The sequence below is a fragment of the Hydrogenophaga sp. A37 genome (assembly GCF_002001205.1).
Classification (GTDB): Bacteria; Pseudomonadota; Gammaproteobacteria; order Burkholderiales; family Burkholderiaceae_C; genus Hydrogenophaga.
Genome location: NZ_MUNZ01000115.1, coordinates 1 through 56,127, shown reverse-complemented (window position 1 = coordinate 56,127; position 56,127 = coordinate 1). Strand labels below are relative to the sequence as shown.

58 protein-coding genes and 1 tRNA gene (1 of these 59 only partly in view) are annotated in these 56,127 nt (G+C 60.6%); 19 read left to right on the top strand and 40 right to left on the bottom strand.

Annotation, left to right across the window (positions count from 1 at the left end; all coding sequences use genetic code 11):
• From B0E41_RS14365 to B0E41_RS14270, 20 genes are all read right to left on the bottom strand, one after another.
• Positions 1-512, bottom strand: partial view of a pyridoxine 5'-phosphate synthase gene (locus B0E41_RS14365; RefSeq protein WP_143433841.1) — the 5' portion only. The gene continues 265 nt to the left of window position 1, outside the view; the window shows 512 of its 777 coding nt (coding positions 1-512); its start codon is at positions 510-512; the stop codon falls past the left edge of the window.
• A 2-nt stretch (positions 513-514) separates the two neighbouring features.
• A complete protein-coding gene (gene recO, locus B0E41_RS14360) occupies positions 515-1,315 on the bottom strand; it encodes a DNA repair protein RecO (RefSeq protein ID WP_077331835.1) in 801 nt (266 codons plus the stop codon).
• Between the two features lie 18 nt (positions 1,316-1,333).
• Positions 1,334-2,389, bottom strand: coding sequence for a GTPase Era (gene era, locus B0E41_RS14355; protein ID WP_077331834.1), 1,056 nt, complete (start codon positions 2,387-2,389; stop codon positions 1,334-1,336).
• A 34-nt stretch (positions 2,390-2,423) separates the two neighbouring features.
• The gene (gene rnc / locus B0E41_RS14350; protein WP_077331833.1) at positions 2,424-3,137 is read right to left on the bottom strand and encodes a ribonuclease III; all 714 of its coding nucleotides are present in this window, start codon (positions 3,135-3,137) and stop codon (positions 2,424-2,426) included.
• 43 nt (positions 3,138-3,180) lie between these two features.
• Positions 3,181-3,528: a DUF4845 domain-containing protein gene (locus B0E41_RS14345; protein ID WP_077331832.1), complete on the bottom strand. Its 348-nt coding sequence runs from the start codon at positions 3,526-3,528 to the stop codon at positions 3,181-3,183.
• Positions 3,529-3,555: 27 nt separating this feature from the next.
• Positions 3,556-4,524, bottom strand: coding sequence for a signal peptidase I (lepB, locus tag B0E41_RS14340; protein WP_077331862.1), 969 nt, complete (start codon positions 4,522-4,524; stop codon positions 3,556-3,558).
• Between the two features lie 11 nt (positions 4,525-4,535).
• A complete protein-coding gene (gene lepA / locus B0E41_RS14335; RefSeq protein ID WP_077331861.1) occupies positions 4,536-6,344 on the bottom strand; it encodes a translation elongation factor 4 in 1,809 nt (602 codons plus the stop codon).
• Positions 6,345-6,864: 520 nt separating this feature from the next.
• The gene (locus tag B0E41_RS14330) at positions 6,865-8,337 is read right to left on the bottom strand and encodes a DegQ family serine endoprotease (protein WP_077331831.1); all 1,473 of its coding nucleotides are present in this window, start codon (positions 8,335-8,337) and stop codon (positions 6,865-6,867) included.
• 77 nt (positions 8,338-8,414) lie between these two features.
• Positions 8,415-9,443, bottom strand: a complete 1,029-nt coding sequence (locus B0E41_RS14325) for a MucB/RseB C-terminal domain-containing protein (protein WP_077331860.1) — start codon at positions 9,441-9,443, stop codon at positions 8,415-8,417.
• 7 nt (positions 9,444-9,450) lie between these two features.
• Entirely contained in the window at positions 9,451-10,101 is a 651-nt protein-coding gene (locus tag B0E41_RS14320) for an RseA family anti-sigma factor (protein WP_077331830.1), read from the bottom strand.
• A 48-nt stretch (positions 10,102-10,149) separates the two neighbouring features.
• Positions 10,150-10,794, bottom strand: coding sequence for an RNA polymerase sigma factor RpoE (rpoE, locus tag B0E41_RS14315; RefSeq protein WP_077331829.1), 645 nt, complete (start codon positions 10,792-10,794; stop codon positions 10,150-10,152).
• A gap of 54 nt (positions 10,795-10,848) precedes the next feature.
• Positions 10,849-11,304 (bottom strand): hypothetical protein, encoded by a 456-nt coding sequence (locus tag B0E41_RS14310; RefSeq protein ID WP_143433839.1) that lies wholly within the window; start codon positions 11,302-11,304, stop codon positions 10,849-10,851.
• A gap of 37 nt (positions 11,305-11,341) precedes the next feature.
• Entirely contained in the window at positions 11,342-12,586 is a 1,245-nt protein-coding gene (gene fabF, locus B0E41_RS14305; RefSeq protein WP_077331827.1) for a beta-ketoacyl-ACP synthase II, read from the bottom strand.
• A 7-nt stretch (positions 12,587-12,593) separates the two neighbouring features.
• Entirely contained in the window at positions 12,594-12,833 is a 240-nt protein-coding gene (gene acpP, locus B0E41_RS14300) for an acyl carrier protein (RefSeq protein ID WP_077331826.1), read from the bottom strand.
• A gap of 111 nt (positions 12,834-12,944) precedes the next feature.
• A complete protein-coding gene (gene fabG, locus B0E41_RS14295; protein ID WP_077331825.1) occupies positions 12,945-13,706 on the bottom strand; it encodes a 3-oxoacyl-ACP reductase FabG in 762 nt (253 codons plus the stop codon).
• Between the two features lie 14 nt (positions 13,707-13,720).
• Positions 13,721-14,671, bottom strand: coding sequence for an ACP S-malonyltransferase (fabD, locus tag B0E41_RS14290; RefSeq protein WP_077331859.1), 951 nt, complete (start codon positions 14,669-14,671; stop codon positions 13,721-13,723).
• Positions 14,672-14,725: 54 nt separating this feature from the next.
• Positions 14,726-15,703 carry a beta-ketoacyl-ACP synthase III gene (locus tag B0E41_RS14285; RefSeq protein WP_077331824.1) on the bottom strand — a complete coding sequence of 326 codons (978 nt, stop codon included), beginning with the start codon at positions 15,701-15,703 and terminating at the stop codon, positions 14,726-14,728.
• A gap of 20 nt (positions 15,704-15,723) precedes the next feature.
• On the bottom strand, positions 15,724-16,785 hold the full coding sequence (gene plsX, locus B0E41_RS14280; RefSeq protein WP_077331823.1) for a phosphate acyltransferase PlsX: 1,062 nt from the start codon (positions 16,783-16,785) through the stop codon (positions 15,724-15,726).
• A gap of 133 nt (positions 16,786-16,918) precedes the next feature.
• Entirely contained in the window at positions 16,919-17,101 is a 183-nt protein-coding gene (gene rpmF, locus B0E41_RS14275; protein ID WP_019575026.1) for a 50S ribosomal protein L32, read from the bottom strand.
• 145 nt (positions 17,102-17,246) lie between these two features.
• A complete protein-coding gene (locus B0E41_RS14270) occupies positions 17,247-17,801 on the bottom strand; it encodes a YceD family protein (RefSeq protein ID WP_077331822.1) in 555 nt (184 codons plus the stop codon).
• A gap of 47 nt (positions 17,802-17,848) precedes the next feature.
• Here B0E41_RS14270 and B0E41_RS14265 point away from each other — a divergent pair, with 47 nt between their 5' ends.
• Positions 17,849-18,463, top strand: a complete 615-nt coding sequence (locus tag B0E41_RS14265) for a Maf family nucleotide pyrophosphatase (RefSeq protein WP_077331821.1) — start codon at positions 17,849-17,851, stop codon at positions 18,461-18,463.
• Complete coding sequence (locus tag B0E41_RS14260; protein WP_077331820.1) at positions 18,460-19,263, top strand: SAM-dependent methyltransferase; 804 nt, start codon at positions 18,460-18,462, stop codon at positions 19,261-19,263. The genes B0E41_RS14265 and B0E41_RS14260 overlap by 4 nt, the downstream gene beginning before the upstream one ends.
• Before the next feature lie 17 nt (positions 19,264-19,280).
• Here B0E41_RS14260 and galU read toward each other — a convergent pair whose 3' ends face one another.
• The 6 genes from galU to B0E41_RS14230 all read right to left on the bottom strand — a co-directional run bounded on the left by galU (position 19,281) and on the right by B0E41_RS14230 (position 23,702).
• Entirely contained in the window at positions 19,281-20,156 is an 876-nt protein-coding gene (gene galU / locus B0E41_RS14255; RefSeq protein ID WP_077331819.1) for a UTP--glucose-1-phosphate uridylyltransferase GalU, read from the bottom strand.
• Between the two features lie 35 nt (positions 20,157-20,191).
• On the bottom strand, positions 20,192-21,175 hold the full coding sequence (locus tag B0E41_RS14250; RefSeq protein ID WP_077331818.1) for a S49 family peptidase: 984 nt from the start codon (positions 21,173-21,175) through the stop codon (positions 20,192-20,194).
• Between the two features lie 10 nt (positions 21,176-21,185).
• Entirely contained in the window at positions 21,186-21,566 is a 381-nt protein-coding gene (locus B0E41_RS14245; RefSeq protein WP_077331817.1) for a Rieske 2Fe-2S domain-containing protein, read from the bottom strand.
• A gap of 9 nt (positions 21,567-21,575) precedes the next feature.
• Positions 21,576-22,235 (bottom strand): HAD-IA family hydrolase, encoded by a 660-nt coding sequence (locus tag B0E41_RS14240; RefSeq protein WP_077331816.1) that lies wholly within the window; start codon positions 22,233-22,235, stop codon positions 21,576-21,578.
• A gap of 93 nt (positions 22,236-22,328) precedes the next feature.
• A complete protein-coding gene (locus B0E41_RS14235) occupies positions 22,329-22,634 on the bottom strand; it encodes an H-NS histone family protein (RefSeq protein ID WP_077331815.1) in 306 nt (101 codons plus the stop codon).
• A 66-nt stretch (positions 22,635-22,700) separates the two neighbouring features.
• On the bottom strand, positions 22,701-23,702 hold the full coding sequence (locus B0E41_RS14230; protein ID WP_253194855.1) for an RluA family pseudouridine synthase: 1,002 nt from the start codon (positions 23,700-23,702) through the stop codon (positions 22,701-22,703).
• A gap of 640 nt (positions 23,703-24,342) precedes the next feature.
• Here B0E41_RS14230 and B0E41_RS14225 point away from each other — a divergent pair.
• Positions 24,343-27,312, top strand: a complete 2,970-nt coding sequence (locus tag B0E41_RS14225) for an Rne/Rng family ribonuclease (protein WP_077331813.1) — start codon at positions 24,343-24,345, stop codon at positions 27,310-27,312.
• 109 nt (positions 27,313-27,421) lie between these two features.
• Here the strand turns inward: B0E41_RS14225 and B0E41_RS14220 are convergent, their stop codons facing one another.
• From B0E41_RS14220 to hemC, 4 genes are read right to left on the bottom strand one after another with little or no spacing between them, the layout of a single operon-like run.
• Positions 27,422-28,705: a heme biosynthesis HemY N-terminal domain-containing protein gene (locus tag B0E41_RS14220; RefSeq protein WP_077331812.1), complete on the bottom strand. Its 1,284-nt coding sequence runs from the start codon at positions 28,703-28,705 to the stop codon at positions 27,422-27,424.
• A gap of 29 nt (positions 28,706-28,734) precedes the next feature.
• Positions 28,735-29,913, bottom strand: coding sequence for a uroporphyrinogen-III C-methyltransferase (locus B0E41_RS14215; RefSeq protein WP_077331811.1), 1,179 nt, complete (start codon positions 29,911-29,913; stop codon positions 28,735-28,737).
• On the bottom strand, positions 29,910-30,776 hold the full coding sequence (locus B0E41_RS14210) for a uroporphyrinogen-III synthase (protein WP_171984768.1): 867 nt from the start codon (positions 30,774-30,776) through the stop codon (positions 29,910-29,912). The genes B0E41_RS14215 and B0E41_RS14210 overlap by 4 nt, the downstream gene beginning before the upstream one ends.
• A gap of 4 nt (positions 30,777-30,780) precedes the next feature.
• On the bottom strand, positions 30,781-31,743 hold the full coding sequence (gene hemC / locus B0E41_RS14205) for a hydroxymethylbilane synthase (protein WP_077331810.1): 963 nt from the start codon (positions 31,741-31,743) through the stop codon (positions 30,781-30,783).
• Positions 31,744-31,869: 126 nt separating this feature from the next.
• Between hemC and ppc the strand changes: the two genes are divergently transcribed.
• The 7 genes from ppc to B0E41_RS14170 all read left to right on the top strand — a co-directional run bounded on the left by ppc (position 31,870) and on the right by B0E41_RS14170 (position 40,103).
• Entirely contained in the window at positions 31,870-34,713 is a 2,844-nt protein-coding gene (ppc, locus tag B0E41_RS14200) for a phosphoenolpyruvate carboxylase (protein WP_077331857.1), read from the top strand.
• Between the two features lie 125 nt (positions 34,714-34,838).
• On the top strand, positions 34,839-35,693 hold the full coding sequence (locus B0E41_RS14195) for a 3',5'-nucleoside bisphosphate phosphatase (protein ID WP_077331809.1): 855 nt from the start codon (positions 34,839-34,841) through the stop codon (positions 35,691-35,693).
• A gap of 5 nt (positions 35,694-35,698) precedes the next feature.
• Positions 35,699-36,601: a DMT family transporter gene (locus B0E41_RS14190; RefSeq protein WP_077331808.1), complete on the top strand. Its 903-nt coding sequence runs from the start codon at positions 35,699-35,701 to the stop codon at positions 36,599-36,601.
• Positions 36,602-36,632: 31 nt separating this feature from the next.
• Complete coding sequence (locus B0E41_RS14185; RefSeq protein WP_077331807.1) at positions 36,633-37,268, top strand: L-threonylcarbamoyladenylate synthase; 636 nt, start codon at positions 36,633-36,635, stop codon at positions 37,266-37,268.
• A 54-nt stretch (positions 37,269-37,322) separates the two neighbouring features.
• Positions 37,323-37,991 (top strand): site-2 protease family protein, encoded by a 669-nt coding sequence (locus B0E41_RS14180; protein WP_077331806.1) that lies wholly within the window; start codon positions 37,323-37,325, stop codon positions 37,989-37,991.
• A gap of 8 nt (positions 37,992-37,999) precedes the next feature.
• Positions 38,000-39,292 (top strand): tryptophan--tRNA ligase, encoded by a 1,293-nt coding sequence (locus tag B0E41_RS14175; protein WP_077331805.1) that lies wholly within the window; start codon positions 38,000-38,002, stop codon positions 39,290-39,292.
• 217 nt (positions 39,293-39,509) lie between these two features.
• The gene (locus B0E41_RS14170; protein ID WP_077331804.1) at positions 39,510-40,103 is read left to right on the top strand and encodes a response regulator transcription factor; all 594 of its coding nucleotides are present in this window, start codon (positions 39,510-39,512) and stop codon (positions 40,101-40,103) included.
• A gap of 52 nt (positions 40,104-40,155) precedes the next feature.
• Here the strand turns inward: B0E41_RS14170 and B0E41_RS14165 are convergent, their stop codons facing one another.
• A complete protein-coding gene (locus B0E41_RS14165; protein WP_077331803.1) occupies positions 40,156-41,568 on the bottom strand; it encodes a HAMP domain-containing sensor histidine kinase in 1,413 nt (470 codons plus the stop codon).
• 87 nt (positions 41,569-41,655) lie between these two features.
• Here B0E41_RS14165 and B0E41_RS14160 point away from each other — a divergent pair.
• Positions 41,656-41,747 (top strand) — tRNA-Ser (locus B0E41_RS14160).
• Positions 41,748-41,907: 160 nt separating this feature from the next.
• On the opposite strand, the gene B0E41_RS14155 is transcribed toward B0E41_RS14160, so the two are convergent.
• Complete coding sequence (locus B0E41_RS14155; protein ID WP_077331802.1) at positions 41,908-42,576, bottom strand: SOS response-associated peptidase; 669 nt, start codon at positions 42,574-42,576, stop codon at positions 41,908-41,910.
• 45 nt (positions 42,577-42,621) lie between these two features.
• On the opposite strand from B0E41_RS14155, the gene umuD reads away from it, so the two are divergent.
• From umuD to B0E41_RS14115, 7 genes are all read left to right on the top strand, one after another.
• Positions 42,622-43,062: a translesion error-prone DNA polymerase V autoproteolytic subunit gene (umuD, locus tag B0E41_RS14150; RefSeq protein ID WP_077331801.1), complete on the top strand. Its 441-nt coding sequence runs from the start codon at positions 42,622-42,624 to the stop codon at positions 43,060-43,062.
• Between the two features lie 28 nt (positions 43,063-43,090).
• Positions 43,091-44,407 (top strand): Y-family DNA polymerase, encoded by a 1,317-nt coding sequence (locus tag B0E41_RS14145; RefSeq protein ID WP_077331800.1) that lies wholly within the window; start codon positions 43,091-43,093, stop codon positions 44,405-44,407.
• 356 nt (positions 44,408-44,763) lie between these two features.
• The gene (locus B0E41_RS14135) at positions 44,764-45,837 is read left to right on the top strand and encodes a DUF262 domain-containing protein (RefSeq protein ID WP_077331798.1); all 1,074 of its coding nucleotides are present in this window, start codon (positions 44,764-44,766) and stop codon (positions 45,835-45,837) included.
• A 1-nt stretch (position 45,838) separates the two neighbouring features.
• Positions 45,839-46,573: an MAE_28990/MAE_18760 family HEPN-like nuclease gene (locus B0E41_RS14130; RefSeq protein ID WP_077331797.1), complete on the top strand. Its 735-nt coding sequence runs from the start codon at positions 45,839-45,841 to the stop codon at positions 46,571-46,573.
• Positions 46,570-47,640, top strand: a complete 1,071-nt coding sequence (locus B0E41_RS14125; protein WP_077331796.1) for a DNA cytosine methyltransferase — start codon at positions 46,570-46,572, stop codon at positions 47,638-47,640. The genes B0E41_RS14130 and B0E41_RS14125 overlap by 4 nt, the downstream gene beginning before the upstream one ends.
• A gap of 30 nt (positions 47,641-47,670) precedes the next feature.
• Positions 47,671-48,555, top strand: coding sequence for a ParA family protein (locus tag B0E41_RS14120; RefSeq protein ID WP_077331795.1), 885 nt, complete (start codon positions 47,671-47,673; stop codon positions 48,553-48,555).
• Positions 48,552-48,986, top strand: coding sequence for a hypothetical protein (locus B0E41_RS14115; RefSeq protein WP_216350762.1), 435 nt, complete (start codon positions 48,552-48,554; stop codon positions 48,984-48,986). Before B0E41_RS14120 ends, B0E41_RS14115 begins: the two co-directional genes overlap by 4 nt.
• A 156-nt stretch (positions 48,987-49,142) precedes the next feature.
• Here the strand turns inward: B0E41_RS14115 and B0E41_RS27580 are convergent, their stop codons facing one another.
• From B0E41_RS27580 to B0E41_RS14100, 5 genes are all read right to left on the bottom strand, one after another.
• A complete protein-coding gene (locus B0E41_RS27580; protein WP_253194853.1) occupies positions 49,143-49,442 on the bottom strand; it encodes a DUF5710 domain-containing protein in 300 nt (99 codons plus the stop codon).
• 494 nt (positions 49,443-49,936) lie between these two features.
• On the bottom strand, positions 49,937-50,440 hold the full coding sequence (locus B0E41_RS14110) for a hypothetical protein (protein WP_077331794.1): 504 nt from the start codon (positions 50,438-50,440) through the stop codon (positions 49,937-49,939).
• 287 nt (positions 50,441-50,727) lie between these two features.
• Positions 50,728-50,880, bottom strand: a complete 153-nt coding sequence (locus B0E41_RS27135; protein ID WP_171984767.1) for a hypothetical protein — start codon at positions 50,878-50,880, stop codon at positions 50,728-50,730.
• Positions 50,873-52,171 (bottom strand): site-specific integrase, encoded by a 1,299-nt coding sequence (locus tag B0E41_RS14105; protein ID WP_253194851.1) that lies wholly within the window; start codon positions 52,169-52,171, stop codon positions 50,873-50,875. Before B0E41_RS14105 ends, B0E41_RS27135 begins: the two co-directional genes overlap by 8 nt.
• 649 nt (positions 52,172-52,820) lie before the next feature.
• Positions 52,821-53,054, bottom strand: a complete 234-nt coding sequence (locus B0E41_RS14100; RefSeq protein WP_077331793.1) for a helix-turn-helix transcriptional regulator — start codon at positions 53,052-53,054, stop codon at positions 52,821-52,823.
• 96 nt (positions 53,055-53,150) lie between these two features.
• Between B0E41_RS14100 and B0E41_RS14095 the strand changes: the two genes are divergently transcribed.
• Positions 53,151-53,651: a DUF1643 domain-containing protein gene (locus tag B0E41_RS14095; protein WP_077331792.1), complete on the top strand. Its 501-nt coding sequence runs from the start codon at positions 53,151-53,153 to the stop codon at positions 53,649-53,651.
• On the opposite strand, the gene B0E41_RS14090 is transcribed toward B0E41_RS14095, so the two are convergent.
• From B0E41_RS14090 to B0E41_RS26630, 3 genes are all read right to left on the bottom strand, one after another.
• Positions 53,625-54,023 carry a hypothetical protein gene (locus B0E41_RS14090; protein WP_077331791.1) on the bottom strand — a complete coding sequence of 133 codons (399 nt, stop codon included), beginning with the start codon at positions 54,021-54,023 and terminating at the stop codon, positions 53,625-53,627. The two genes, B0E41_RS14095 and B0E41_RS14090, sit on opposite strands and share 27 nt — an antisense overlap.
• A gap of 95 nt (positions 54,024-54,118) precedes the next feature.
• Positions 54,119-55,462 carry an AAA family ATPase gene (locus B0E41_RS14085; RefSeq protein WP_077331790.1) on the bottom strand — a complete coding sequence of 448 codons (1,344 nt, stop codon included), beginning with the start codon at positions 55,460-55,462 and terminating at the stop codon, positions 54,119-54,121.
• Positions 55,459-55,752, bottom strand: coding sequence for a helix-turn-helix domain-containing protein (locus B0E41_RS26630; RefSeq protein WP_143433838.1), 294 nt, complete (start codon positions 55,750-55,752; stop codon positions 55,459-55,461). Before B0E41_RS26630 ends, B0E41_RS14085 begins: the two co-directional genes overlap by 4 nt.
• Positions 55,753-56,127 lie beyond the last annotated feature (375 nt).

The window sequence follows — 56,127 nt, the reverse complement described above, 5'->3', positions numbered from 1 at the left end:
TCCGTGTAGAGCTCGACGCGGTCGGCGCCCACAGCCTTGGCCCCAGCCATCTGCATCGCTTCGGCATCCATGAACAGGCTCACCCGCGCCCCCAACGCCTGGGCTTCTGCAATCACCGGACGCAGGCGCTCGGCATCTTGCGGAAACGCCCAGCCGTGGTCGCTGGTGAACTGGCCTTCGCTGTCAGGCACCAAGGTCAGTTGGTGCAGCGGCAGGCCACGGGCCTTGACCTCGCGCGCCACGTCCATCAGGTTGTGAAACGGGTTGCCCTCGATGTTGTATTCGCGATCGGGCCAGGCCCGCAGCAATTCGGCGAGATCGAACACATCGTGACGGCGGATGTGGCGCTCGTCGGGTCGAGGGTGCACGGTGATGCCGCGCGCACCGGCTTGCAGGCACAGCGTGGCCGCCCGCGTGACGGACGGAACGCCCAAGTGACGCGTGTTACGCACCAAAGCCACCTTATTCAGGTTGACCGACAACGCGGTGCGGTGGGATCGGGAAGAGGCCATGGTCATGGCAAAGCCTGGGGGTTGGTTGGGCCGGATTCGGGGGTCACGCGCGGGCGGCTCATGGCCTGCATGTCCAGCATCAGCTGGCGGGTCTTGAACACCCGAACACCGCTATGGTAGTGCAGCAGGAAGCGCAGCTGCGGCTGCAGGGCCTGCTGGCAGCCCGCGCAGGCGCGCAACGTGGCGATGAAGGGATCGGCCTCGTCCATGGCCGTCTGCAGCGCCACCCACTGCTCGCCCGAGAGCACATGTGCGTCGTCACCATGGGCCGCACGCAGGCCGCTTTCGGGGTTCAGCACATAGGGCACCTCATCCTCCAGGACGGCCAGCGTATTGCCTTCGGTCGCCAGATCTGGCAGCAAGCCGATGTCGCGCAAAAGCAGCAATTCGAACGCCCGCAAGATCAGCTGCTGGGCATCGGCCCGCTCGGCCAGCAGTTGCACCGCCAACGCGTAGTGGTCGTACAGGCTGGCATGCGGGTCGTCCCGGGCCAGAAGGCGCATGAGCAACTCGTTGAGGTAGCTGCCTGAGAGCAGCGCTTCGCCGGTGGGCATGACATGGCCACCTTGCCATTGCGCAGCCTTGAGCGTTCGCACCTCGGCATCGCCGCCCCAGCTCAGGTGCAGCGGCTGCAATGGCAGCAACACCGGGCGAAACTGGGAGGTAGGCTTTTTCACCCCTTTGGCCACCAGCGCGATGCGGCCGTGGTGGCGGGCAAACACCTCCAGGATCAGGCTGGACTCGCTCCAGTCGTAGCGGTGCAGGACGAAAGCGGGTTCTTCCGAAAACCGGCGCGTGGCCATGGTTCGCTCAGGGGAGCGTCATTCGTAGCCAAACGAGCGCACGCGAGCGTCGTCATCGGCCCAACCCGAGCGCACTTTCACCCACAGCTCCAGGAACACCTTGCAATCCCAGAGCTTTTCCAGCTCCTGACGGGCTTCAGTGCCGATGCGTTTGAGCTTCTCGCCCTTGTCGCCGATCACCATGCCCTTGTGGCCATCGCGCTCGACCACGATGGTGGCGGCGATGCGCTTGAGCTGGCCTTCCTGCTCGAACTTGTCGATGATCACGGTCGAGGTGTAAGGCAACTCGTCGCCGGTCAGCCGGAAGAGTTTTTCGCGAACCATCTCGCTCGCCATGAAGCGCTCGCTGCGATCGGTGAGTTCTTCCGGGTCGTGCATCCAGGGCTGCAGCGGCAGGTATTTTTCGCAGATGCCAAACAGGCGTTGAACATCGCGTGTGTTCTTGGCCGACATCGGCACGAACTCGGCGAACGCGTGCCGTGCCTGCATGGACGCCAACCAGGGCGCCAGGTCACCACGGCGGTGCACGAGATCAAATTTGTTGGCCAGCAGAACGGCCGGCACGTTCGCCGGCAACAGCTCCAGCACCTTCGCATCGGCCTGGTTGAACTGCCCTGCCTCGACCACAAACAGGATCAGATCCACATCGCTCACCGCACCCAGAACGGTCTTGTTGAGCGAGCGGTTGAGGGCGTTGCCATGGCGGGTCTGGAAACCGGGCGTGTCCACAAACACGAACTGATTGGCCCCTTCGGTGCGGTAGCCGGTGATGCGGTGTCGTGTGGTTTGCGCCTTGCGCGAAGTGATGCTGATCTTCTGGCCCACCAAGGCGTTGAGCAAGGTGGATTTGCCCACGTTGGGCTTGCCGACGATGGCGACAAAACCGCAGCGCTGCTGGGTCGGGTCGACGGGCCCAGGCGCGACATCTTCGACAACGTCGTCCGCGTCAGAATTGGCTTCCGGGGCCGCATCGCCTTTGCCCAGCGCGCGCGCCAGCATCGCGTCCAGCTCGGCATTGGCGGTGGGTGCTGCAGGCAGGGTTTCGGTGGGCACGGTTTTTTTGGAGCGGGACATGGAGTCGGGAAATCGGGAGCGAAGAAGACAGCCATCAGGCTGCGGAAGGAGAAGCGCGGACATCAGAGGCGCCACCCACTGTGAGGTGCTGCAGCATGGCTGCAGCGGCAGCTTGCTCACCGGCCCGGCGCGAGGCACCGATGCCGCGTTCACTGCGGCCCGTCTCCTGCACTGTGCACTCCACATCAAAGGTCTGTTTGTGTGCTTCACCGAGTGTGGCTACCACGCGGTAGATCGGCAGTTTCATTTTGCGCGCTTGCAGCCACTCCTGCAATTCGGTCTTGGGGTCTTTGCCCATGGCGCTCATCTGGGCGTTGAGCTCGAGGCCACTGTACAAGCGCCGCACCAGCGCGTTGGCGGTATCGAAACCAGCGTCCAGGTACACAGCGCCGATCACGGCCTCCAGTGCATCGGCCAGAATCGACGGTCGCTTGTGACCGCCCGAGCGCTTCTCTCCATCGCCAAGGCGCAGACACCCCGCCAGGCCCAGGCCGGAGGCGATCTGGAACAGGGTGTCCTGCTTCACCAGATTGGCGCGCACCCGCGAAAGATCACCTTCGGGGAGTTGGCTGAGTTTTTCGAACAGGAGACCCGAGACGGCCAGACTCAGCACCGAATCACCCAGAAACTCCAGGCGCTCATAGTGGTCGGAAGAAAAACTGCGGTGTGTCAGCGCGCGTTCCAGCAGACGCGGATTGGCAAACTCATGCTCCACGCGCTTTTGCAGCGCGAGCAACTCCGGGTTCAAAGGCTGCTGCACTGCACGCGCAGTGCCATCAACGACACCTGCTTCACTCAGAAGTACCCACGTACTTCATCACCAGATAAGCAGGCCCCATCAGCGGCATCTCACGGGTGTAGTTGAAGGAAACCACCACCCGGTTGCCATCCTTGCCCACCTCCAGGTCTTTGCCTGAAATGCTCGTGATGTCGTCGATCTGCGCGGCCTTGTCGAACAAACCTCGCACTTCGGCCACTGTGGTTCCGCTGGACGCCTTCTGCACAGCCTTCTGCACCGCCATGTATTCGATGTAGGTGGGGACGATCCGTGCCAGCGTCACGCCCGCGAAAGCGAGCAAGATGCCCACGATCAGCAGACCAAAGAACGTCAGGCCTTGTTGTTCTTGCTTCAGTTTCATGACTTCATCCTCTAGAAATTGCCACGCTCAATCAAATGACCCAATGCGCCCCAGATCGCCAAAGTTCATCCAGACAAAAAACGCTTTGCCGACAATATTGGCCTCAGGCACAAAGCCCCAGAAACGCGAATCGAGGGAGTTGTCTCGATTGTCGCCCATCATGAAATAGTGCCCCTGTGGAACTTTGCACACCACACCCTCTGCCGGATAGCGGCAGTTGTCCCTGAATGGGAAGTCGGCGATGGGAGACACAAACGACGACCGCATGTCGTCATTCAAGGTGTTGTAGCGCTTGCTTTCCAGCTGCTCCCCAAACTGCTTGGTGTAACGCATCTGCTCACCATCGAAGAAATCGGGCTGGTTGCTGCGCTGCACCGGCTGCCCGTTGATGGTCAAGCGCTTGTTGAGGTAGGCCACCTCGTCGCCCGGCACACCGATCACACGCTTGATGTAGTCCAGACTGGGCTGAGGTGGATAGCGAAACACCATCACATCGCCGCGCTGCGGCTCGTTGTTGGCCAGTACCTTGTTGTTGAACACGGGCAAACGCACCCCATAGTGAAACTTGTTCACCAGAATCAGATCGCCCACCCTCAAGGTGGGAATCATGGACCCAGAAGGAATCTTGAACGGCTCAAACAAGAAGCTTCGCAACACGAACACGGCCAGAATCACCGGGAACAAGCCCGCGGTCCAGTCCAGCCACCAGGGCTGCATCAGCAGCTTCTGGCGTGCAGATGCAATGTCCTGAGCACCGGCTGGTGCGAAGCCTTGTTGGGCAAGGGCCGCCGAGCGTTCGGTCTGAGAGGCCAGCAGTTGCTGGGCATCGCGACGGCGCTGCGGCAGGAAGAACAACCGCTCGGACAGCCAATACAACCCGGTGATAGTGGTGGCCACCATCAACAGCAACGCAAAGTTGCCCTCGACCACACCAAAAAAGAAAGCTGCGGCATATGCGGCGAATGCCGCCAGGACCACCGCGGTGATTGCGCTCATCGTGGATTGCATCAGTCTTCCACCTGCAAAATGGCAAGAAACGCCTCCTGGGGCACCTCAACCGAACCGATCTGTTTCATGCGCTTTTTGCCTGCTTTCTGCTTTTCGAGAAGTTTTCGTTTGCGGGTGATGTCACCACCGTAGCATTTTGCCAGCACGTTTTTGCGCAGCGCCTTGATGGTCTCGCGCGCGATCACGTTGCCACCGATGGCCGCCTGAATGGCCACGTCAAACTGTTGGCGGCTGATGATCTCGCGCATCTTGGCGACCACGGCGCGGCCCCGGTATTGCGACTGCGAGCGGTGCACGATGATGGACAAGGCATCCACCTTCTCTCCGTTGAGCAGGATGTCCACCTTCACCACGTCGGCCGCGCGGTACTCCTTGAACTCGTAGTCCATGGAGGCGTAACCACGGCTCACCGATTTGAGTTTGTCGAAGAAGTCAAGCACGATCTCGCCCAGCGGCATGTCGTAGGTCAGCATGACCTGCTTGCCGTGGTAGGCCATGTTGAGCTGCATGCCGCGCTTCTGGTTGGCCAGCGTCATGACCGCACCCACGTATTCCTGCGGCATGTAGAGGTGCACGGTGACGATGGGTTCGCGGATCTCCTCCAACCGCCCCTGGTCGGGCATCTTGGAAGGGTTCTCCACCATGATGACCTCGCCGTCGGGTTTGACCACCTGGTAGACCACGCTGGGTGCGGTGGTGATCAGGTCTTGGTCAAACTCGCGCTCCAGCCGTTCCTGCACGATCTCCATGTGCAGCAAGCCCAGGAAGCCGCAACGGAAACCAAAGCCCAGCGCCTGGGACACCTCAGGTTCGTAGTGCAGCGCGGCGTCGTTGAGCTTGAGTTTCTCCAGCGCATCGCGCAGGGCGTCGTACTCGCTTGCTTCTGTCGGGTACAGGCCAGCAAACACCTGCGGCTGCACTTCCTTGAAGCCGGGCAATGCCTCGGTAGCTGGGCCAAGGTTGTTGGGCAGTTTCTTTTCCAGCGTGATGGTGTCGCCGACCTTCGCCGCCTGCAGTTCCTTGATGCCCGCGATGATGAAACCCACCTCGCCTGCCTCCAAGGATTCGCGCGATTCGTTGGCCGGCGTGAAGACCCCCAGGTTGTCGGCGTTGTAGACCGTGTTGGTCGCCATCATCTTGAAGCGTTCGCCCTTGCGCAGGTGGCCATCCACCACCCTCACCAGCATCACGACACCCACATAGGTGTCAAACCAACTGTCGACAATCATGGCGCGCAAAGGTGCGTCCGGATTGCCCTTGGGCGCCGGAATGCGCGCGACCACCGCTTCCAGGATGTCTTCGACGCCCATGCCGGTCTTGGCCGAACATGGAATGGCGTCGGTCGCGTCGATACCGATCACGTCCTCGATCTCGACCTTGGCGTTGTCCGGATCGGCATTGGGCAGATCCATCTTGTTGAGGACCGGCACCACCTCCACACCCAGGTCAAGCGCGGTGTAGCAGTTGGCCACCGTCTGAGCCTCCACGCCTTGGCTTGCATCCACCACGAGCAACGCGCCTTCGCAGGCAGAAAGCGAGCGACTCACCTCATATGAAAAGTCGACGTGCCCGGGCGTGTCGATCAAGTTGAGGTTGTAGACCTGCCCGTCACGCGCCTTGTACTTGAGGGCAGCGGTCTGTGCCTTGATGGTAATGCCGCGTTCCTTCTCGATGTCCATCGAGTCGAGCACTTGTTCACTCATCTCGCGATCAGACAAACCTCCACAGAGGGAAATGATGCGGTCGGCCAGCGTGGACTTGCCATGATCAATGTGGGCAATGATCGAAAAATTGCGGATGTGGTTCATCAAGAAAACGCCAAGGAACACAAGGATGGCGCCACCTGTGGCGACCATAAAAAAGGGCGCGTCAGGTGTTGACGCGCCCGTAACCAACAATCAATGGCAACTGCGATAGTTGGGGTTTCATTGTAGGCAAAAAGCCCGGGACGCACACCCTGGAACCACTCGCGGCCGCCTGTTGCAACGCAACAACGCACAACTTATCCACAATTAATCCACAGGAAAACAGGGCAACTTGTGAAGCAGCTGTGGACGGATACCTGGCGGTCGGAACAGCTCCCACATGGTGAACCGCAAAGAGCGTTCGCCACCGCAATAGCATCACAAAACGTTAGATTTTATCCAATTTGGTCAACAGCCCCAAAAGCGCTGTGAGTGTTCACCAACTTTATACCGTCGTTGACTGTGGCGGCGGCGCCACCGCCGGTCAGCGACAAATCGGTCACCACAAAAAAACAACCCCCAATCCCAATCAAGACAAGGGGTTATTTGCGCTTTCTGGGGTGGTTTCGAGTTTTCCATCTCCTCAGCGTTGGGGGCGTATCACGGCGTACTGAGCCCAGTCTCCCCTGCGGAACAGCACGTTGATGGGTTTCGACTTGTCGAGGCGGCCAAGCACACCTTCGAGCTCTTTAACGCTTCCAACCTCAGCGTTGGCCACTGCCACGATCACATCACCTTCTCGAAGGCCCGCGCGCGCAGACGCGCCTTCAGCGGATTCCACTCGAACACCGCCTTTGACATTGAGCTCTTTCTTTTGCGCGGCGCTGAGATCGGCCAGCGTCAGACCCAGCGACGGCACTGCGCCAGACGCCGCCGGAGGTTTCTCAGGTGCGGTCGGCTTGCGCTCGGCGCGCTCGGGTTCCAACTCCGCCACCGTGATCGATAACTCACGCTGACTACCGCGCCGGAACACCGTCACCAAACTCTTGGTGCCGGGACGCATGTTCCCGACCAAGCGGGGCAGGTCCACCGACCTTTCAATGTCGCGCCCGTCGAATTTGAGAATGATGTCTCCAGGCTCCAGACCCGCCTTTGCTGCTGGGGAGTTGGGCTCTACACCCCGGATGAACGCGCCTTTGGGCTGCCCCAAACCGAGCGATTCGGCGACCTCTTTGCTGACCTGGTCGATCTGCACACCAATGCGCCCACGCGTGACGCGTCCGCTTGAGCGCAACTGGTCCGATACGCGCACGGCCTCGTCGATCGGGATCGCGAAAGAAATGCCCTGAAACCCACCTGAGCGGGAATAAATCTGGCTGTTGATACCCACAACCTCACCACGCATGTTGATCAATGGTCCCCCTGAGTTACCGGGGTTGATGGCCACGTCGGTCTGTATGAAAGGCAGGAAGTCACCGGTATCGCGCTTCTTTGCACTGACGATGCCGGCCGTGACCGTGTTCTCCAGCCCAAATGGCGAGCCGATGGCCATGACCCACTCACCCACCTTCAGGCGACTCACGTCACCGATCTTCACCGCACTCAACCCGTTGGCCTCGATCTTCACCACAGCCACGTCGGTGCGTTTGTCCGCGCCAACCAGGCGCGCCTTGAATTCGCGCTTGTCGGGCAAGGTGACCACCAGCTCATCGGCCCCATCCACCACATGGGCGTTCGTCATGATCAGGCCATCGGTGCTGAGAATGAATCCCGAACCCACGCCCCGCGGCTGGGCCTCCTCATTGGGGTTGCGTTCCTGACGCGGCCCACGGGGCGTCACCCCCGGCGGCACGGGGATGCCAAAGCGCTTGAAGAACTCCAGCATCTGCTCATCGGCGTTGCCCGCAGCGGCTTCCCCACTGGACCGCTCCAATGACCGGATATTCACCACCGACGGCCCCACCAGGTCCACGAGTTCGGTGAAGTCGGGCAACCCTCTCACCGACTGAGCCAAGGCAGACGCGGGGTACATCGTCAAGGTGCACGCTGAAGCCCCCACGATCACCGCGGTCAGCAAAACTCGCACGAGGCGGCGATGCCGCAAAAGTCGGTTCATGTTCGTCCTTTCCAAAGACCAGTATTCAAGCAGTGTTCCGACAACCTCTCCGCAAAGACGAGGCGTGCACGGGGGCCTCAACGGGTGCGCTCAAGCGACGTGGCAAAACGCCTCAGGGTCGCAGGCGGCACCTCACCCAACGCTGTCAGCCAGTGGGCACCGACGCGGCGGGTGATGGAGTGCGTGGCCCCCGTCACGGCGGTTTTCTCAGCGCCGTGTCGTTGGGCGTCAAACGGCTCGACAAACAGCGACACCGAGGCCAGACCGTCCGAAAACACCCATTGCATGGGCGCATTCCCAGGCACCTGCGATCCACCGATCTCGCGGGTGTGACAACTCATGGACTGAAACCCAGGCACCGTGTCCTTGAGTCGCCAGCCCTCGGCCTCCGGTGTGGTCTTCTTCAAGACCAGTTTGTGCACGTCATACCCTTTGGTGTCGCCCATGAGCCGTTTGAGCTTGTCCATCCGAACGGGGGCATCCAGCAACAATTCGGTGAACGCCACCTGTTCAAGCACAGTGTTTTGCTCCCCCACGGTCTGCAGTTTGATCACCAGGCCAGTCTTTTTCTCCGCCCAGATGCGGTATCCAAACCGCATGTCGTCTCGCGGGAGGATGTCCACCACATCAGCCAGATGACCGGCCACACGTTCGGGGCTGTTTTCGCGCACGCTGTAAAAATCGGGTATGGCGTTGCTGGGCGTGCGCAGCAGCTCGGGGAACACGCCAAGGGATTCACGTTTGTCGATCCAAGCGGTCTTGTTCTCAGGCACGAAGGTGATGACATCGCTGTTATGCCGAATGGTCGAGCGTGGTGTTCCCGTCAGCGTGTCGACTCGCTCCATTTGCTGCGTTCCATCACAGATGTGCCACACGCGAGAGGCCGACATCGTCGAGCCGGTCGACACCACAAGCGTACCGGTATAGGCACGCTGCCTTGAAGCCTCGTGCATGCGGGTGAGCCATTCAGTCACACTGCGTGTGGGCACCGCGGCGCTGGTCTGCGCCTGCACCGGCTGCCACATGCCGAACGCCAACGCACCTACAGCGGTCCAACGCCGCCAATCAACCCGTCCGAGTGAACCCAAAGACAGCGCGATGGTCATGACAACTTCAGCGCTGCGGCGCGGCATCGTAGGTGGCATTGCGCAGGAACCCTGCGGGCATCTGTAGCGCGGACATGCCGCCGTACTGACGGTGCTCGGCCAGCAACTCCTCCAACCGAGTGTCGCGCAGCACCTGCCCCTGAGCCGTCTGCACGACCACCGCGTTGGCCTGAGGTTCACCCAACGGGTCAGATGCCAGGGCCAGCTGCGCCCCGGCACTGATCGCAGGCGCCCCAGCACCACCAATCAACGCCCAACTCACCGCCATCACAGCAGCCAGCGAAGCGAGTCCTGCGACCAGCTTCCAACGGAAAACGCCGTCGTTGGCCGCCTGACCCCGGACGTCAGGTGTCGGCGGCGAAAAGGTCATTTGGACCGCCTGCTCTGCTCGAAGGCCCTGACAGACAGCAGCCACAAAGTCGGGTGCCGACCGCGCAGACACGATGGGAGAGGACGAGCCTCGCAACACCTCGCCGATCAGGTGGTACGCCTGCCAGTCGGCACGCGCATCCGCGTCATCCGCGTAGTCCCTAAGCAAAGCATCCAGCTCAGAGGACGACAGTTCGCTGTCTATGAAGGCAGACATCACCGTGCCCCGCGCTTCGGCCGGCGTCGGGGCCGACTCATCGGCCAGGTTTTGACTGTTTGCTGCGTTCATGGGAGCGTTCCTGTGCGATATGAGAAGCAATCTTCGCCAAGGTGCTGGCTACCAACGCTTGCCCGACTGATGATCCAGCATGGGCTTGATCCGGCTTGAAATGGCCTCTCGTGCCCGGAAAATCCGGGAGCGCACTGTGCCGATTGGACACTCCAGCGTCTGTGCAATCTCTTCATAGCTCAAACCCTCAATTTCTCGCAAAGTGATCGCCATGCGCAACTCCTCAGGCAATCCGTCCATGACGGCGTTCACGGCTTCGGCGATTTCTTTGCTGGCCAACACCGCCTCAGGTGTTTCGGTATCGGCAACCTGGCTGTTTAGTTCGCGTTCGTACCCAGAAGTTTCATCGTCATCGGCCGATTTCATCTGCGACTGAAACACCAACGGATCGCGCTTGAGCTCCATCAGCTGTTTTTTGGCCGTGTTCACCGCGATGCGGTAAAGCCATGTGTAGAACTGCGCGTCACCGCGAAACTGGGCCAACGCACGGTAGGCGCGAATGAAGGTCTCCTGAGCAATGTCCTGCACCAGATCGCTGTCACGCACCATGCGCCCAATCAGACGCTCCACCCGCCGCTGATACTTGACGACCAGCATCTCGAAGGCCTTTTGCTCACCCGCCAGCGTGCGCTGCACCAGCATGACATCGCTGTCCGGAGGTGGAGGGGCTGAGTGGTCGTCGGGTGTGGTCATGCGGCTGGTGGTTGGGCCGCGGGAATATACCCCAAGCGCCGAAGGAAACAGCTGTCACCCACGGGCCACCACCGCACGTCGAAGGTCGTCCCAACGTTGTGGATCACTGGCCCGTGCAACCCAAACCCAAGTCCGGGCGCCATCCGGGTTGTGCAATCGCAACAGCATCCAACGCTGCAAATCTTGCACCCGCTCCACCCGAAGCAGCGCCACGCCGTCCTGATAGGCCGTGCTGTGCCAAAACCAGGCGCCATCACGCTTCAACAGGTCATCAACAGGTGTCGCCACCGCGGCCCACTGCAAACGCCCGACCGGCGAATCACGCCAGTTCACAGCGGCCACGGCACCCCACATCAGCCAGAGCAACAAACCAAACACAGCGCTCCACCACGGCACGACACGCAGGCTCCAAGCCAGCACACCCAGGCACAGACAACCCGATGCGATCAGAAGCCAGGCATAAAAAGCACATCGCCCCACCGGATACGTGACCGATGGGGCGCTGCGCATGTTCTACGTAAACAGGTTGGAAAGCGAGCGCGTCAGATCAGATGCGCTTGAAAACCAGGGTGCCGTTGGTGCCACCAAAACCAAAGTTGTTCTTGATGGCCACTTCGATCTTCATGTCGCGCGCCGTGTTGGCGCAATAGTCCAGGTCGCATTCGGGATCCTGGTTGAAGATGTTGATGGTGGGTGGGCTCTTCTGTTCGTGCAGGGCCATCACAGTGAAAACGCTCTCAATGCCGCCCGCGCCACCGAGCAGGTGCCCTGTCATGGACTTGGTCGAGTTCACCACCGTGTTCTTGGCGTGGTGACCCAGCGCGGCCTTGATGGCGTTGGTCTCATTCAAATCGCCCAGCGGCGTGGATGTGCCATGAGCATTGAGGTAATCAATCTGATCAGCGTTGATGCCGGCATTTTTCAATGCCTGCACCATCGAACGCCGAGGGCCGTCTTCATTGGGCGCGGTCATGTGGTACGCATCCGCACTCATGCCAAAACCCACCAGTTCAGCGTAGATTCTGGCTCCGCGCGCTTTGGCGTGTTCGTACTCTTCGAGCACCACGACGCCCGCGCCTTCGCCCAGAACAAAACCGTCCCTGTCCTTGTCCCAGGGTCGGGACGCGGTCTTGGGATCGTCATTGCGAGTGGACAGCGCTCGCGCAGCGGCGAAACCACCCAACCCAAGCGGCGACACGGTGGACTCTGCCCCACCAGCCACCATCACATCGGCATCACCGTACTCGATCATGCGGGCCGACAAGCCAATGGCATGCAAGCCAGTGGTGCAAGCCGTGACCACGGCAATGTTGGGCCCCTTGAAGCCGAATTTGATCGATACATGACCTGAAATCATGTTGATGATCGACGCTGGCACAAAGAATGGAGAGATGCGCCGCGGACCGCGGCTGACCAACTCCGCATGCGTGGCCTCGATCAAAGGCAAACCACCGATACCGGAGCCGATGTTGCAACCGATGCGGGTCGCTTGTTCATCCCCCAGGGCATCACCAGTAGGAAGCCCGGAGTCTGCAACCGCCTGAACTGCCGCAGCAATACCAAAATGAATGAAGGTGTCCATCGCACGGGCCTCTTTCGAGGTCATGTACGACTCCACATTGAACCCTTTGACCTCGCCCCCGAAATGGCAGTTGAAGCCCGAGGCATCAAACTTGGTGATGAGATCGATGCCGGACTTGCCGGCAAGAAGGTTGGCCCAAGCTTCAGCCACCGTGTTGCCCACGGGGCTGATACAACCCAGGCCGGTCACGACAACGCGACGACGGCTCATGGACGGATCAGGCCTTCTGGTGCGTCATCGCGTAATCGATGGCGTTTTTGACCGTGGTGATCTTCTCGGCGTCTTCGTCCGGGATCTCGATGCCGAACTCGTCTTCCAGTGCCATCACCAGTTCCACCGTGTCAAGGGAGTCAGCGCCCAAGTCGGCCACAAAGGCCTTCTCAGCGGTGACCTGACCTTCTTCCACGCCGAGTTGTTCGGCAATGATTTTTTTCACACGTGCTTCGATATCGCTCATAAGTCCCTCTGAGGGTGGTTGGATGACAAGACCATCATTTTAGCCGGGCTAGAGAGGTGCCTCTAGGCGGCCCGCCGGACGGCTCTGCGGCGGAAGAAAGGCAAGGAATTGTCAGGACATGAACATGCCACCATTGACATGCAGTTCCTGACCGGTGACGTAGGCCGCCTGCGGACTGGCCAGATAGGACACCGCATGTGCAATGTCAGCCGGTTTACCCAAATGCCCGAGTGGAATCTGACCCAGCAAGGCTTTCTGTTGCTCTTCCGGCAAAGCAGCGGTCATGTCGGTTTCGATGAAGCCGGGCGCCACGCAGTTCACCGTGATGTTCCTGCTGCCCAGCTCGCGAGCCAAAGCGCGCGTCATGCCCGCCACACCAGCCTTCGCAGCAGCGTAATTGGCCTGCCCCGCATTGCCGGAGGCTCCCACCACGCTGGTGATGCTGATGATGCGCCCGTAGCGCTGCTTCATCATGGGGCGGATGACCGCGCGGCTCAGGCGAAACACCGCCTTGAGGTTGGTGTCGAGCACCGCATCCCAATCGTCGTCTTTCAGGCGCATGGCCAGCATGTCGCGGGTGATGCCAGCATTGTTCACCAACACCTGCAGTCCGCCATGCGTCTTGGTGATTTCATCGATCAGGGCATCCACCGCACCAGCGTCATTAACGTTAAGCGTGGCGCCTTGAGAGCCCGCTGCAACGCCCGGCACAGCCGCCAACGCCGAACTGATCTTGGAAGAACCCTCGTTGGTCGTGGCCGTGCCGACCACGATCAGACCGCGCGCGGCCAACTCAAGGGCGATGGCCGCGCCAATTCCGCGCGAAGCACCGGTCACCAGGGCCACTTGCCCCGCAAATTTGATTTCAGACATCATCGTCTCCTTGATCAGGCCAGCAAGGTTTTCACATCGGCCAGCGTGGCCGGATCGAACAAAGCGACACCGCTCATGTCGGCGTCAATGCGCCTAACCATGCCGGCCAGCACCTTGCCAGGACCACATTCAACCAGAGTGGACACGCCCCGAGCCTTCATAGCGCTCACACACTCCACCCACCGAACGGGGCCAAACGCCTGTCGATACAGCGCATCCCGTATGCGCAACGCATCGGTTTCCATCGCCACGTCGATGTTGTTGAGCACCGGGATCTGCGGTGCGGCAAACACCGTGTCGGCCAACAGCAGCTTGAGCTTCTCAGCGGCGGGTTTCATGAGGCTCGAATGAAACGGCGCTGACACCGGCAGCGGCAATGCACGCTTGGCACCATTGGCCTTGAGCACTTCGCAAGCCTTCTCAACTGCCGCCTTACTGCCGGCGATCACCGTCTGCATCGGGTCATTGAAGTTCACGGCCTCAACCACTTCCGTGCTGTCGGGCCCCATGGCGGCCTGCACCTCGGCACAGCCGGCGATTACTTGGGCGGACGGCATGCCGAGAATCGCAGCCATGGCCCCGGTGCCCACCGGCACCGCCTCTTGCATGGCAGCGGCACGAAACCGCACCAATGGCGCAGCCTGTGCCAGCGTCAAGACGCCCGAAGCGACCAAGGCCGAGTACTCACCTAAAGAATGACCGGCGACGATGGCTGGCAGCGCACCGCCCTCCGCGCGCCACACCCGCCAAGCGGCCACTCCCGCAACCAGCATCACGGGCTGGGTGTTCGTGGTCAGGGCCAATGCTTCTTTGGGGCCATCCTTGATCAGGCAGCCGACGTCTTCATCCAGGGCATCGGACGCCTCCTTCAGCGTCTCCGCCACCACAGGGTGGTCAGCCCACGCATCGAGCATGCCAACGGCCTGGGATCCTTGCCCGGGAAAAACAAATGCAAATGAAGTCATGGTCGGTACAAACATCGAATCGATCGGAAAAGAGCCCTGCAGCAGGCGACTTGCTTAGAAGTCCAGCAAGACCGAGCCCCAGGTGAATCCACCGCCCACACCTTCGAGCATCAGGGTGTCACCCTTTTTCACCTGACCCTGGCGCACCGCGCAATCAAGGGCCAGAGGAATGGACGCGGCAGACGTGTTGCCGTGCTGATCGACCGTGACCACCACCTTGTCCATCGGCAACTTGAGCTTTCGGGCGGTACTGGCCATGATGCGGATGTTCGCCTGATGGGGAATCAACCAGTCAATGTCGGCCTCTGTCCTGCCCGCCTTGGCAAGCACAGCCCGGGCGGTGTCTTCAAGCACGCCCACCGCCAGCTTGAACACCGCCTGGCCGTCCATTTTGAGCAAAGGGTCACCCAATATGTGACCACCCGAGACATGACCCGGCACACACAGGATGCCGGCGTGCTTTCCATCTGCATGGATATCCGTGGCCAGAATGCCGGGCGTGTCGCTGGCCTCCACCACCACCGCACCGGCGCCGTCACCAAACAACACGCACGTCGTTCGATCATTGAAGTCGAGCAACCGGGAGAACACTTCAGAACCGACCACCAGCACCTTGCTGGCACTGCCGGTCCGAATCAGCGCGTCGGCCACGGTCAAGGCGTAAATGAACCCGCTGCACACCGCTTGAACATCAAACACTGGGCAACCTGCAATGCCGAGCTTGTGCTGGAGGATGGCGGCGGTCGAAGGAAACACCATATCGGGCGTCGACGTGGCCACGATGATCAGGTCAATTTCTTTCGCAGAAACGCCGGCTGCGTCCAACGCATTGCGGCATGCGTCGGCAGCCAAGTCACTGGCAAACACACCGTCCGACGCGAAGTGCCGCGCCCGGATGCCCGTGCGCTCAACGATCCACTCATCACTGGTTTCAACGCCCGCTGTGGCCAAACGCGCCACCATGTCGGCATTGGTCAGTCGCAAGGGGGGCAGGCAACTGCCGGTGCCAGAAATGCGGGCGAAGCGTGTCATACGGGATTGGATAACGGGCGTTACAGCGTCGGAATGCTCTTGAGGTCGCTGGGGATGCCCTCGGGAGCGATGAGCGGTGCCGCGTGGGCAATGCGCTCCTTCACCTTGTCGAGCAACTGGTTCTGGGCCGCATCATAAGCCCGGCCCAGTGCCTGCTCAAAAGCAAACGCGTCTGCCGAGCCGTGGCTTTTGAACACGAGCCCACGCAAACCCAACAAGGCAGCTCCGTTGTAGCGCCGGTAATCCATGCGTTTTTTGAACGCAGATATCACCGGATAAGCGAACAATGCGCCTATTTTCGTAAAAATGCTGCGAGAAAACTCGGCCTTGATGAAGCTGCCAATCATGGTCGCCAATCCCTCACTGGTCTTCAGCGCAACGTTGCCCACGAATCCATCGCAAACCACGATGTCCGTCGTACCCTTAAAAATATCGTTACCTTCAACATTGCCAAAGAAATTGAGATCGCCCGTACTGGCAGCATTTCGAAGCAAAACACCAGCTTTTTTGATCACTTCACTGCCTTTGATCAACTCTTCACCCACATTGAGCAGGCCAACGGTTGGCTCTTCACGACCTGTGATGGCCACGACCAGCGCAGAACCCATCACAGCAAACTGAAGCAGGTGTTCGGCGGTGCAGTCCACGTTGGCACCGAGATCAAGCACCGTTGTGGCACCGCCCAGCGCGTTGGGCATTTGACTGGCAATGGCAGGACGGTCGATGCCGTCGATCGTCTTGAGCAGGTAGCGGGAAATCGCCATCAGGGCACCAGTGTTGCCAGCAGAAACCACCGCCTGGGCTGTCCCATCTTTCACCTGCTGAATCGCCACGCGCATGGACGAGTCTTTTTTCTTGCGCATGGCGACCTCCACGGGGTCATCCATGGCGACAACCTCGCTGGCCGCAACCACGCGGCAACGAACGTTGTTGAGCACCTGCGGCCAAGGTCGAAAAGCCTCCGGCTGCCCAACCAGCAACAGCTGGGCTTGTGGATGGCTGCTCAAAAAGGCCGCACACGCCGGCAAGGTGGTCGCCGGACCGACGTCTCCCCCCATGCAATCCACTGCGACGGTGATCATGTCAACATTCCGTTACTGGCACGCAGAGCGCCCCAACCATAAAAAAAGCCCGCATGGATCATGCGGGCCTGCACCTGAACTGCAGCCGGGAAGCCTGACGCGCGAGCGCGGCAGAACCCTGACCAGCAGACATTCAGGCTTCTGATTTGTTTTTCAGCACCTGGCGACCACGGTAAAAGCCATTGGGGCTGATGTGGTGGCGCAGATGGATTTCGCCGGTGGTGGGCTCCACGGCGATGCCCGGCACGTTCAACGCATTGTGCGAACGGTGCATGCCGCGCTTGGAGGGGGACTTTTTGTTTTGCTGGACGGCCATGGTGGGCTCCTGAATTCGGTGGTGGTGACGGGTGCGCCTGCTGCCTGAATGGACACTTGCCATCAGGCCCAGCCAACTGGTTGCCAGCGCAAAGCCTAGGATTATAACCCGAAGAGGCTGATATCGCCAAATTCAAACCATCCACTCATTTACGGAGTCGGGCCAGCGCCGCAAATGGGTGGGGCGGGGTAGATGGCGCCTCTGGTGAAACACCCAAATTATTTGCAACCGCAGGCAAGGGCGCGGGACATGCATCGTGCATGGGCACCAAGGGCACAGCCATCAAAAGTTCATCTTCCAACAAGTCCAGCAAGTCAGGCCGCGGCTCCAGGGCCAGCACGTCCTCCTCGCTGTCGTCGTCCTCGGCCTCAGCCGTGGCCTCGTCTGCCACGAATCGAAACCAACGATCCACATCCAGCGGAATGCTCACCGAGCCCAGGCAACGCTGACAGCTCATAGGCACAGCAGCACTTGCTTGCAAGTGCATCCACACGGCGGGCGTACCACCAGCGGCCGGGCGCAACTCTCCATGTGCTTGCCAAAAAATCACCGAGGTACCACCATCATCCGGGCCACGCTCGGCCGACAGTCGCATCAAAGCGGTCAGAGGCAAATCCGCCTGAAGCGTGGCGCCCGCTTCGGCAAATGCGCGAACATCAAGCCTGCGCGGATTCCACGTCTTGTCAGAGTTCGTTTTCATGCGAGCAGTGTAAAAGAACCGTCCTTCGAACCGGGGACAATACCGACATGGCAGACAACACAGCACCCAGACACGACACGACTACGCGACCATTGATCCTGGGGTCCACCTCGCGCTATCGCCGGGAATTGCTGAACCGACTGCGCCTCCCTTTCGCCACGGTCAGCCCGGACGTTGACGAAACCCCGCTACCCAGCGAAGCCCCACAGGCGCTGGCCCTGCGTCTGGCATTGGCCAAAGCTCACGAGGTGGCACAGCGCTTCCCAGAAGCGGTCGTGATCGGCAGCGACCAGGTGGCCGATCTGGACGGCATGGCGCTGGGTAAACCTGGGAGTCATGAACGTGCGGTCGCCCAGCTGCAGAGCATGCGTGGTCACGCCGTGGTTTTCCAGACGGCTGTTGCCGTCGTTTGTCTCGCGAGCGGTTTTGAACGGGTCGATCTCGCTCCGGTCCGGGTGGTGTTTCGGGCGTTGACGGACGCCGAGATCGAACGCTACCTGCTTGCCGAACAACCCTATGACTGCGCGGGCAGCGCCAAGAGCGAGGGCTTGGGTATCGCGCTGCTGGAACGCATCGACAACGACGATCCCAGCGCCTTGGTGGGCCTGCCGCTCATCCGCACCTGCCAGATGCTGCGCGCGGCAGGAGTGCACATCCTGTGACCCACCTCTCCGTCGTGCCCGGCGTGCTCTATCTGGTGCCCACACCGCTGGACTTCGGCTGTCTGACCGATGGTGAAGTGCCCGCGCCCATCACTCAGTGCCTGCCGGGAGACACACTGGCGATTGCAGCCCAACTCACACACTGGATCAGCGAAAACGCGAAAAGCACCCGGGCCTTCCTCAAGCGGGTAGAGGCACTGAACGGCCTGGCCGCACCACTTCAAGCGCAACACATCGCCGAGCTGCCTCGACAAGCACACAAAAAAGGGGACCACGCTCCGGCCACCTCCAGCGACAACGAGGCACGAACCTTGTTGGCACCGGCACTGCTGGGGCACGACATGGGTCTGGTGTGTGAAGCTGGCATGCCAGCGATTGCCGACCCGGGGAGTTCCATCGTGCGCGCCGCCCACTCCATGAACCTGGAGGTACGGCCGCTCGCAGGTCCCATGTCGCTGATGCTGGCCTTGGCCGCCAGCGGGCTCAATGGCCAGGATTTCGCCTTCGTCGGTTACGTGCCCCAGGACCCGGCACAGCGCAGCAAGCGCCTGCGTGAACTGGAGGCCGTGGCGCTCAAAACAGGGCAGACGCAGATCCTGATTGAAACGCCTTACCGCAATGCCGCCCTGCTCCAGGCCCTGCTGCAGACCCTGCACCCGCACACCCGTCTGGCGGTGAGTTGCGGGCTAAGTCTGCCTCGACAAAGCTCGCGCAGCGCGCTGCTCAGCGAATGGAAAAGCCGTGGGCTCGGTGCGCAGCTCCCGCTGAATCTGCCAGCGGTTTTTCTGATCGGGCGCTGAACGTCTCTCGACGCGGATCAGCCCAGTGCCGCCCGCATGTGCGCACGAACCGCATCGCTCAGTTCGGGATTGGCCAATGCCAGGTCAATGGTGGCCTGCAGGAAGCCTTCCTTGCTGCCGCAATCGTAGCGTGTGCCCTCATAGCGGTAGGCATACACCTTTTCGGTGCCGATCAATGCGGCAATACCATCGGTCAGCTGGATCTCGCCACCCGCGCCGCGAGGTTGGCGACGAATGCTCTCAAACACCCCCGGTGTGAGGATATAGCGACCCGCCACTGCCAGCGTCGACGGTGCCGCCTCGGGCATAGGCTTTTCCACCATGCCAAAAACCTCTGCCACGGTGTCGATGACACCATGGACATCCACCACTCCATAGCGCCGAGTGTCCTCGCGTGGCACGTCCTGCACGGCCAGCACGGTGCCCGGGCTCTGCTCATAGGCAGCGACCATTTGCTGAAGGACAGAAGGGCCTCCTGATTTACCCACCATCAGGTCATCGGCCAACAAAACCGCAAACGGGTCGTTGCCCACCACACACTCCGCACACAGCACGGCATGACCCAGGCCCAGCGGGCGCGGCTGGCGAATGAACACGCAGTCCATGTCGTCCGGCTTGATGTCGTGGACAATCTGAAGCAACTCGGTTTTGTTGCCCCGCTCAAGCTCATATTCGAGCTCGAAAGCAGCGTCAAAATGGTCCCCGATGGCGCGCTTGTGGCGGCCAGTGATAAATATCATTTCCCTGATCCCCGCGGCATAGGCCTCGTCGACCGCGTACTGGATCAGCGGCTTGTCGACCACCGGCAGCATCTCTTTGGGAATGGCCTTGGTCGCAGGTAGGAAACGGGTGCCCAAACCACCCACGGGAAAAACGGCTTTTTGAATCTTCATTGGTCAACCCTGTCGTTACTGAAATCAGCGGATGGTCATTGGAGTCGCAGACCCGCAGCTCTGGCTGCATTGAAAACACCCACACCCATGCTCACACCCAATTCTCGAGCAAGGCGCATGCCCACATTTTCACGCTGGGTGTAGTCCACAATGTCTTCAGCCTTGATGATCTCTCGAGCCACATGATCAAGGCTTCCCAGCCCATCGGCCAAGCCCTGGGTAACCGCCTGCTGGCCACTCCAGACGAGCCCACTGAACGTGTCGGGGGTTTCTTTGAGTCTCTCGCCACGCCCTTTCTTGACCACATCGATGAACTGGGTATGGATCTCACTCAGCATTGATTGCATGTGAGCGTTTTGGGTAGCGTCCTGGGGGCTGAACGGATCGAGCATGCCCTTGTTGGTGCCTGCGGTCATCAGGCGGCGCTCCACACCCAGTTTTTCCATCAGTCCAGTGAAACCAAAACCATCCATGAGCACGCCGATGCTGCCCACCAAACTGGCCTTGTCAACGTAGATCTCATCGGTCGAGGCCGCAATGTAGTAGGCGGCCGACGCGCAAGTTTCTTCCACCACAGCGTAGATTTTTTTCTTGTGCAACGCTTTGAGGCGGGTGATTTCATCGTTAATGATGCCGGCCTGCACGGGACTGCCGCCCGGTGAATCGATCAGCAGCACGATCGCCTGGGCGCCACCGTCTTCAAAGGCCGAGCGCAAAGAGCCCACGACGTTTTCGGCACTGGCTTCAGCACCCGAAGCGATCTCACCCTTGATGTCAATCACCGCCGTGTGAGGCGTGCTCACTGCGCTGCCCATGTTCGCCTGTATGAACCACAGCCAGACCACAAGGGCGATCAACGAAAGCCACAGCAACCGTGAAAATAGCTTCCAGCGGCGGGCCGCCTGCTGCTCCTTGAGCGAGGCGAACACCAGTTTTTCAATGGTCTCGCGCTCCCACCCCGTCTCACGGCGTGACTCTCCGGGGGAACGAAGAGAGAGATCCAAGGGGTCGTCGTTCATATGTTGCTGTTCAAAAAACCAGGGGCTGGAACGGGTATTGTGCCTGCCAGAACACCACACCGTCTCGCTCGACCAGCGGAACCTTGATCAGCCCTCCACGACAGGGGCCGCCTCTGCAAGCGCCACTGGCCGGCTCGTACACGGCGCCATGGGTTGAGCACAGCAACCATTGCCCGCTGTCGTCAAAAAACCGGTTGGGTTGCCAATCCATCTCCATGGCCACGTGCGCGCATCGGTTCAGGTAGGCATGGACATGTCCTTGAAAGCGGATCGCAAAAGCTCGGCAACTTTGCCCTGCATACATCAAGTCAAATGGCACAGCAACACCACCATTGACGAGCTCATGGCCATTGCACAGCGCCTGCAAGGCATCACCGTCGAGTCGGCTCATGGTGCTGCTTCAAGCGTGTTGGTCCAGCCAGTCGTGCAGTTCGCGAACCGAATGGGCAACAAAACGCGGCGCGAATGGGGCGAACACCCCTGGCTCGTGTGCGCCGTAGCTGACCCCCACGCTCGCGCAGCCCGCATTCAGCGCCATTTGAAGATCATGGGTGGTGTCTCCAATCATCAAGGTGCGCTCCGGATCCACGCCAAACTCACGCATCAACTCCTGAAGCATCAATGGGCTGGGTTTGCCGGCGGTTTCGTCAGCAGTGCGAGAACCGTCGAACAAACCCTCCAACTCCACCGCATGAAGCGCTTCGTCCAAACCGCGCCGGCTCTTGCCTGTCGCCACCGTCAGCCAATGTTGGCGCAGTTTCAGATCCGACAACATCGGCAACACGCCATCAAACAGGCTGATGTCGTGCTGACGGGCCAAATAATGGTGCCGATATCGCTCACCCAGCATCGGATATCGGTCGGCTGGCACATCAGGTGCTGCATGTGCGAGCGCTTGCATCAAGCCAAGCCCAATCACATAGTTTGCGGCCTCGTCGGTAGGCACCGACCCGCCCACATCACGCACCGCCGCCTGGATGCAGCGAACGATGATGGCGGTTGAATCAAAAAGGGTGCCGTCCCAGTCGAAAGCAATGAGATCGAATTGGCGCGGTCGCATGAGTTGTACTTTGAAAAGATGTTCCGATTATCGGCGTCAAGCCCAACAAAAAAGGCACCCGTGGGTGCCTTTTCTCGCGCGCTGGGCAACGACTCAGATGCGGAAGCTCTCGATGTTCTTGCCGGCAGCCAATGCCGCACGAACCCACTCCGGTTTGCGACCCGGGCCACCGGCCCACAGCTCACCGTTCGGGCCCTTGTACTTGGCGGCCGCTTTGGATTTGGTCTTGGCAGGCTTCTTGGCGCCTGCAGTACCACCCAGATCTGCCACGGTGATGCCATATTGCTTCATCTTCGCCTTGATGTCGGCGACGGCAGTCGACAATTCATTCTTACGGGCTTCTTCAGCCTGCGTCATCAGCGCTTGCGCCTGCGCCATCAGTTCGGTATACGTTGCCATTGTTTGTCCTTTTTAGGTCCAGTTGATTTCCAACGATTGAGCGCCTTATCGAGGCTCGGACGGATTCTAATACCGATTTCTACCGGTTGTCCAAGTTTGCAACTCTTGAGGCAACTCAGAATGTAACTCCAGCGGCTCACCGGAAATCGGATGCGACAGCCGCAATCGCCAAGCGTGCAGAAACATGCGCTTAAATCCATTTTTGGTCAATTGGCGATTGAGTTCAAAGTCACCATATTTGTCATCGCCGGCAATTGGGCACCCTTCGCTCGCCAAGTGCACGCGAATCTGGTGCGTGCGCCCCGTTTTGATCGTGACCTCTAGTAGCGTGAACCCTGTCGCGCAAACATCCAACAGCGCTGCTGGTGCAGTGAGTTGCTGCACCACCTTCACCAAAGTCACGGATTTCATGCCATCTGGGTCGTCTTTCCCCGTAACCCGAACGCGCCGTTCGCCATCTGGCAACAGATATTTGTGCAGTGGCTGGTCCAGCACCTTGCGTTTGCCCGGCCAAACGCCCTTGACCAGCGCCAGATACGTTTTGCCGGTTTCACGTTCGCGGAACTGGTCCTGCAACACCTTGAGTGCACTTTTCTTTTTGGCGATCAGAAGAATGCCGCTGGTTTCTCGATCCAGTCGATGCACCAATTCAAGAAAACGCGCCTGCGGGCGGGCCTGTCGCATCTGTTCAATGACCCCGAAACTCACACCGCTGCCCCCATGCACCGCCACCCCAGCCGGCTTGTCGATGGCCAGGAAGGCGTCATCTTCGAACAGCACCGGGAATTCGCGCGCCGGTGCCGGGTGGGTGATTTTTTCTTCCGCCCGCTCCGACAAACGGATCGGCGGAATACGCAACACGTCGCCCGCGATCACCCGGTCATCCGCTCCGACCCGCCCTTTGTTTCGCCGCACCTCGCCCGAGCGAATGATGCGGTAGATGTGGGTTTTGGGCACGCCCTTGAGCACGCGGATGAGGAAGTTGTCCAGCCGCTGACCAGCCGATTCTTCATCGACCGTGAGGTACTGAACCGCCGCAGCGGATGAAATGGAGGGCTTGGAATTCAAGGAAAACCCGCTGGAAATACCGTTCACACGGACCGGGGGAGCGCACTATAATGCTCTGCACCAGTCGTGTGCTGTAAGTGATTGATTTCCTTGAGTTTAAGGCAGTCACTGTCGGCAAGTTCCCCCCGCATCGGATGCCAGGGACCGACTGGAACAAGTTGCCACCCGTTGCACACGGGTCTGTCTGCCGCTCCCGACCCTCCTTGAAGAGGCTGGGGCCGCACCCCGACCAGGTAGAAGCAACGGGCGAAACCATCAGAAAACTGCGAACCCGAATACGGAATACCCCAATCGGCCAGCCGCCCTCCCGAGAAGCCAACGACGCTCAGGGAAACGGCTGGTTGAGGATGAAGTGAAGCCAGAGACCTCACCGGCGCGATCCATGTCTCCGACAGCCATCAAGCCCTCCCTGCTCACCCAAGTCCACGCGCCTACGCCCTGACCCGGCGGTTCGACGCGGCACACACAGCGTGCCCCGCCTCGAACAACCCCACACACCCGGCCAACGCCGGGTGGGCACCGGGTCGGTGGCTCTCCGGCAATTCCTCCCACTCGTTCGCGCTTTTCCGCTGGTTCACGGCAGGTCGGTGCATGGGCTCGTCCCGGCGCCATGTCAGTGTCAGACCGAAGGAAACGCATCATGAAACGCATGCTGATCAACGCCACGCAGGCCGAAGAGCGCCGCCTGGCGATCGTGGACGGGCAAAAACTGCTCGACTACGAAATCGAAATCGAAGGGCGCGAACAGCGCAAGGGCAACATCTACAAGGCCGTCGTCACCCGCGTCGAGCCCTCGCTCGAAGCCTGTTTTGTCGACTACGGCGAGGACCGCCATGGCTTCCTGCCGTTCAAGGAAATCTCGCGCCAGTATTTCCAAGGCAATGCGTCGCCGTCGCAGGCACGCATCAACGACGTGATCAAGGAAGGCCAAGAGCTGCTGGTCCAGGTCGAAAAGGAAGAACGCGGCAACAAGGGCGCGGCCCTGACCACCTTCGTGAGCTTGGCCGGCCGCTACGTGGTGCTGATGCCCAACAACCCGCGTGGCGGTGGTGTGAGCCGCCGCATCGAAGGTGAAGACCGACAGGAACTCAAGCAGGCCCTCGACCAGCTCGAATACCCCAATGGCATGAGCATCATCGCCCGCACCGCAGGCATCGGCCGCGACGCGCCCGAACTGCAGTGGGACCTGAACTACCTGCTCAAGCTGTGGACTGCCATCGACGGCGCTGCCAAAGGCGGCAAGGGCGCCTACCTGATTTACCAGGAATCGAGCCTGGTGATCCGTGCGATCCGCGATTACTTCAACAGCGACATCGGCGAGATCCTGATCGACACCGACGACATCTACGAGCAGGCTCACCAGTTCATGAGCCACGTGATGCCCGAGCACGGGCACCGTGTGAAGCGTTACCGCGACGATGCGCCACTGTTCAGCCGCTTCCAGATCGAACACCAGATCGAAACCGCCTACAGCCGCACGGTGAACCTGCCTTCGGGTGGCGCGATCGTGATCGACCAGACGGAAGCGCTGGTGGCGGTGGACGTGAACTCGGCGCGCGCCATCAAGGGCGGCGACATCGAAGAAACCGCCACCCGCACCAACCTGGAAGCTGCCGACGAAGTGGCGCGCCAGGCCCGCCTGCGCGATCTGGGCGGTCTGATCGTGATCGACTTCATTGACATGGAGGAGTCGAAGAACCGCCGCGAGGTGGAAAACCGACTGCGCGACGCGCTGCGCCAGGACCGCGCCCGCGTGCAATTCGGCTCTATCAGCAAGTTCGGTTTGCTCGAAATGAGTCGCCAGCGCCTGAAGCCCATGCTGAGCGAAGGCTCGTCCATCCCCTGCCCGCGCTGCGGTGGTTCCGGCCACATTCGCGACACGGAAAGCTCGGCGCTGCAGATCCTGCGCATCATCCAGGAAGAGTCGCTCAAGGACAGCACGGCCGCCGTGCTGGTACAGGTGCCGGTCGAAGTGGCCAGCTTCCTGCTCAACGAGAAGCGCACCGAGATCACCAAGATCGAACTCAAGCAGCGCATCAACGTGCTGCTGGTGCCCAACAAGTCGCTGGACACGCCGAACTACAAGCTGGAACGCCTGAAGCACGACGACCCGCGTCTGGACAACCTCGACGCCAGCTACAAGCTCGCCGACGAACCCGACGAAGCCACCGGCTTCACCCGCCGCAGCCAGGAACGCACCAACAAGCAGGAACCTGTCATCAAGGGCGTCCTGCCGGACGGCCCGGCGCCCGTGGCCATGCCCAAGCCTGAAGCGCCGGTTGCCGCTCCCGCACCCATCGCGGTCGCGCCTGCGTCCGCACCTGCAACCGTCGCGAAGGCCGCTCCGGCTGAACGGGGTTTCTTCGGTTGGCTCAAGACCGTGTTCGGTGGCGGCGACGCCGCTGCCCCAGCTGCAGCGCCGGCGGCAGTGCCAGCACCCGCTCCTGCTACGGACGCCAACGCCCGTGACGGGCGCGGAGACCAGCGTCGCGATGGTCGTGGTGCTCGCGGAGGCCGGTCCGATGGCCGTGGCCCGCGTGAAGGTCGCGAGGGACGTGAAGGCCGTGAAGGCGGCCGTGGCCCACGAGGCGAAGGTCGCAATGGTGAAGTGCGTGGCGAAGGCCGCAATAACGAGCGTCGCAACGAAAAACCCTTGGGTGAAGCACGTGTCGATGGCCGCGGCGAGGGTCAAGGTCGCCCAGAAGGGCAGACCCGCGGTGAAGGCCGCAACGGCAACCGTCGCGACAACCCCCGCCGCGAATCACCCGCCGCGGATGTGGCCGCACTGGGCGTGTCCGCTCCGGTGACGGAGACCAGCGAAGCCGCCGAGGGCCAGCGCCGCGAGCGACGGGGCCGTGGAGGGGACAACCGTCGTCGCTCATCCGAAGGCGAAGGCAACGAGGTGGCCACGACTCAAGATCTGGCCAACACCCCAATGCCTGAAACGCAAGACAGCCCGTCCGAGGCGGTGGCTGCCGAAGGGGATGCCGACAACGCCCAACGCGCTCCGCGTGAACGTCGCAGCCGCGATCGCTACGGCCGGGACCGCCGCGAACGTGCGCCGCGTGAAGGCGAAACCGCTGAAAGCACCGCCGCTGAAGCGCCGGTCGATGCGCCCGCCTTTGCGGTCCCCGTTGCCGAGGTGGATGTTGACCGGCCCACGCGCAGCTACTTCAGCCAGCCTGTGGCCGTTGTTGAACCGGCCGCACCCGCACCTGTGATGGCCCAAGCCGCGCCCGAAGCACCAACACCCGTTCAGGTTGTAGCTCCTCGCCCCGCCCCGGTGGCCGCTGAACCGAAGCCCGTCGTCGTTCGCGCGCCCGTTGAGGCAACCGCAGCGCTTGCTCCAGCGACGGGTCTGCCCAAGGTGACGCCTTACACGCTGTCGATGGACGATCTGAACCAGGTCGCTCAAACCAGCGGCCTGGAGTGGGTCAACTCCGACGCCAGCAAGGTGGCCGAGGTGCAAGCCGCGATTGCCGCCGAACCCAAGCCCATCCATGTGCCGCGCGAACCCAAACCGGTGATCGTGGCTGACGAAGGAGCCTTGGTGCTGGTGGAGACCCGCAAAGACCTGAGCAACATGACGCTGCCCTTCGAAGGCCGGTGATGCCTGAAGCCTGCGGTTGAAACGGCCGCAGACCAAAAAAAACCGACCCCAGGGTCGGTTTTTTTGTGCCTTTGAGCAATTCAACCATCCCCCCCAGCCAAGGGTTGGCTCAGTCCACCAGCAGCGCCGCCTTTTTCCAGGCAACCTGCGCCGATGCTTCATCGCCCCGTTCTTCGGCCAATGTGGCCAGGGCGCACCACGTGCGCCGCAGCAGCACGGGCTCATGCAGGCTGTGACTGGCCTGACCGAGAAGCTGGGCAGCCTTGCCCCAAAGCCGGCGCTGCAGGCAAGCCTGACCCGTCAGGTATTGGAGGTAGCCATTGTTTGGCCATTGGCGCTGGCTCTGTTCCAGGCGCGCGAGCCACGCGGCGTCAAGCTGTGGCAGCCCAGGCTCCAAGGCCTGCACCAATTGGCGCTGTTGGGTGCTATCCAATGCGGAGAAGCCTTGCCACACCGGTGCCAACCAGGCACCAGACATCTGCACCGCTTGTTGAGCAATCTCTTCGCTGTCGTCGGTCGCCGCAATGCGGTTGGCGCGCTCAGCGGCCGCAAGCGCCAACTCTGGCATGGCGCGCTCGGTGGGATCCAAGCGCTCCCACACAGCCTTCAGCTGGGACAGGTCGTGCGCCTCGCGCAGCGCGTCCAGGGCCAGCCCACGCACGATGCTCTTTGACGCGTCCGGCGAGAAAGCCCGGTGTTTGGCCAGCAGGCGCGCCGTTTCCAACGCCTCAATGGTCACCCCCCCGAGTCGGGCCACACGCAACTTGAGGCGCAGCGCCTGGATGCGGCGCCCAGCACCTTGTGGCAATTCGGCCAAGTGGTGGCGCGCGGCTTGGACATCGCGATCTTCCACGGCCCAGCGCGTCGCGCGCAACAAGGCACCTTCCCGCACTTCTGGCGAGCTCTTCGCCAGCTTGGGATGCAGTGCCGCTTGAAGGTGCTCGTCCCGTGCACTGCGGTTTTGCAACGACTGTTCGGACTCGGCCACCAACAAGTGGGCCAACAACTGCAACTGCTGTCGGCGCGGCCATTGGGTCGAGGGTTGGGCGTTGAGCTGTTCCAACGCAGCCAGTCCGGCGGCCCGCGCTCGCACAAATCGCCCGGCCAGCAGTTGAGCCAGCGCGTCCATCACGGCACCCACGGCGGCGCGCTCCACCTGCTGGTTGCGCCAGCGCTGTGCCTGCAAAGGCAGCTCCTTGAGCAATGCGATGGCGCGCATGGCCAAGTAGAGCAACACAAAACCACCGATCAGGCAAAACACCACGAAGTTGAACGACACGTCGAACCGGTAGGGTGGCCAGAACAGCGTCACCACGGCCTGGTTGTGTCCAACGAGCAGCGCCAGCGCGACCGCCAGCGCGGCCAGACCGAGCAGCCAGAAGACACTGCGCATGGCGCCAGCCTGACGGTGTTGCTGGTTCATCAGCGCCCCCCGGCCGCCACCGCGAGCGCCGCGAGGCTCTCTTCGGGCTGAGGCAGCGCCACCACCAGCAGTTCGGCGCGCAGCTGCGTCACCGCCGACTGCGCAGCGACGACCTCTGGCGCGGTGGCATCGAAATAGCGCACCAGCGCTGCGTCGATGCCTTTCAAGTCATCCCGAACCGAGTCCATCTGCCGGGCCAGCAGGCCGAGTCGCGCGTTGAGCAAACGCAGCTTGATGTTTTCTCTCAGGAAAAACGCCTGTTCGGGTGCCAGCAACGCGGCTTCGGGCCGGTCGATCCGACTCACCCGCACCAGCTCACGACCGCTTTGGGTGACCGCTTCCCACACCTTTCGCCAGAACAACGTCCACCGCTGAGCCAAGTGGTCCCAGCCAGTCAGCACGGGTTCCACCGGTTCAATGGGCGCCGGCCCACTGACCGCTGATTTGGACGGGGCGCTGCCGCGTGCGGCAGACGCAGGCGCAACCTGGCGCGGTGCCGCGACCTTGCGCGCCACGGCCCGTGGACCCACGTCGTTGGGCACCGGCCACTGATCCACCCGACGGGCCAGCTCGTCAAGACGCTGCACCAGCGAGGGCACATCGGCCACCGCCGTGCCGCGGATGCGCTGCACATCGCGCGCGATCGCCCGCTGCACGGGGTTCAACCGCGGCTGGGCCGCGCGTGCAATGCGAGCGTCAGCCGCCTGCAAAGCGGCCAGCAGGGGCTGGACGCTGCCCGTGAGCTGCGTCTGCTGCTGCCCCAGACGAAGCGCGGACTCAATGTCCTGCACCAGGTTGTCGTCGCGAGAGCGCGAAAGCGCCAGCATCAGCTCTTCCAGCTGGCTGCGCTGAAGCGTCACCTCGGACAATTTCACCTCGGCCACCGCCAGTCGCGCCTGCAGTTCCTGCACCTGGGCCTCGGCCTGCGTCGCCAATGCCCGAGTCTCGGTGGACTGAGTCTCAGTGTCTTGGCTGCGGCGAGCGAGTTCCTTCTGCGTGTCGCCCAGTTTTTGCCACAACAGGCCGGCCATCATCAGCGCCAGCACCGACAAAACCAGCGCCAATGCCGTCAGCCACAGGCCGGGCCGGCGCGCAGGCGCCAACGCGACCGGCGTCGGAATCTGCGCGGGTGTTGTCACAGGCGCCGTGGAGGGGGTGTCGGGGGTGTCGGTGCTCATGAATGACTCCTGACCGATTCTAGGGTGCTCAGCACGTCCGACAGCGCGGGGCGACTCCCGATGATGTGGGCAAAACCAGCAGCGCGAGCCGAAGCCTCGATGCGTTCGTGGGTGCAGAGCGCGGTAGCGCGCGACCAGTCCACCTGTGGCAAGGCCTCGCTGAGGTGGGCCAGCGCCTCTGAACTGCTGAAAAGCCACAAGCTGCCCGCTGCGGTGCCCGATTCGGCCTCGGCGCGCTGGGCGGGTGTCCAGCGGGGGGCATGGCGCTCATAGGCGACACAGGCATTCACCGATGCACCCTGCGCTTGGCAGCGTTCGATCAACCAGTCTCGACCCTTGCCGACCAGCCCGTTGCGCTCATCAGCGAGTGTTGCCCTCGAAGCCCCACGCACCACCAGCAGGCGGTTGCCAGCATGCATCTGGGAGGCCACCACCGGCCAGAGATGTTCGGAATCAAACTGCGCGGCATCGGTCGGAGGGGCATCAATGCACGCCGAACTCACGCCATGCTGCTCCAGCACCTCGGCCAGCACCCGAGCGGTGCCCGGCCCGGGCGCCCAGAAGCGGGTGCCCGGTTCGGGCATGGATGACACCGGCACGGCCTGGGCAAAAAAGTGGTGAACCGCCGCCGGGCTGACGAACATCAGCGCGTTCCACTCGAGCCAATGGGCACGTGCCTTTTGCAGATCGTTGAGGGTCTGGCTGTCTTGAGGTTCAGCGATGTCGATCAGTGGCAAGGCACGCGCAGGCCAACCCCGACTGCGCAGGGCGTCCACCCAGGCCCCGGCTTCTGCAGCGGGCCGGGTGACAAACACCCGGGACCAGCGCTCGGTTGCCGGTCGCGGGTCGGCCGTACCGGTCAAGGTCTCAAGCCTCCGGAGGCCTGGCACCCGCCACGCTCAACGCTTGCGCCACGCGCTGGCCCAGGACCTCGGCCTGTGCCAGCGTGCTGACAGTCGCCTGCAGCCCCACGCGCACGATCGGGCTGCGCCCCTCGGGATCTCCCCAGGCAGCGTCCAGACGCAGACTCTGCGGATCGTGGGCGTCCCACTGCGCATAGGCCGCCAGGGGCATGGAGCAGCTGCCCCCCATGGCGCGCGACACCGTGCGCTCGGCGGCCACCCGCAGCCAGGTCGGCATGTGGACGAGCGGCGCCAGCGCGCTCACCAGATCGGCGCGACCCGCACGCACCTCGATGCCCAGGGCGCCCTGCCCGGCCGCGGGCAGCGATTGGGCGGGCTCAAAAATGGTGCGGATGCGTTGGGACAACCCCAGGCGCTTGAGCCCGGCCGCCGCCAGCACAATGGCCTGGTATTGACCGTCGTCGAGCTTGCGCAAGCGGGTGTCAAGGTTGCCGCGCAAGGGTTCGATGCGCACATCCTGACGGCCGAGCGCGTCCAGGGCTTCGCGCAACAAGACCAGGCGGCGCAGGCTGGAGGTGCCGACCACCGCACCTGACGGCAACTCGGCCAGCGACGCACACACCGGCGACACCCACGCGTCGCGCGGGTCTTCGCGCTCCATCACACAAGCCAGCTCAAAGCCCGCAGGCAGGTCCATGGGCACGTCTTTGAGCGAGTGCACGGCGATGTCGGCACGCCCTTCTTCCAGTGCCACCTCCAGTTCTTTCACGAACAGGCCCTTGCCACCCACTTTGGACAGGCTGCGGTCCAGGATCTGGTCACCCTGTGTCGTCATCCCCAGCAATTCGACACGATGGCCCAAAGCTTGCAAGAGGGCTTTCACATGTTCCGCCTGCCACAGCGCGAGACGGCTTTCGCGGGTCGCGATGGTGATGGACAGGCCGCTGGGAGAGGTTGAAGTGGGCACGGTAGGGGATCAAAAGAAGATCGATGCGGCGCGGTACGTTTTCGTACCCGCTTGGTAACGGAACAGGCAACTTTGAATGCTAGCATGACCACTGCCCAAAATTTCAGCAACTCCGCAGCGCCCACCATGAGCCGAACCACCGCCAGCAGCCTCGCAACCGCCGCTTCCAGCCAACGCACGGCCAACGCCAAAACGGGCACCAACAAAGACCAGCCGCTGGTCAACGACATCCGACTCCTGGGTCGCATCCTCGGCGACGTGATCCGTGAGCAGGAAGGCCAGGCCGCCTTTGAATTGATCGAACAGATCCGCCAGCTCTCAGTGGCCTTTCGCCGTCACGACGACGCCTCGGCCGACAAGGCGCTCAAGAAACTTCTCAAGGGCCTGAGCGGTGAGCAGACGGTGAGCGTGATCCGCGCCTTCACCTATTTCAGCCACCTCGCCAACCTGGCCGAAGACCGTCACCACATTCGCCGACGTGCCGTGCACGACCGGGCCGGTGACGTGCAGGAAGGCAGCCTGGCAATGACGCTGCAGCGCCTGAAGAAAGCCGGCGTGTCACCCGCCAAGGTGCTCGACACCCTCGCCCACAGTCACATCTCGCCGGTGCTCACCGCGCACCCGACCGAAGTGCAGCGCAAGAGCATTCTGGATGGCGAACGCGCCATCGCCCACCTGCTCGCCGAGCGCGAAGGCCTGTTGCCCCGCGATCTGGAGGACAACGAGGGACAGCTGCGCGCGCGCGTGACGCAACTCTGGCAAACCCGCTTGCTGCGCTTCACCAAACTCACGGTGGCCGACGAGATCGAGAACGCGCTCAGCTACTACCAGGCCACCTTCCTGTCGCAGATTCCCCGCATCTACCGCGACCTCGAAGACGGCCTGGGTGACCGGAGCGTGGCCACTTTCCTTCGGATGGGCCAGTGGATCGGTGGCGATCGTGATGGCAACCCCAACGTGACCGCGCAGACGCTGGAGCTGGCGTTGCACAGTCAGGCCGACATGGTGCTCCGCCACCATCTCACCCAGCTGCACCACCTCGGCGCCGAGCTGTCGGTCTCGGCCATGCTCGCGTCGGTCAGCCCCGCCATGCAGGCACTGGCAGAGCGTTCGCCCGACACCAACGCCCACCGCCAGGACGAGCCCTACCGCCGCGCCCTGACCGGCATGTACGCCCGCCTCGCCGCCACGCTGAAAGCACTCACCGGTGGCGATGCCGCACGTCACGCGGTGGCCCCACAAGACCCCTACACCAGTGCCGACGAACTGCTGGTCGATCTGCGCACCATCGAAACCTCGCTCATGGGCCACCACGGCGCGGCGCTGGCGCGCGCCCGGCTGCAACCGCTGATCCGCACCGTCGAGGTGTTTGGCTTTCACCTTGCGACCGTGGACCTGCGCCAAAGCTCGGACAAACACGAGGAGGTCGTGGCCGAGCTGCTGGCCACCGCGCGCATCGAAAGCCACTATTCCGCACTCAGCGAAGAAGACAAACGCGCGCTGCTGCTGCGCCAGCTCAACGACGCGCGACCGCTGCGCGTGCCGGGCGCGGTCTACTCCGACCACGCCCGGGGCGAGCTCACCATCTTCGAGGCGGCTCGCGCAGGCCGCGGGCGCCTGGGTGCACATGCCATCCGCCACGCGATCATCAGCCACACCGAGACCGTGAGCGACTTGCTGGAGGTGTTGCTGCTGCAGAAAGAAACCGGCCTGATGCGCGGTTTGCTGAGCGAGGTGGCGGAATGCGACCTGATCGTGGTGCCGCTGTTTGAAACCATCGAAGACCTGCGCAACGCCGCGCCCATCATGCGCGACTACTACGCACTGCCCGGCGTTCGGGCCATGGTGCTCCGGGGCGCGGCCGATGGCTACAGCGAGCAGGACATCATGCTCGGCTACTCCGACAGCAACAAAGACGGCGGCATCTTCACCAGCAACTGGGAGCTGTACCGCGCAGAGATTGCACTGGTCGAGCTGTTTGACAGCCTGAATGCCACCGCCGAGAAACTGATACAGCTGCGCATGTTCCATGGCCGTGGCGGAACGGTGGGCCGCGGCGGCGGCCCCAGCTACCAGGCCATCCTGGCCCAGCCCCCGGGCACGGTGCGTGGCCAGATCCGGCTGACCGAACAGGGTGAGGTGATCGGTTCGAAATACGCCAACCCCGAGATCGGCCGGCGCAACCTGGAAACGCTGGTCGCGGCCACGCTGGAAGCCACCTTGTTGCAACCCACGCGCGAGGCGCCCAAAGCCTTTCTGGACGCCGCTGCCGAGCTGTCGTCGGCCAGCATGTCGGCCTACCGCGCACTCGTCTACGAGACCCCGCGTTTCGCCGAGTATTTCTTTGCCTCCACACCGATCCGCGAGATCGCCGAACTCAACATCGGTTCGCGCCCTGCCTCCCGCAAGGCCACGCAGAAGATTGAAGACCTGCGCGCCATTCCCTGGGGCTTCAGCTGGGGCCAGTGCCGCCTGACACTGCCGGGCTGGTACGGCTTTGGCTCCGCGGTGCATGCCTTCCTGCACAAGGAGGGCCCCAAAGGTGTGGCCAAACAGAAAGCCCTGCTGCAGAAGATGGTCAACCAATGGCCCTTCTTCAGCACCCTGCTCTCCAACATGGACATGGTGATGGCCAAGAGCGACCTCGCCCTGGCCACGCGATACGCCGAACTGGTGGAAGACAAAAAGCTGCGCAGCAAGGTGTTCACCGCGATCGAAGCCGAATGGCACCGAACGGCCGACGCGCTGTCGCTCATCACGGGTGAAAAGAAGCGCCTGGTGAACAACGCGTCGCTGCAACGCTCCATGCGCCACCGCTTCCCCTACATCGACCCGCTGCACCACCTGCAGGTCGAACTGGTGCGGCGTTACCGAGCGGGTCAGAACCAGGCCGACCGCGACGAAAAGGTGCGTCGAGGCATCCACATCTCGATCAACGGGATTGCTGCAGGCCTGCGGAACACAGGATGACCTCCGCGCCGCCTGCGGTGTCACCCTAAGCGGCAACAACTGCGGCCGGGGCGGCGGCCACTGTTCCGATGAGGGTGTTGGAGCAAGGGTGAGCGCGGGCTCCCCGTCAAACCTAGAATACTTCTGTGACCCACATCCTCAACGCCGACCTCCACTGCCATTCCGTCGTCTCCGACGGCACCCTCACGCCCGAGGCCCTCGCTCAGCGCGCCAAGGCCAATGGCGTCGAACTGTGGGCGCTCACCGACCACGACGAAATCGGCGGACAGGATCGCGCCATTGCCGCGGCGCGTCAGGCTGGCATGCCCTACCTGACCGGCGTGGAGGTCTCGGTCACCTTCGTCAACGTCACGGTGCACATCATCGGCCTGGGTTTTGACCACACGCACCCGGCGCTGGTCGCGGGCCTGAAGCAGACGCGCGGCGGGCGCGAAGAACGGGCACGCGACATGGGCGCCGACCTGGCCAGGGTGGGCATCCCAGGAGCCTACGAAGGTGCCATGAAATACGTCGGCAATCCGGAGCTGATCTCACGCTCGCATTTCGCGCGTTACATCGTCGAAGCAGGCTTTTGCACCGACACCAACGCGGTGTTTCGCAAATACCTGGCCGAAGGCAAGCCCGGTTTTGTGCCTCACCGCTGGGCCAGCCTGGGCGATGCCGTGGGCTGGATCACCGGCGCGGGTGGCGTGGCCGTCGTGGCCCACCCAGGGCGCTACAAATTCACCGCCAACGAAGAGTTCGCGCTGTTCACCGAGTTCAAGACCCACGGCGGCCAGGGCGTCGAGGTGGTCACCGGCGCGCACGGCCAGGCCGACTACGTGAAGTATGCGGAGTTCTGCCGCGAGTTCGACCTGATGGCCTCGCGTGGCAGCGACTTCCACAGCCCGGATGAGAGCCACACCGATCTGGGCAAGCTGCCCGATCTGCCCGGTGGTGTGACCCCGGTGTGGGAGCTGCTCGAAGCCCGCGTCCATTGACGAACATGCGGCCCGCCGGCCAAGGTGCCCGCGTCACGATGGGCATCGCGTTTCTCATCGCCGCGATGGCTTGCTTCGCGGTGCTGGACACTTCCGTCAAGTACGTGGGGGCCTTCGTCTCCATCTTGGTGGCGGTGTGGTTCCGCTACGTGTTTCAGGCGGTCGCAGTGACCACCGTCATGCTGCCATTGCGCGGTCGCGACCTGTTCCGGACCAGCCACCCCCGTTTCCAGCTGCTGCGCGGCCTGCTCTTGCTGACGGTGAGTGTGCTGTCGTTCGTGAGCTTGCAGTTCATGCCCGTGGGCGAATTCACCGCGTTCGTCATGACCACGCCACTGGTCGTCACCCTGTTTGCCGCCCTGTTCCTGAAAGAAAAGGTGTCGCCGCTGCGCTGGACCCTCGTGAGCGGCGGCTTTTTGGGCGCTCTGCTGGTGGTGCAACCGGGCGGCGCCACGATCGACTGGGCCAGCTTGCTGCCGTTGCTGATGGTGCTGATCTACGCCTGGTTTCAGATCCTGACCAGCCAGATGGCCCGCACCGAAGACCCGATGACCCTGCACTTCTACACCGGCTGGGTGGGCGCCCTGGTGAGCACCGCCGCGCTGCCATTGTTCTGGCAGACCATGCCCGACGTGAAGACGCTGGCGCTGCTCAGTCTGGTTGGCCTGATGGGCACGGTGGGTCACTTCCTGCTGATCCTGGCCTATGCGCGCGCGCCCGCGTCCACCCTCACCCCTTACCTCTATGCCCAGATCGGGTTCGCCATGTTCTGCGGCTGGCTGGTCTTCGACCACGTCCCGGGTGGGTTGGAGCTGACCGGTGTCGCCCTGATCGTGGTCTGCGGCTTGTCGGCAAGTCGACTCACCGCCCGGGAAAACCAGCGTCTGCTGACACCCCCCGAGGGCTGAGGCGGGTGCGAGCGGCGCGCACAATACGGCCATGTCGCAGTATTTCGAAGTCCATCCCGACAACCCGCAACCGCGCCTGCTCAAGCAGGCGGTGCAGTTGCTGGAGCGCGGCGGCGTGCTCGCCGTACCCACCGACTCCAGTTATGCGCTCGTGTGCCACCTCGACGACAAAGCCGCCGCCGACCGCCTGCGCCGCATCCGCCAAGTCGACGACAAGCATCACCTCACCCTGCTCTGCCGCGACCTGAGCGAACTCGCCAGCTACGCCAAGGTGGACAACCGCCAGTACCGCCTGCTCAAGCTGGCCACGCCCGGGCCCTACACCTTTATCCTCGAAGCCAGCAAGGAAGTGCCGCGCCGCGTGAGCCACCCTTCGCGCAAGACCATCGGCCTGCGCGTGCCGCAACACACCACCCTGCTCGCGCTGCTGGAACTGCACAACGCGCCACTGCTGGCCACCACCCTGATCGCGCCGGGCGAACGCGAGCCGCTCAACGAAGCCACGGAGATCCGTGACCGGTTCGAACACGATCTGGCCGGCGTGATCGACGCGGGCGCGTGCGCCCTCGAAGCCACGACCGTGATCGACCTCACTCCCATGGGCACCGGCGGTGAGCCAGCCGTCGTGCGCCAAGGGCGCGGAGCATTGGAACCGCTGGGCCTTTGACGCACACCCGCCCGGCCACAGCCCCGGTCGCGGGCAGTCTGGGACAATACAGCGATGGACTTCGCCGACATCGTACAAACCGTTGCGCTTTACGCGCTGCCCGTGCTCTTTGCCATCACCTTGCACGAAGCGGCCCATGGCTACGCTGCACTGCATTTCGGTGACAACACCGCCCAGCAGCTGGGCCGCATCTCGCTCAACCCGATCAAACACATCGACCCACTCGGCACCATCGCGATGCCGCTGCTGCTGTATTTCGCCACTTCGGGCGCTTTTCTGTTTGGCTACGCCAAACCGGTGCCGGTGAATTTCGGTCGCCTGCGCAACCCCAAACGCGACATGATCTGGGTCGCACTGGCCGGCCCTGGTGCCAACCTGTTCCAGGCGATCCTGTGGACCTTGCTCCTTTACATCTGGGCCGCCATCGGCCTGGAAGAACCGTTCTTTGTCGGCATGGCCCGCGCTGGCGTGATGGTGAACCTGGTGATGTTTGCCTTCAACCTGTTCCCACTGCCACCGCTTGACGGTGGTCGCATCCTCGTCGGCCTGCTGCCCTGGAAACAGGCCATGCTGGTGTCACGGATGGAGCCCTATGGTTTCTTCATCGTCATGGCACTGGTCGTCACCGGCGTGGTGGGCAGCCTCTGGATGTACCCTCTGATGGGCGTCACCCAAAGCGCGATCGAGGTGCTGCTGACCCCGCTGCGCGCCCTGCTGTTCTGATCCCCTTCATGAAAAACCAACGCGTCCTCACCGGCATTACCACCTCCGGCACCCCCCACCTCGGCAACTATGTGGGCTCGGTGCGCCCCTCTGTGCGCATGAGTCTGCAACCGGGTGTGCAAAGTTTCTATTTCCTGGCCGATTACCACGCCCTCATCAAAGGAGGCGAACCGGCACGCGTGCAGCGCTCGACGCTGGAGATCGCAGCCACCTGGCTGGCCTGTGGCCTGGACCCGGAGAAGGTCACCTTCTACCGCCAGTCCGACATCCCCGAAATCCCCGAGCTGACCTGGTTTCTCACCTGCGTCACGGGCAAAGGCATGCTTAATCGCGCCCACGCCTACAAGGCGTCGGTCGATAAAAACAATGCAGCCGGCGAAGAGCCCGATGCGGGCGTGACAGCTGGCCTCTTCATGTATCCGGTGCTGATGGCGGCCGACATCCTGATGTTCAACGCCCACAAAGTGCCGGTCGGCCGCGACCAGATCCAGCACATCGAGATGGCACGCGACATCGCTGCCAGCTTCAACCACCTCTATGGCGAACAATTCACCTTGCCTGAGGCGGTGATCGAGGATCACGTCGCCACCTTGCCCGGACTGGACGGCCGCAAGATGAGCAAGAGCTACGACAACACCATCCCGCTGTTTGTCCCGCGGGAGCAGTTGAAGAAGCTGATCATGGGCATCCTGACCGACTCGCGCGCACCAGGCGAACCCAAAGACACCGAGGGATCGGCGCTGTTCCAGCTGTACCAGGCTTTCGCCAGCGCCGAGGAAACCCGTGCACTGGCCCAGGCCTACGCTGACGGCATTGCATGGGGCGACGCGAAACAGGTGCTGTTCGAGCGCCTGGACCGCGAAATTGCACCGTTGCGCGAGGTCTACGACCGGCTGATTCAAAACCCGGCAGAAATTGAAAAGACATTGAAAGCCGGTGCAGAAAAGGCCCGCGCCGTTGCCACGCCGTTTACCAGCCGGCTGCGCCACGCCGTGGGTCTGCGTCCCCTGGACAGTGCAGCGGCTGGTCCTGTCGTCAAAGTGGCCAAGGTCGCCGCTCCCGGGTTCAAGCAGTACCGGGAAAAAGACGGGCAGTTCTATTTCAAGCTGATCAATGCCCAAGGCACTTTGTTACTGCAAAGCACTGGGTTTGCCTCGCCACGCGATGCAGCGCAAACCATTGCACAGCTCCAGCAACAGGGTCCAGCCGCCTTGGCCAGTTTGCAGGACCAACTCAGCCATCACGGCGACCGCGCTGAAGTGGACGCTGCCTTGCGCCATTTTTTAGAGAACCCAGCCTGATTGCCGCCATAAGCATATTCAGACGACAATTAACAGGGTACCCTGCGCCCCTTCAGATGCGACAATGGCTTTCTTGAGGTCTCGAGTTCCCACGTTGGGAGCCCAGACGCGACAAAACTAAAAACAAGGTCTGCATTCCGGTGCAAATCGCTATCGCCAAACCCGCCTCTTGCCGATATGCTGTTAACCCAGAACACCTACTTTCACAGCACCCGCCATGAGTATTTTTGTCATTGACGACCATCCGCTGATGCGCGAGGCAGTCGTCATGCTGCTGCGCCGCCTTCGCACCTCTACCCAGGTGATCGAACTGGAGCGCCTGGCGACCGTCAGCCGTGCCATCGCCGAACACGGTGAGCCCGAATTGGTGTGCTTGGACCTGAAGCTACCCGACACCCATGGCGTGTCTGGCGTGCGCGAAGTGCGCCAAATGCTGCCCGACACTTCGTTGATCGTGCTGTCGGCCTCACCCGCTTCCGACTATGAAGATCTGGCCCGCGAAGCTGGCGCCGACGCCTATGTCGAAAAATCCGCCGGAGCTGCACAAATCGGCAAGGTGTTGCGCGAGTTTCTGGCCGAGGAGCCGGAAGACGAAAACGCACCCACCATTCCGGAGAAGCTTTCCAAACGGCAGAAGCAGTTGCTGGTGATGCTCGACCGCGGCTTGTCCAATCGTGACATCGCCGAGGAATTGCAGATCAGCGAACACACGGTCAAGGTGCACCTTTGGCGCCTGTTCCGTCGGCTCAACGTCAAGAGCCGCTCCCAAGCCAGCCACCTCGCCCGCACCGCTGGCTTGCTCGATCTCTGATCAACTGAAAGAGACCAGGCGGCCGCCACTGCGGCGATGCGCTGCGGAGCTCTCAGGTCGCGACGTCCGGCACAAGGTGTTTCTGCGTGTAGGACGGTAGCATCACCCGAAACACACTGCCCCGGTTGGCCACGGACGACAGCGCTAACTGGTAGCCCATCATGGTGGTCAACTTGGACACGATGGTCAGCCCCAGGCCCAAGCTGTCTTCGGTGCCCTGGTGCTGTGACACCCGGAAGAACTCCTGGAAGATCGCCTGCTGGTGCTCGCGCGCAATGCCCACGCCGGTGTCCCAGACCTCAAACACCATCATGTCGTCGCGGTGACGCAGCCCGAGCAACACCCCCCCTTGGGACGTGTGTCGTAGCGCGTTGGACAGCAGGTTGCCCAAGATCCGGCGCATCACCACCGGGTCGGCCCAGATGTTCGTCGGTCGGGTGTGGGTCTTGAGCTTGAGCGATTTGCCCGATGCCACCGGCTCAAATTGCAGTGCGAGGTCGGCAAACAGCTGCCCCACATCCACATGCTGCAGGCGCACCTTGTAGTTGCCGGCGTCGATGCGCGTTAAATCGAACAGAGAGTCAAACAGCTCATTGATCGCACGGGTGGATTGCAGGATGCGCGGTGAAATGTCGCGCGCCATCTCTGGCTCGGTGGCCAGCCAGTCGGCATACAGGCTCAACGCGTGCACCGGTTGACGGAGATCGTGCGCAGCCGAAGCCAGAAAGCGGTTTTTTGTGGCGACCGCGCGCAACGAAGCGCGAGTCTGCTGGGTCAGCGAATCGATCAGTTCTTCGTTGGAGAATTGCAACTCGAAACTGGCGCGGTACACCTGATGCAGGCGTTTGCCAGCCATTGTCAGCATCCACCAGAACACCATCAACAGCACCAACGCTCCCCCCGCCATGCGAAGGGAGTCGGTGGTGTAACCATTGACAAAGGTGTTGAATATCACGCCAACCATCACCGACAGCACAAGGCTGTGGGCGTAACGCCGAAAAATCGGCTGGTAGGCACTGACCGCCACCAGGGCCAGCAAACCCTGCCCCAGCACCACCACGCCGCAGACAAACTGGGTCCCCATGTCTGATCGGCCATAACTCAGGAGCACCAAGGAACCCCAGATCAAAGCGACCGCCACCCAGGTCCATTGGTAGCGTTTCACGAAGGCCATGCGGTGAGGACCTTCGCTGCTGTCGTAGCGCAGGCGGTAGATGCCCAGCATCCGGTATCGCAACACCAGAATGAGGGCCATCAGACCCGCCCAGCCCGCCAGGGCCATGACGGGTACGTGTCCGAAATACATCAACAAGACCAACACGGGAACCGCCAACGCCGCCGCAGCCAACGAAGACAGCACGTTGTCCATCAGCACGCCGATGAGTTGTGAGTTCACCCATTGGTCGCGCACCTCGGCGGTGGCGGGCACGTGCTGGTAGGTGGCGGGCTGGGTATCGACGAGCATGGGTGCCTGGATTGTTGCACCGCGTCCAGCGTTGTGAACGCAGAAAAAGAGCCCTGAAGCTGCTGCTAGAATGGAGGGCTTCGACGCGGAGAGATGGCAGAGTGGTCGAATGCACCGGATTCGAAATCCGGCGTACTGTTTATACAGTACCGAGGGTTCGAATCCCTCTTTCTCCGCCAACAGACTATGAACAACGGGCCCTCGCGGCCCGTTTTCATTTCCTACCCATCACACTACCCATCGTTAGCGGTGGCACGTTGTGACACCTTGTGGACACATGCCCTACTCGCACGTCCACCACAACCCGAAATCATCGCGAAACTAGCCTGCAGCTAGGCGTCAACGGGTCTTCTTCCCTCTATCCGGTTCAGCGGTCGCCATCAGCAGTTCAGCCGGAAATTGCCGCATGAAATCCATCGAACGGCTGGCTGGGGCATCCAGCCACTCGTCATACTGATCCTCCCTCAGGATCACCACCATGCGCTTCTCGTCGCCGGGTTTGTGGAAGTGCTTGAACAGTGCGTGGTCATCGGCGTTGACCGTGAGCATCGTGAAGCTGAACACCTCATCGCCAGTCGCCTTGGTGTTGCTGGTCCACAGACCTGCGATACCTATGGGTTTGCCGTCCTTGCGCTGGATGCGCGTGGGCATCGCTTTGCCCCCGCGCCAGTCCGGTTCATAGATGCACTCGACCGGCACGATGCAATGCAGTCCGTTGCGCCAGGCATCCCGGAAACTGGGCTTTTCGGCCACTGTCTCGGAGCGTGCGTTGTAGGTACGCCGGCCGAAGGTCATTTCTCCTGCCCAGTGTGGGATCAGGCCGAACAGCCCCGCCACTGCCTCCCTGGCTGGCACCGCATCATCCCCAACGTCCTTGTGCGGGTGCCGGCGGATGAAGGGCGCTTCATAGAGCGGCCAGACTTGGGACTTGATGCGGGGCGGCGGCTCCACCCCAAAGTACATGCGCAGGCGTTCTGGCTTGGTGCAAGCGTCGTAGTTGGAGCACATAGGGACATTCTGGTCGGAAACGGGTCTCAGCCTTATACTGGACAAATGCACAGTATTTCTACCAGCTCCGCGCCCCAGCCACTGGCGGCCACCCCGCTGGTGCTGCCTATGTCCGAAGGGCATGTTCGGGCAGGGTTCCCATCGCCGGCTGAGGATTTCGTTGTCAATCGACTGGACCTCACACAAATCCTGGTCACCCATCCCCAGGCCACCTTCCTACTTCGCGTTGCCGGGTCCTCCATGCGAGAAGCTGGTATTGATGATGGCGACACCCTGGTGGTGGACCGGGCCATCAAGCCCCAACACGGCCATGTGGTGGTGGCGGTGGTCGATGGTGAGTTCACCGTCAAGACGCTGCACCAGCGTGCGGGGCGCATGCGCCTCAAAGCCGCCAACCCGACTTTCCCAGACATCGTGCCCAAAGAGGGCCAGACCGTCGAAGTCTGGGGTGTTGTTTCTTCCTGCATCAAGCGCTTCACTGTCTAAGCGAATCGCGGATGCAAAGGACACGGCCATGTACGCCCTGGTCGATGGAAACAACTTCTACGTCAGTTGTGAGCGGGTGTTCCGGCCCAGCCTGAGCGGCCGGCCCGTGGTCGTACTCTCCAACAACGACGGCTGCGCCATTGCGCGAAGCAACGAGGCCAAGGAACTGGGCATCAAGATGGGCGCACCCTGGTTCCAGATTCGGCACCTGGAGCAGGATGCCGGGCTGGTGGCCCTGTCGGCCAACTTCACGCTCTACGGCGACATGAGCGACCGCATGATGAGCCTGGCTGCCGGACTCGGTCCGACCCAGGAGATCTACTCCATCGACGAGAGCTTCATTGGCCTGCAGGGGGTGTGCGGTGACTTGGTGGGTCGGTCACACAAAATCCGCAGTCGCATTCTTCAATGGACCGGTATCCCCACCTGCATCGGCATCGCCCCCACCAAGACCTTGGCCAAGCTGGCGAACCACATCGGCAAGACGGCTGAGCGCAAGCCCGGCAGCTACCCCCAGGAACTGGCGCAGATTTGCAACCTCGCGGCCTTGCCGGCCCAGGACCTGGATGATGTACTCGCTGCCACCGGTGTTGGCGAAGTCTGGGGTGTGGGCCCCCGTATTGCCAAACAGCTGCAGGACGGTGGCATCAAGTCCGTACTGGACCTCACCCGCATGGACCCGGCCACAGCTCGCCGAGGTTGGAGTGTCACGCTGGAGAAAACCGTCCGAGAACTTCAAGGGATGACCTGCATTGAGCTGGACGATGCCCCGGGTCCCAAACAGCAGATCGCATGCACCCGTTCTTTCGGAAAGCCCATACACGAGCTGGGGCCGCTGGTTGAAGCCGTGACCGAATTTGCCGGGCGGGCAGCCGAGAAGCTGCGCAAGCAGCACAGCCTCGCAACCGAGCTGCTGGTCTTCATGCACACCTCGCCACACCGCCCAGGGGCGCAATGCTCACGCAGCGTGGTGGTACCCCTGCGACGACCCACCGACGACACCCTGGCGCTGGCTCAGGCTGCGGCGGATGGCATGCGCTACATGTACGTGCCGGGCTTTCGATTCATCAAGGCTGGCGTGATGCTGATGGACTTGCAACCGGCGAACATCCTGCAGCGGGAGCTGGACCTTGAACCTGCTGCGCGTGAAGACATCACCACCTCACGCGACCGCTCTAGACTGATGACGGCGATGGACGCTCTCAACGGGCGTTACGGCAAAGGAACGGTGCACTCGGCGGCGACGGGGCAGACAGGGCCAAAAAGGGAATGGGGGATGAAGCAGGAGCGGCGGACACCGCAGTACACGACGCGGCTGGAGGATGTACCGGTGGTAAGGGCATAAGACAGGATTGATTCGATTGGAGGCGACAAGAATCCAACGCGAAGACAGAACCCCAGTCGGTCAGCGTAAGAAAGGGCAGTCGCTGTCTGACCAGTATTAACTTGTCAAGGATTTCATGGTATCGTGTTAACGTGAAAACTTGACTTTCCTATCATGATTGACGAACAGCCGAAGCGAAGAGCTTCCACCACAGGCACTCTCGTTGGAACCCGATTTCAGGCTCCTCAGCTTGATGCAATCGATTCATGGAGAAAGGCGCAGGAGGATCTTCCGACACGTCCTGAAGCTGTTCGACGATTAGTGGAATTAGGCATGACCTTGAAGCGCACCCATGCAAAACAGTGTGACAACAACGTATGAAGAAACTGAAAGAAATCCAGGCCAAGACGGCGGCCGATATTGATCTGGCAGAAGCGCAGATCGTCGAATTATCTAAGCGGATCGAGTTCTACTTAACTGAATACTCTGTGGAACTCCTCGCCAGCAAGATGAGGAAGGGCGAGTTCGTCGTGCCGCCCTATCAGCGCGCTTACACTTGGGAGGGGGATCGAAGGTCGCGATTCATTGAGTCACTATTGCTGGGTTTACCGATCCCCTTCCTCTTCTTCTGGGAGATGCCGAACGGCAAGCTTGAGATCGTCGATGGTTCCCAGCGGCTTCGATCGATTGAGGAGTTCGTGCTCGGTGACCTCAGACTCGGTGAATTGGAGGGCTTGACGGCTTTGTCGGGGTTCAAGTTCTCGGACCTGCCCGAATCCAGGCAACGAAAGATCAACAACCGATCCATCCGTGGGATCGTGCTAAATGAACATGCAGATGAGCAGGCCCGCTTCGACATGTTTGAACGGATCAACACGGGCAGCAAAATTGCAAACAAAGCCGAAGTACGTAGAGGGGCACTTGCAGGCCCCTTCATGGACTTGATCGTTAAACTCGCACTCGTAGCTAAATTTGAAGCACTAGCGCCAGTTTCAAAGAAGGAGTTGGACGAACGGGAACGCGAAGAATTGGTTGCGCGGTTCTTCGCTTACAGCGATGGTTTGGATGGATACAAAGATCGTCCGTCGGAGTTCATTTTCAAATACGTGAAACAGATGAACGTACGGGCGACTGAAGATCCAGCGTTGCTGGACCGGTACCAAGCACAATTCCATGAAACGCTTGAATTCATTGAGCGGACATTCCCATACGGATTCAGGCGAAATGGAAATGGCAAAGCGACGCCCAGGGCTCGGTTCGAGGCCATCGCCGTTGGTTCGCGTCTGGCCCTGATCGAGCGGCCGTCCCTGGCCCATGAAGCTGTTGCTGATGTTCTTCCATGGCTAAACGACGACAACTTTATAAAGGTAACGGGCTCGGATGGAGCGAACGCCATCGCGCGCCTCCGGGAACGCACTGGGTTTGTTCGCGACAAACTCCTGGGAGCGTGAAATGAGTGCGCTCGTTTCCGGCTTTCAGGAGCGACTCGGTGAGGTGGAGGCCTACCTGGAATTCCTCTCAGCGATAGAGCTGAGGGCTCAGCACGGACCACCCAAGCTGGAAGGCGCTGAGCATCCGATCACCGCGCAGCAGCAACGCATTCTCTATTCCAGCGTGTACTTGCAACTGTACAACCTAGTCGAATCAACCATGTCGCGGTGCCTTGAGGCTGTTACCGAAGCCGCAAAGGAAAGCAATCGGTGGATGCCTAGTGATCTGAGCCAGTCGCTTCGACGTGAATGGGTTCGGGTGATAGCGCGGACGAATGAAGAACTCAACGCCGATCATCGACTGGAGAGCGCACTGCGCCTTTGCGATCACTTGGTCGCTGCGCTGCCTGTTGCGGAGTTCACTATCGACAAGGGAGGTGGTGGTAATTGGGATGATCAGTCCATCGAAGCAATCAGTAAGCGCCTCGGCTTCCAACTGGTCGTGAGCGCTCCGGTGTATAGCGCAATTAAGCGTCGGTTCCAGGATGACTTGGGGCCACTGGAACTCGTGAGGCAACTGCGGAATCGACTAGCACACGGCTCCATTTCTTTTGCTCAATGTGCTGAGGATGTGACCGTCGCACGGCTGGTCGATCTTAAGGACAAAACGGTGGACTATTTGCGTGAGGTCGTTGGCTGCTTCAACGCGTATCTCGACAGCTTCGAGTATTTGCTTCCCGAACGGAGGCCTGCATGACACGCAAATCAACTACATCCCACAAGCGCACGCCGAAGATCGTCGGCGTGGATCTGTTCTGCGGTGTTGGAGGACTCACGCACGGTTTGGTGCGAGGAGGCATAGACATCACAGCGGGCTTCGACATTGATGCGGGTTGCAGATACCCCTTCGAGGCCAACAACGCGGCGGCCTTCGTGGAGTGCGATGTCGCGAATTTAACGGCGGTACAGATCGTTCCGTATTTCGCCGGTGCGGATGTAACCCTGTTGGCCGGCTGTGCGCCTTGTCAGCCTTTTTCCACGTACAGCCGAAGCGGACGCAACAGCGAATACGAATCCCAGTGGCCTTTGGTGTCTGCCTTCGGGCGCTTGGTAAAGAAGCTCAAACCTGATCTCGTGACAATGGAGAACGTGCCGCAACTTGCCGACCATCCGGTCTTCGAACAGCTACTCAAGAATTTAGCTGGCTACAAGAAGTGGTGGGCTGTCGTCGAATGCACGTCGATAGGTGTACCCCAAACGCGGAAGCGGCTCGTGCTCCTTGCTTCGCGACTGGGGAGCAAAGGCCTGGCATTGACGAAGGAGGCAGCTCAGAACTCCACGGTCCGCCAAGTGATCGGCGCGTTGCCAGCCATCCGAGCGGGTGAAAGCCATCCTGACGACGAGTTGCACATGGCCCCCTCATTGAGCGCCTTAAATATGTCCCGCATCAAAGCATCCCGCCCTGGGGGAACTTGGCGTGATTGGCCGTTGGAATTGCAGGCAACCTGCCACCAGAAGACTACAGGAGCAACCTATCCAAGTGTCTATGGGAGGATGGAGTGGGATCGGCCAGCCCCAACGATCACCACACAGTGTTTCGGGTATGGAAATGGTCGCTTTGGGCACCCAGATCAAGATCGCGCCATCTCATTGAGGGAGGCAGCTATGCTCCAAACCTTCCCCAAAACCTATGCGTTTGCTCCAGAGGGCGCATCCATCAAGTTTAGTAAGATGGGACGCCTAATCGGTAATGCAGTACCGGTGCGGTTAGGGGAAATGATCGCCAAAACATTGGTGAAGCACGTCCAGACCTATGCTAACTGAGATGTATTCAGGGAAATAAGGAACTTGCGAATGGCTACAGTTGTTGGATTCATCAGCGAAAAAGGTGGTGTCGGAAAGACGACTGCTTGCTATCACATTGCTATTGCGCTAGGCCGTTATGAAGGCAAGCGTGTACTAGTCATTGATGCAGACTATCAGCGCGGAGGCATATCAGGCCGGTTCTTTCCCAAGCTAATCGAAGGATTCGGCAGTGAGGCGCCGACAGGGACGACGCTGTTCAACAAATTTCAGCAACTGTACAGCGCTTCGCCCCAAACGACAGAAATCGATGTCCTTCCGTGCAATGGTCAAATCGACTTGATACCAGCAGATCCTCGTTTATCCACTGTATCCGTTGACAAACTGCCGAGCACCAACAACATTCGAGCGAACAACATGTCGCTTCTGTCGCACATGAAGACTATTAGCTTCGTGCTGAGTGGGTTAAGTAAAAATTACGACTATGTACTGATCGATTCACATCCAGAAGTTTCGGACGTTATGCGATCAATCATTTATGTCGCCGACCATTGCGTGTCACCTGTCAAGCTGGATAGACAGTCATCAATCGGCGTCGCAACCGTTATCGGTGAAATCTCGAATGTGAACAACGACATTTCGATGATCAGGCGATCTCTTGATGTCGAAGATGATTACCGTAACACTCAATTCTCCGGTTCTATGGGAATGATGGCAAGGGAATATGGAGAGGGATTGAAGCAGAGCGAGCAACTTGAATACAACCGCCTCCGACGCTCCGGAAAGATCTTCACCAACTACGTCACTGAAGGTGACGGTTTGAGAATCGCAGCTGCCAATCGGCAACCGGTGTTTGATGTCCAAGGGGCGAATGCAGTCAAACAAGCGGCTCAGTTCAGAGCTCTGACTAAAGAATTCATGCAGGTGTGCCCATGATGATTGACTTGGAAAAACTGATCGAGTGGTTGGGCGTGGAAGGCACAATTGCAGGGCTTGATGGAAGTGATCTTACAACTGCTGAAGTCGGTGAACTGATGCCGGCATTCAAGATCTCTGGACTATCGAAGCTAAAACGCCGCGATCTCATAAAGGCTGTGGTCGAACAGAAGCGCCTTGATTTGACGAAAAAACCAGATGAATTGATGGCCATGAATGCAGAAGCGTTGAAAGCCTATTTTTTATCCATAAAGGCTTCCAAGAGAGAAATACTAAACTTGCTGGAGTCGTTGGACATCAGACCAGGAAGCGTGGCGCGAAACAACCTCACGGAGTTTGCTGCTCGTGAGATCAGTGATATTGGGATGTACCGGCGTGTAGCTCAAGGTACCAAATCGGGTAGCGGGCAAGGCGAAGGCTCCACGGACTGAGGTCTGTCCACCAAAAGGGACATTGACGCACTTTCTCTTAGCGACGCAATCGCCATTAATGTCTACAAACATCTAGCTCCGTATCTCTTGTCCGATGGCAAATGCTAGTTGTGTTACTTTTAAGAGAGCAGCAGGTTGATTGGAAAACGCATAGCGTTAACTTCTGCTAGTGTGCTCGCAGTGCTCCCACGGCAGCGCATCACAACCGCAATCTGACACAACTGTCTGGACGTTTGACGCCGAATGCGTGGGTTGCATCGGCATGCGGGACTCGCTCAGTTGGTCAGCCTCTCTCCCTTTTCGATTGAATTCAGCAAGCCCCGGAAGCCAGCGTTCAAATCGACTCAGGTCGACCGAGTCCTGCACGTACCAGACCATGCGAGCTTTGTCCCATCTCGCGCCCAAGGCCTTTGCCTTGTCCTTCTCTTTGAACGGTACAACCAAATCGACTCTCATCGTGTTCCCCTGAAATTTGCGGCAAGCATGCGCCGTCAATGTATGAGCTTCATCAGACGTTCACCGCAAAGGCGGGGCACCACTGACTGACCATAAATGATCTCGCACCATTGCCGCATCGAACCTCGACCCCTCATTTCACTACAGTCAAACACTGCCTCCGCGTATCACCGTCTTTGATCGCATGGCAGTAGCTGCGCTGCCCCTTCAACGTGGCCAGACACAGCTTGCGTTTGTCGTGCTCCCGGACCGAATAGCAGCGCCCAGAGTTCCGACTCACCCCCGCTAGACAGTAACCACGTGCGTCCCGATCTGCAATCGCGTAGCAACCGGCGGTGCTGGCGATAGCTCCCCCCATCCATGCCAGCCCCAATGCCCAAAGCGCCACAAGGAGAGTACGTCGCGTAGCAACACCCGCCCGACCCGTCCCCCTAAGAGAACCGGGTCGGGCGGGTATCAGAACGCTTCGCGAAGGACCCGCCATTTCCGAGCACTCAGTCTTTCAACAGATGCCCGCCCCGCATGCCCTGGATGTGGTGGCGATAGAGCGCATTGCGGGTTTCGTGCACGCTGTAGAGGCTTCGATCCTGGTATCGACGCGCCTCCTGCAGGTCTTCGGCGTCCCAGGTCAGATCACCCATGTGGATGTCCTCTTGTGCCGGGTTGCCGTACTCGTCGGACAGCCCCGCTTTGCTCATCGTCAGTGACACGCGCACCTGCTTCACTTCGGGATTCGACCGCGCTACCTCATAGACATCGTTCAATACCTTCATCGCCACATAGTCCAACGCGGCCCAAGACTGAACCCTCTTGTGGATGACCGCCTGTCCAGAAGACACCTCCACCCGCCTTTCAGGTTCTACAGCGATCAGTCCGCTCATCAAGAACGGGAGTGTCCACAAACCAATCAGTTTCAGCCGACCTTTCAGACCGGTGTTGTACATATTGATGTGCCAGTTCAGCACCTTCACCGCCGTGCTCTTCAGCGAATTTTTCATTTCTCACAGTCCTTTATTTCGAGTTCGTTGATGCAGCCACATGGCGGCGGCGCCCTATGGCAAAACAATTTGTGATCCACCCGGGCACCGGTGATAGACCATCAGTCAATGACGCACCCTGCGCCCCTGGACCTGCATCGAATCCAGTTGAGCGATCGATGGAACGGGCTTGGACCCGGAGAACAATGCAGCTCAACGCCGCCACGGGAGCCCCGCGCGGAACGACTCGGCATGGATCGACTGCCAACCCCGTCCCACCTTTGAGTGACGCGGTTTCCCAAAGTAGATCAGCGGTCATCCTTCGCCTCATCCATTCCAAGGACAGAGAGGCAGAAGGCTTTGACGAAGGTCCAAATCAGGACGACCATCACCACGAACCACACGATCCCAACCAGCCCAAAGACCAGGTCCGACCAGTCGCCGTCGAAGTCTTCATCCATGAACTGCCTCCCCGTTGTTGGCCAAGTACCCCATCACGAACATGGCCCAGTCCTCCATCAGTCGGTGACGCTTCTGGAGCAAGTCGCCGCGCCGATAGGCCGCCTCGACTTTGTTCGGTACCGCATGGGCAAGTGCCATCTCGGCCACTTCGTTCGGATAGTCGGTTTGCTCCGCGCACCAGTCCCGGAAAGTGGATCGGAAGCCGTGCGGTACGGCCGCCACCTTCATGCGACGCAAGACAGCACTCAGCGTCATGTCCGACAACATGCCGGCCTCCGATGGATCGCTCTTTGATCGGTTCGGACTTGGGAACACGAGATCACTGAAGCGGTTCAAGCGCTGGTGTTCAATGATGGCGACGGCCGCCGGAGACAGAGCGACACGATGTTCTTTGCCGGCCTTCATGCGCTCAGCAGGGACGGTCCATACGCCAGCCTTCATGTCGAACTCTGACCATCGCGCACCCCTGACCTCACCAGACCGGCATGCGGTCAGGATCAAGAACTGAAGCGCTGCGCTGCCCACCCCCTCGTGGGTACGAAGCGCCATCATGAAATCGGGCAACTGCGCATAGGGCAGCGCAGGGTGGTGACCCACCTTGGCAACTTTCCCCGGAGCGGGCAGCAGCTTGTCCAGCAGCCCTTTCCAGCGCGCAGGACTGAGCTGGGTTCGGTAACCCCGGGCAATGGCCCAATCGAACACAGAGTCCATGCGCCCGCGCAGTCGGCTCGCGGTCTCTGTCTTTTCTCGCCAGATCGGCTCCAAGACTTGAAGGACCTGAGGCAGCCCGATGTCTCGAATGAGCATCTTGCCCATGACCGGGGTGGCGTAAGTTTCGATGGTGTTGCGCCACTGCTGAGCGTGTTTGGCGTTCTTCCAACCATGCTCCTGAGCTTCAACGTATTTCTTGGCCGCTTCATCAAAGGTGATGGCGGTACTCTGATCGGCCAGCAGCTTGCTGCGCAGGGCCCGGCTGTCCTCTATGGGGTCTATCCCCAGGCTCAGCTTGGACCGCGCTGCTCGCGCCCTCTCCCTGGCCTCAGCCAGCGTGACCGAAGGGTAGGAACCCAACCCCATGTCCCGGCGCTTTTTGCCGACCTGGTACCGCAAGACCCAACTGCGAGAGCCGTACATGGTCACGTTCAAGCCCAGGCCCCGGACACCCCCGACGAAGTTGATGCCGCGTTTGGAAATATTGGCTACCGCAAGTGCGCCAAGTTCTTTTGTCTTCGTCATTGCACGCTCCTCAAGCTTCTGGCCCAGCTTGCACACCCGGGTGCTCTGGTCCATTACCACCAATGGGGAGAAACACCACGCCCAGTTCGATCAGTTGCGACTTAAGGGCTGTGGCTGTCCCAAAGCCAAGGCGAAACCGTCGCTGCAGCCAACTCACACCGACCTCTTCGCCCGCCGCTTGCCCGCTTTCGACGGCCCGCTTGACCTCTTCAATATCTAGAGTTGCCATAACTCCTGTGCTCCTGTGAAAACCAAACACTCCGCAAGGCCCGTTCTGGGGTTGCCTGCAATCCACTTGCAAAACCCATGATCGAGGAACTGTCAAATTTGTGGGAAAGTGACCTCGGACCCCTCTGGAACCCGCATGGAATAAGGCGATTCTTTACTCCCCCCAAATCCAGTAGATAGTTTGCTATATATTTAATAGCATGTATTTTCTTGACTCCGCATCATCTGATTTCATTGGCTCAAACGCTACGCTATTGATAGCAATGAAAATATGAGCACCGGAGAAACTGAAAACCCCCATCCTGGAATCCACTTGCAATGGAGCCCCAAAACGGATTTTCAGCAGAGGTTTTCGTGCTCGCTTGAGCACTCCAGACACGCGCTGCGTGACCTTGAGGGTCAAGGCTGCGATCTGGTTTTCTTGGCGCTCAAGGCACCTGTTTGAGCAGCTGGGCTGAGTCCTTGACGCGAAACGTCAGGCGGTTTCAGGTTCAGTGCTTGCTGATCGCATGGCATCGAACATGTCGAAGACAGTGACCCCGAGGGCATTGGCGATCACTTCCATGGCGTTGAGCGTGGGGTTCGCCTGCCCCCGCTCTACCCGACTCAGATAGGTCTGGTAGAAGCCGCACTTCTCACCGAACTCGACCTGGCTCAGGCCCTGCGCGAGACGCATTGCACGCACGCGCTCACCGAACAGTTGGGCCATGGTTTTCACCCCGCCGACTCTCGGTGTTATGCTTTATTTCACATAAACACTAATTCATATATTCGGCTTTCGCCCCTCACAAAAGGACGCCCCGGCATGTACGACATCTACTCAAGCGACAACAAGGACCAATGGCGCTACACGCTTGGAAAAGCCGGCAAAAGACCCCTTGTCATCATCGGCTTGAACCCCAGCACAGCCACCCAGGAAAAGGGCGATCCCACGGTGACCCGTGCCGAGCGGGTTGCACAGCAGGAGGGCTTTGACGGCTTTGTCATGCTCAACCTGTACCCGGTTCGCGCCACCGACTACCGCCATCTTCCGGCCAAGGCCAATCCGGCCGCATTTGCCAAGAATCTGGATGCCATCGAAGGCGTTGTGGCTGCGCTGAAGAAGCCCACCATCTGGGCGGCCTGGGGCGCCTCGGTTCTGCACCACGGCTTCTTCCTCAAGGCCCGGGATGACCTGTATGAAAGGCTGGCCAAGCACAAGCCCCAATGGCGGCGCTTCGGCTCAATGACCGTGAACGGGCATCCGCGACACCCCAGCCGGTTGAACTACGGCTGGAAATTAGAACCTTTCGACATTGAGGCCTGAGACGGTCCACCAAGGGTACGTAGCCGCCCTCCGGCGCTCTTCTTTCCACGCCTCATCGCGCTCTTCTTCAGAGATCACGTCCACGGCTCGTGTGCGGTTGTAGGTGGCAAAGAACCCCCGTCCCGGGGTCTGCTCCTTTACCCGCACCAGCACAGCCGACCTGAAAGGGCGACCAAATCTGGCATCCTCTTCAGTGATTTCAGCGATGCGCATGCCGATCTTGGATGACTTCCACTGTGAGGGCTTCGGCACATCCCATCCGAAGTACTGAGCAAACTCCGTGTATGTGTGGGTCCCTCCTCTGAGGGCTAGCTTTTCAAGAAACAATTCTGGAGTTTCGTAGTTCATTTTGACGCCTTCTTTGTGGACCATCAGGCACGCCTGTATCCATGATTTTTCATTGGTAGGTAGTGAACGTGCCCGCCCGAACCGCACCTCTAGAGATTGCGGACCGGGCGGGTGGACTATCACTTCGAAGGAAGCGACAGACGCAGGTCTTCGGATTCAAGCAGGTGACCATTGCGGACCAGCGAACTCAAAGTCTCCTTTGCCCGAGTGCGGCGGTGTTTAGGTTCACTCGATGCGAACAATGCGCTGCACCTGTGTATCGCCTCCTCGTGACCAATTGAGGGAGAGGGCTCTGGTACACCTTCAGCCGTCGGCCCAGCCACAAGCTCCTGCTCAAGGAAGGCGAGAACTGTTGCCTGATTGCCCTGGGGCACAGTCTTCTTGAGCCGATGAACGACACCGTCTGATTCCAGGTGACGCACCACAACGGAGCTAATAATTTCCCCATCGTTCGTCGAATACTCATAGGGCACGAGTTCAAACTTCCCACAAATCCCCGGCGGGCCATCCCTGGACTTGACGACCTCCCAGTGGTGCTGATTGTCGAGCTTTGCAACCTTGACTGAGGTGTCAACGTTGGCCCTCAGGGTTGAAGCACCGCGCTCCATGGACGCGTTGGGGTCGCGCCCGGTATGGTGGGTGATCAATACGGTTGCACCGGTCATTCTCGCGAGCAAACTCGCATGATGAATCAGTCGCGCCATGTCTTTGTTGCTACTGTCATCGCCCTCTCCTGCAATGGATGCCGAGAGCGTGTCAATGATGATCAGCTTGATGCGGTACTTCCTTGCCACCTTTGCAAGTGCATGAATGTGCTCTAACCGCATAAGGTTTACAGGCCAATCCACGAACTGAGCACGATCGCCAAGCGATACACCACGCTCCGCCTCCGCAACACGAACTCGCACCTTGAAGCCTGTGTGACCTTCTAGGCACACATACAGAACGTTGCCCCGCTCAACCACACGACCGGCCCAGGGCAAGCCGAGTGCCACACAAAACAGTATGTTGATCAATGCGAACGTCTTGCCAGACTGAGGAGCCCCCCACCAGAGGACGACAGCCATCACGGCCATCAGTTCGTAGATCAACCATCGCACTGGCACCACTTCTGCAAAATCATCAGAAGTAATGCATGGAATGTCGGGCGTCACTCCATGGGGGATAGGCAACATGGGTTGTGGTTCCAGCTCATCTACTGCGCTCGATTCTTCCTCTGAGCCATGTTCAGGGGCCCCTCTCTTTGCGAGTCGATCAGGACCGTCTTTTCGAATGCCTCGAAAGTAAAGCAAGTTTGGATTGTCAGGTTCGCTTGTGAACCAGAGGCTTTGGTCTTCACCTGACTCGTCAGGTGCATCCTCATAGTCATCGCCGTCAAATTGGGGGGAGGTATCTGGACCCCAACCCAACATTTCGGATGCGCCTCCAGATAGCGATGGAATACGGATTTGGGCGGTGTTCATAGCGCAGCCTCCGAGAAGAAGACTTCCATCACCTCTTCGCGAGAAAAAACGGTGATGCGTGGACCTAGCTTGATGGCCCGGATTCGGCCGCTTCTAACCCACCGCCAAACAGAAGAAGCAGAGACGGGAAGCAGTTCAAGCAGTTGTGAAAGCCGGATGAACTGCGGTTCACCCATCGACTCAGTTCGCTGCCAAGTTGGTCGATCAACGCCGCGCTTCTCGCCGCTCAGCCCAACCACATCGGAATCTACGAAGCCGTGCCGCACTTTGATGCAGGAATTTTGTCGCATACGCTGTCCTTAAGGAGTTGAAAACACCAACTTTCCTCTAGGACGTGAAGTTCACATATTCGCTAAACCTGTCCAAAGCATCATTATGAAATTTGACTTTACGAGAATTTTTTGCTAGCTAGTGCCGCCTTGAACGCATCTTGGTCCACTTCATATTTTTCTGGTCTGTAGAGGTTCCATACGTCCAATGTCACGTTACGCAACTCCACGTCTTGGAACGACAGGCCCAGTGGCCTAAGCACATCAAGTGCGTATTTCAGCCCATCGTGGACGGCATTTCAGGTTGATGGTGGACGGGATTTCAACGTAGTCGTGGACGGCGTTTCAGTCTGATCGTGGACGCTGTTTCAGCGCCATCGTGGACGATTGGGGGTT

What these genes read in the sequence shown, in the direction of transcription:
- recO (WP_077331835.1), bottom strand. Translation starts at nt 1,315, where the DNA reads ATGGCCACGCGCCGGTTTTCGGAAGAACCCGCTTTCGTCCTGCACCGC.
- era (WP_077331834.1), bottom strand. Translation starts at nt 2,389, where the DNA reads ATGTCCCGCTCCAAAAAAACCGTGCCCACCGAAACCCTGCCTGCAGCA.
- B0E41_RS14345 (WP_077331832.1), bottom strand. Translation starts at nt 3,528, where the DNA reads ATGAAACTGAAGCAAGAACAACAAGGCCTGACGTTCTTTGGTCTGCTG.
- lepB (WP_077331862.1), bottom strand. Translation starts at nt 4,524, where the DNA reads ATGAGCGCAATCACCGCGGTGGTCCTGGCGGCATTCGCCGCATATGCC.
- lepA (WP_077331861.1), bottom strand. Translation starts at nt 6,344, where the DNA reads ATGAACCACATCCGCAATTTTTCGATCATTGCCCACATTGATCATGGC.
- B0E41_RS14330 (WP_077331831.1), bottom strand. Translation starts at nt 8,337, where the DNA reads ATGAACCGACTTTTGCGGCATCGCCGCCTCGTGCGAGTTTTGCTGACC.
- B0E41_RS14325 (WP_077331860.1), bottom strand. Translation starts at nt 9,443, where the DNA reads ATGACCATCGCGCTGTCTTTGGGTTCACTCGGACGGGTTGATTGGCGG.
- B0E41_RS14320 (WP_077331830.1), bottom strand. Translation starts at nt 10,101, where the DNA reads ATGAACGCAGCAAACAGTCAAAACCTGGCCGATGAGTCGGCCCCGACG.
- rpoE (WP_077331829.1), bottom strand. Translation starts at nt 10,794, where the DNA reads ATGACCACACCCGACGACCACTCAGCCCCTCCACCTCCGGACAGCGAT.
- B0E41_RS14310 (WP_143433839.1), bottom strand. Translation starts at nt 11,304, where the DNA reads ATGCGCAGCGCCCCATCGGTCACGTATCCGGTGGGGCGATGTGCTTTT.
- fabF (WP_077331827.1), bottom strand. Translation starts at nt 12,586, where the DNA reads ATGAGCCGTCGTCGCGTTGTCGTGACCGGCCTGGGTTGTATCAGCCCC.
- acpP (WP_077331826.1), bottom strand. Translation starts at nt 12,833, where the DNA reads ATGAGCGATATCGAAGCACGTGTGAAAAAAATCATTGCCGAACAACTC.
- fabG (WP_077331825.1), bottom strand. Translation starts at nt 13,706, where the DNA reads ATGTCTGAAATCAAATTTGCGGGGCAAGTGGCCCTGGTGACCGGTGCT.
- fabD (WP_077331859.1), bottom strand. Translation starts at nt 14,671, where the DNA reads ATGACTTCATTTGCATTTGTTTTTCCCGGGCAAGGATCCCAGGCCGTT.
- B0E41_RS14285 (WP_077331824.1), bottom strand. Translation starts at nt 15,703, where the DNA reads ATGACACGCTTCGCCCGCATTTCTGGCACCGGCAGTTGCCTGCCCCCC.
- plsX (WP_077331823.1), bottom strand. Translation starts at nt 16,785, where the DNA reads ATGATCACCGTCGCAGTGGATTGCATGGGGGGAGACGTCGGTCCGGCG.
- rpmF (WP_019575026.1), bottom strand. Translation starts at nt 17,101, where the DNA reads ATGGCCGTCCAGCAAAACAAAAAGTCCCCCTCCAAGCGCGGCATGCAC.
- B0E41_RS14270 (WP_077331822.1), bottom strand. Translation starts at nt 17,801, where the DNA reads ATGAAAACGAACTCTGACAAGACGTGGAATCCGCGCAGGCTTGATGTT.
- B0E41_RS14265 (WP_077331821.1), top strand. Translation starts at nt 17,849, where the DNA reads ATGGCAGACAACACAGCACCCAGACACGACACGACTACGCGACCATTG.
- galU (WP_077331819.1), bottom strand. Translation starts at nt 20,156, where the DNA reads ATGAAGATTCAAAAAGCCGTTTTTCCCGTGGGTGGTTTGGGCACCCGT.
- B0E41_RS14250 (WP_077331818.1), bottom strand. Translation starts at nt 21,175, where the DNA reads ATGAACGACGACCCCTTGGATCTCTCTCTTCGTTCCCCCGGAGAGTCA.
- B0E41_RS14245 (WP_077331817.1), bottom strand. Translation starts at nt 21,566, where the DNA reads ATGAGCCGACTCGACGGTGATGCCTTGCAGGCGCTGTGCAATGGCCAT.
- B0E41_RS14240 (WP_077331816.1), bottom strand. Translation starts at nt 22,235, where the DNA reads ATGCGACCGCGCCAATTCGATCTCATTGCTTTCGACTGGGACGGCACC.
- B0E41_RS14235 (WP_077331815.1), bottom strand. Translation starts at nt 22,634, where the DNA reads ATGGCAACGTATACCGAACTGATGGCGCAGGCGCAAGCGCTGATGACG.
- B0E41_RS14225 (WP_077331813.1), top strand. Translation starts at nt 24,343, where the DNA reads ATGAAACGCATGCTGATCAACGCCACGCAGGCCGAAGAGCGCCGCCTG.
- B0E41_RS14220 (WP_077331812.1), bottom strand. Translation starts at nt 28,705, where the DNA reads ATGCGCAGTGTCTTCTGGCTGCTCGGTCTGGCCGCGCTGGCGGTCGCG.
- B0E41_RS14215 (WP_077331811.1), bottom strand. Translation starts at nt 29,913, where the DNA reads ATGAGCACCGACACCCCCGACACCCCCTCCACGGCGCCTGTGACAACA.
- ppc (WP_077331857.1), top strand. Translation starts at nt 31,870, where the DNA reads ATGAGCCGAACCACCGCCAGCAGCCTCGCAACCGCCGCTTCCAGCCAA.
- B0E41_RS14190 (WP_077331808.1), top strand. Translation starts at nt 35,699, where the DNA reads ATGCGGCCCGCCGGCCAAGGTGCCCGCGTCACGATGGGCATCGCGTTT.
- B0E41_RS14185 (WP_077331807.1), top strand. Translation starts at nt 36,633, where the DNA reads ATGTCGCAGTATTTCGAAGTCCATCCCGACAACCCGCAACCGCGCCTG.
- B0E41_RS14180 (WP_077331806.1), top strand. Translation starts at nt 37,323, where the DNA reads ATGGACTTCGCCGACATCGTACAAACCGTTGCGCTTTACGCGCTGCCC.
- B0E41_RS14175 (WP_077331805.1), top strand. Translation starts at nt 38,000, where the DNA reads ATGAAAAACCAACGCGTCCTCACCGGCATTACCACCTCCGGCACCCCC.
- B0E41_RS14170 (WP_077331804.1), top strand. Translation starts at nt 39,510, where the DNA reads ATGAGTATTTTTGTCATTGACGACCATCCGCTGATGCGCGAGGCAGTC.
- B0E41_RS14165 (WP_077331803.1), bottom strand. Translation starts at nt 41,568, where the DNA reads ATGCTCGTCGATACCCAGCCCGCCACCTACCAGCACGTGCCCGCCACC.
- B0E41_RS14155 (WP_077331802.1), bottom strand. Translation starts at nt 42,576, where the DNA reads ATGTGCTCCAACTACGACGCTTGCACCAAGCCAGAACGCCTGCGCATG.
- umuD (WP_077331801.1), top strand. Translation starts at nt 42,622, where the DNA reads ATGCACAGTATTTCTACCAGCTCCGCGCCCCAGCCACTGGCGGCCACC.
- B0E41_RS14145 (WP_077331800.1), top strand. Translation starts at nt 43,091, where the DNA reads ATGTACGCCCTGGTCGATGGAAACAACTTCTACGTCAGTTGTGAGCGG.
- B0E41_RS14135 (WP_077331798.1), top strand. Translation starts at nt 44,764, where the DNA reads ATGAAGAAACTGAAAGAAATCCAGGCCAAGACGGCGGCCGATATTGAT.
- B0E41_RS14130 (WP_077331797.1), top strand. Translation starts at nt 45,839, where the DNA reads ATGAGTGCGCTCGTTTCCGGCTTTCAGGAGCGACTCGGTGAGGTGGAG.
- B0E41_RS14125 (WP_077331796.1), top strand. Translation starts at nt 46,570, where the DNA reads ATGACACGCAAATCAACTACATCCCACAAGCGCACGCCGAAGATCGTC.
- B0E41_RS14120 (WP_077331795.1), top strand. Translation starts at nt 47,671, where the DNA reads ATGGCTACAGTTGTTGGATTCATCAGCGAAAAAGGTGGTGTCGGAAAG.
- B0E41_RS14115 (WP_216350762.1), top strand. Translation starts at nt 48,552, where the DNA reads ATGATGATTGACTTGGAAAAACTGATCGAGTGGTTGGGCGTGGAAGGC.
- B0E41_RS27580 (WP_253194853.1), bottom strand. Translation starts at nt 49,442, where the DNA reads ATGAGAGTCGATTTGGTTGTACCGTTCAAAGAGAAGGACAAGGCAAAG.
- B0E41_RS14110 (WP_077331794.1), bottom strand. Translation starts at nt 50,440, where the DNA reads ATGAAAAATTCGCTGAAGAGCACGGCGGTGAAGGTGCTGAACTGGCAC.
- B0E41_RS27135 (WP_171984767.1), bottom strand. Translation starts at nt 50,880, where the DNA reads ATGGATGAAGACTTCGACGGCGACTGGTCGGACCTGGTCTTTGGGCTG.
- B0E41_RS14105 (WP_253194851.1), bottom strand. Translation starts at nt 52,171, where the DNA reads ATGGACCAGAGCACCCGGGTGTGCAAGCTGGGCCAGAAGCTTGAGGAG.
- B0E41_RS14100 (WP_077331793.1), bottom strand. Translation starts at nt 53,054, where the DNA reads ATGGCCCAACTGTTCGGTGAGCGCGTGCGTGCAATGCGTCTCGCGCAG.
- B0E41_RS14095 (WP_077331792.1), top strand. Translation starts at nt 53,151, where the DNA reads ATGTACGACATCTACTCAAGCGACAACAAGGACCAATGGCGCTACACG.
- B0E41_RS14090 (WP_077331791.1), bottom strand. Translation starts at nt 54,023, where the DNA reads ATGGTCCACAAAGAAGGCGTCAAAATGAACTACGAAACTCCAGAATTG.
- B0E41_RS14085 (WP_077331790.1), bottom strand. Translation starts at nt 55,462, where the DNA reads ATGAACACCGCCCAAATCCGTATTCCATCGCTATCTGGAGGCGCATCC.
- B0E41_RS26630 (WP_143433838.1), bottom strand. Translation starts at nt 55,752, where the DNA reads ATGCGACAAAATTCCTGCATCAAAGTGCGGCACGGCTTCGTAGATTCC.